At 40.7% G+C, this 57,469-nt stretch carries 56 protein-coding genes, 2 tRNA genes and 1 pseudogene (2 of these 59 only partly in view); 43 read left to right on the forward strand and 16 right to left on the reverse strand.

What is annotated here, in order from left to right; genetic code table 11:
* The 3 genes in view from ACT4_RS00285 to galE are tightly spaced (at most 2 nt apart) and all read left to right on the forward strand, a layout consistent with a single transcriptional unit that may run on beyond the window.
* Positions 1-1,082, forward strand: the 3' portion of a protein-coding gene (locus ACT4_RS00285) for a nucleotide sugar dehydrogenase (protein WP_007478231.1). It extends 178 nt beyond the left edge of the window; 1,082 of the gene's 1,260 nt are visible here — the last part of the coding sequence; its start codon lies off the left edge, out of view; the stop codon is at positions 1,080-1,082.
* Between the two features lie 2 nt (positions 1,083-1,084).
* Positions 1,085-2,758, forward strand: a complete 1,674-nt coding sequence (gene pgi, locus ACT4_RS00290) for a glucose-6-phosphate isomerase (protein WP_007478233.1) — start codon at positions 1,085-1,087, stop codon at positions 2,756-2,758.
* A complete protein-coding gene (gene galE / locus ACT4_RS00295; protein ID WP_007478235.1) occupies positions 2,751-3,767 on the forward strand; it encodes a UDP-glucose 4-epimerase GalE in 1,017 nt (338 codons plus the stop codon). Before pgi ends, galE begins: the two co-directional genes overlap by 8 nt.
* A 48-nt stretch (positions 3,768-3,815) precedes the next feature.
* Here the strand turns inward: galE and ACT4_RS00300 are convergent.
* A pseudogene (locus ACT4_RS00300) lies at positions 3,816-5,185 on the reverse strand (phosphomannomutase CpsG).
* A gap of 477 nt (positions 5,186-5,662) precedes the next feature.
* On the reverse strand, positions 5,663-6,868 hold the full coding sequence (locus ACT4_RS00305; RefSeq protein ID WP_007478241.1) for an amino acid aminotransferase: 1,206 nt from the start codon (positions 6,866-6,868) through the stop codon (positions 5,663-5,665).
* Positions 6,869-7,308: 440 nt separating this feature from the next.
* Between ACT4_RS00305 and ACT4_RS00310 the strand changes: the two genes are divergently transcribed.
* From ACT4_RS00310 to ACT4_RS16840, 6 genes are all read left to right on the forward strand, one after another.
* Positions 7,309-8,019, forward strand: a complete 711-nt coding sequence (locus tag ACT4_RS00310) for a GntR family transcriptional regulator (RefSeq protein ID WP_007478243.1) — start codon at positions 7,309-7,311, stop codon at positions 8,017-8,019.
* Positions 8,012-8,893 carry a methylisocitrate lyase gene (gene prpB, locus ACT4_RS00315; RefSeq protein ID WP_004882090.1) on the forward strand — a complete coding sequence of 294 codons (882 nt, stop codon included), beginning with the start codon at positions 8,012-8,014 and terminating at the stop codon, positions 8,891-8,893. Before ACT4_RS00310 ends, prpB begins: the two co-directional genes overlap by 8 nt.
* A 93-nt stretch (positions 8,894-8,986) precedes the next feature.
* Positions 8,987-10,144: a 2-methylcitrate synthase gene (prpC, locus tag ACT4_RS00320; protein WP_007478247.1), complete on the forward strand. Its 1,158-nt coding sequence runs from the start codon at positions 8,987-8,989 to the stop codon at positions 10,142-10,144.
* On the forward strand, positions 10,144-12,750 hold the full coding sequence (gene acnD / locus ACT4_RS00325) for a Fe/S-dependent 2-methylisocitrate dehydratase AcnD (protein ID WP_007478249.1): 2,607 nt from the start codon (positions 10,144-10,146) through the stop codon (positions 12,748-12,750). The genes prpC and acnD overlap by 1 nt, the downstream gene beginning before the upstream one ends.
* A gap of 153 nt (positions 12,751-12,903) precedes the next feature.
* On the forward strand, positions 12,904-13,557 hold the full coding sequence (locus ACT4_RS00330) for a hypothetical protein (RefSeq protein WP_007478251.1): 654 nt from the start codon (positions 12,904-12,906) through the stop codon (positions 13,555-13,557).
* A 571-nt stretch (positions 13,558-14,128) separates the two neighbouring features.
* Positions 14,129-14,272, forward strand: a complete 144-nt coding sequence (locus tag ACT4_RS16840; RefSeq protein WP_004637424.1) for a zinc ribbon-containing protein — start codon at positions 14,129-14,131, stop codon at positions 14,270-14,272.
* Positions 14,273-14,390: 118 nt separating this feature from the next.
* Here the strand turns inward: ACT4_RS16840 and ACT4_RS00335 are convergent, their stop codons facing one another.
* Entirely contained in the window at positions 14,391-14,867 is a 477-nt protein-coding gene (locus ACT4_RS00335) for a DUF4410 domain-containing protein (RefSeq protein ID WP_007478281.1), read from the reverse strand.
* 128 nt (positions 14,868-14,995) lie between these two features.
* On the opposite strand from ACT4_RS00335, the gene ACT4_RS00340 reads away from it, so the two are divergent.
* Positions 14,996-15,574, forward strand: a complete 579-nt coding sequence (locus ACT4_RS00340; RefSeq protein WP_007478283.1) for a DUF4126 domain-containing protein — start codon at positions 14,996-14,998, stop codon at positions 15,572-15,574.
* 65 nt (positions 15,575-15,639) lie between these two features.
* On the opposite strand, the gene ACT4_RS00345 is transcribed toward ACT4_RS00340, so the two are convergent.
* Positions 15,640-15,999 carry a DUF962 domain-containing protein gene (locus tag ACT4_RS00345; RefSeq protein WP_007478285.1) on the reverse strand — a complete coding sequence of 120 codons (360 nt, stop codon included), beginning with the start codon at positions 15,997-15,999 and terminating at the stop codon, positions 15,640-15,642.
* Between the two features lie 67 nt (positions 16,000-16,066).
* On the opposite strand from ACT4_RS00345, the gene ACT4_RS00350 reads away from it, so the two are divergent.
* The 6 genes from ACT4_RS00350 (at position 16,067) to ACT4_RS00375 (ending at position 20,872) form a co-directional block, all read left to right on the forward strand.
* Positions 16,067-16,882 carry an AraC family transcriptional regulator gene (locus tag ACT4_RS00350; protein WP_007478286.1) on the forward strand — a complete coding sequence of 272 codons (816 nt, stop codon included), beginning with the start codon at positions 16,067-16,069 and terminating at the stop codon, positions 16,880-16,882.
* A gap of 102 nt (positions 16,883-16,984) precedes the next feature.
* Positions 16,985-17,872 carry a DMT family transporter gene (locus ACT4_RS00355; RefSeq protein ID WP_007478288.1) on the forward strand — a complete coding sequence of 296 codons (888 nt, stop codon included), beginning with the start codon at positions 16,985-16,987 and terminating at the stop codon, positions 17,870-17,872.
* A 693-nt stretch (positions 17,873-18,565) separates the two neighbouring features.
* Positions 18,566-19,018 (forward strand): hypothetical protein, encoded by a 453-nt coding sequence (locus ACT4_RS00360; protein ID WP_007478289.1) that lies wholly within the window; start codon positions 18,566-18,568, stop codon positions 19,016-19,018.
* A gap of 186 nt (positions 19,019-19,204) precedes the next feature.
* Positions 19,205-19,870 carry a pseudouridine synthase gene (locus ACT4_RS00365; RefSeq protein ID WP_007478291.1) on the forward strand — a complete coding sequence of 222 codons (666 nt, stop codon included), beginning with the start codon at positions 19,205-19,207 and terminating at the stop codon, positions 19,868-19,870.
* Between the two features lie 24 nt (positions 19,871-19,894).
* Positions 19,895-20,377 (forward strand): N-acetyltransferase, encoded by a 483-nt coding sequence (locus ACT4_RS00370; protein ID WP_034604340.1) that lies wholly within the window; start codon positions 19,895-19,897, stop codon positions 20,375-20,377.
* A 126-nt stretch (positions 20,378-20,503) separates the two neighbouring features.
* Positions 20,504-20,872 carry a ribonuclease E inhibitor RraB gene (locus tag ACT4_RS00375; protein WP_007478295.1) on the forward strand — a complete coding sequence of 123 codons (369 nt, stop codon included), beginning with the start codon at positions 20,504-20,506 and terminating at the stop codon, positions 20,870-20,872.
* A gap of 125 nt (positions 20,873-20,997) precedes the next feature.
* Here the strand turns inward: ACT4_RS00375 and ACT4_RS00380 are convergent, their stop codons facing one another.
* Positions 20,998-21,465: an Lrp/AsnC ligand binding domain-containing protein gene (locus ACT4_RS00380; RefSeq protein WP_007478297.1), complete on the reverse strand. Its 468-nt coding sequence runs from the start codon at positions 21,463-21,465 to the stop codon at positions 20,998-21,000.
* A gap of 139 nt (positions 21,466-21,604) precedes the next feature.
* Between ACT4_RS00380 and ACT4_RS00385 the strand changes: the two genes are divergently transcribed.
* The 4 genes from ACT4_RS00385 to ACT4_RS00400 all read left to right on the forward strand — a co-directional run bounded on the left by ACT4_RS00385 (position 21,605) and on the right by ACT4_RS00400 (position 25,983).
* Positions 21,605-22,861: a D-amino acid dehydrogenase gene (locus ACT4_RS00385; protein WP_004882071.1), complete on the forward strand. Its 1,257-nt coding sequence runs from the start codon at positions 21,605-21,607 to the stop codon at positions 22,859-22,861.
* A 24-nt stretch (positions 22,862-22,885) separates the two neighbouring features.
* Positions 22,886-23,989 carry an alanine racemase gene (gene alr, locus ACT4_RS00390; protein WP_007478300.1) on the forward strand — a complete coding sequence of 368 codons (1,104 nt, stop codon included), beginning with the start codon at positions 22,886-22,888 and terminating at the stop codon, positions 23,987-23,989.
* Between the two features lie 10 nt (positions 23,990-23,999).
* Positions 24,000-24,359, forward strand: a complete 360-nt coding sequence (locus ACT4_RS00395) for a RidA family protein (protein WP_007478302.1) — start codon at positions 24,000-24,002, stop codon at positions 24,357-24,359.
* 190 nt (positions 24,360-24,549) lie between these two features.
* Positions 24,550-25,983, forward strand: a complete 1,434-nt coding sequence (locus ACT4_RS00400; protein ID WP_004882066.1) for an amino acid permease — start codon at positions 24,550-24,552, stop codon at positions 25,981-25,983.
* A 75-nt stretch (positions 25,984-26,058) separates the two neighbouring features.
* On the opposite strand, the gene ACT4_RS00405 is transcribed toward ACT4_RS00400, so the two are convergent.
* Entirely contained in the window at positions 26,059-26,940 is an 882-nt protein-coding gene (locus tag ACT4_RS00405) for a LysR family transcriptional regulator (RefSeq protein ID WP_004882065.1), read from the reverse strand.
* A 165-nt stretch (positions 26,941-27,105) separates the two neighbouring features.
* Between ACT4_RS00405 and ACT4_RS00410 the strand changes: the two genes are divergently transcribed.
* From ACT4_RS00410 to ACT4_RS00440, 7 genes are all read left to right on the forward strand, one after another.
* Entirely contained in the window at positions 27,106-28,623 is a 1,518-nt protein-coding gene (locus tag ACT4_RS00410) for a CoA-acylating methylmalonate-semialdehyde dehydrogenase (protein WP_007478306.1), read from the forward strand.
* A gap of 12 nt (positions 28,624-28,635) precedes the next feature.
* The gene (mmsB, locus tag ACT4_RS00415; protein WP_007478308.1) at positions 28,636-29,526 is read left to right on the forward strand and encodes a 3-hydroxyisobutyrate dehydrogenase; all 891 of its coding nucleotides are present in this window, start codon (positions 28,636-28,638) and stop codon (positions 29,524-29,526) included.
* 85 nt (positions 29,527-29,611) lie between these two features.
* Entirely contained in the window at positions 29,612-31,261 is a 1,650-nt protein-coding gene (locus ACT4_RS00420) for an AMP-binding protein (RefSeq protein ID WP_007478310.1), read from the forward strand.
* 11 nt (positions 31,262-31,272) lie between these two features.
* On the forward strand, positions 31,273-32,400 hold the full coding sequence (locus ACT4_RS00425) for an acyl-CoA dehydrogenase family protein (RefSeq protein WP_007478312.1): 1,128 nt from the start codon (positions 31,273-31,275) through the stop codon (positions 32,398-32,400).
* A 21-nt stretch (positions 32,401-32,421) separates the two neighbouring features.
* Positions 32,422-33,195 (forward strand): enoyl-CoA hydratase, encoded by a 774-nt coding sequence (locus ACT4_RS00430; protein WP_007478315.1) that lies wholly within the window; start codon positions 32,422-32,424, stop codon positions 33,193-33,195.
* 14 nt (positions 33,196-33,209) lie between these two features.
* A complete protein-coding gene (locus tag ACT4_RS00435; protein WP_007478317.1) occupies positions 33,210-34,232 on the forward strand; it encodes an enoyl-CoA hydratase/isomerase family protein in 1,023 nt (340 codons plus the stop codon).
* 118 nt (positions 34,233-34,350) lie between these two features.
* Positions 34,351-35,712 (forward strand): MFS transporter, encoded by a 1,362-nt coding sequence (locus ACT4_RS00440; protein WP_007478319.1) that lies wholly within the window; start codon positions 34,351-34,353, stop codon positions 35,710-35,712.
* 54 nt (positions 35,713-35,766) lie between these two features.
* On the opposite strand, the gene ACT4_RS00445 is transcribed toward ACT4_RS00440, so the two are convergent.
* Positions 35,767-35,842, reverse strand: a tRNA-Gly gene (locus ACT4_RS00445).
* A gap of 44 nt (positions 35,843-35,886) precedes the next feature.
* A tRNA-Gly gene (locus tag ACT4_RS00450) sits at positions 35,887-35,962 on the reverse strand.
* 241 nt (positions 35,963-36,203) lie between these two features.
* Here ACT4_RS00450 and ACT4_RS00455 point away from each other — a divergent pair.
* From ACT4_RS00455 to ACT4_RS00475, 5 genes are all read left to right on the forward strand, one after another.
* Positions 36,204-36,512: a BolA family transcriptional regulator gene (locus ACT4_RS00455; RefSeq protein ID WP_004882051.1), complete on the forward strand. Its 309-nt coding sequence runs from the start codon at positions 36,204-36,206 to the stop codon at positions 36,510-36,512.
* Positions 36,513-36,521: 9 nt separating this feature from the next.
* Positions 36,522-36,914 carry a SirB2 family protein gene (locus ACT4_RS00460; protein WP_004882049.1) on the forward strand — a complete coding sequence of 131 codons (393 nt, stop codon included), beginning with the start codon at positions 36,522-36,524 and terminating at the stop codon, positions 36,912-36,914.
* A gap of 82 nt (positions 36,915-36,996) precedes the next feature.
* Positions 36,997-37,839 (forward strand): ParA family protein, encoded by an 843-nt coding sequence (locus tag ACT4_RS00465; RefSeq protein WP_004882046.1) that lies wholly within the window; start codon positions 36,997-36,999, stop codon positions 37,837-37,839.
* Between the two features lie 9 nt (positions 37,840-37,848).
* Positions 37,849-38,241 carry a hypothetical protein gene (locus ACT4_RS00470; protein WP_007478322.1) on the forward strand — a complete coding sequence of 131 codons (393 nt, stop codon included), beginning with the start codon at positions 37,849-37,851 and terminating at the stop codon, positions 38,239-38,241.
* A 209-nt stretch (positions 38,242-38,450) separates the two neighbouring features.
* On the forward strand, positions 38,451-39,041 hold the full coding sequence (locus tag ACT4_RS00475; protein WP_007478323.1) for a LysE family translocator: 591 nt from the start codon (positions 38,451-38,453) through the stop codon (positions 39,039-39,041).
* Position 39,042: 1 nt separating this feature from the next.
* Here ACT4_RS00475 and ACT4_RS00480 read toward each other — a convergent pair whose 3' ends face one another.
* Complete coding sequence (locus ACT4_RS00480) at positions 39,043-39,687, reverse strand: DedA family protein (RefSeq protein ID WP_007478325.1); 645 nt, start codon at positions 39,685-39,687, stop codon at positions 39,043-39,045.
* Between the two features lie 237 nt (positions 39,688-39,924).
* On the opposite strand from ACT4_RS00480, the gene ACT4_RS00485 reads away from it, so the two are divergent.
* On the forward strand, positions 39,925-40,347 hold the full coding sequence (locus ACT4_RS00485; protein WP_007478327.1) for a DoxX family protein: 423 nt from the start codon (positions 39,925-39,927) through the stop codon (positions 40,345-40,347).
* A 144-nt stretch (positions 40,348-40,491) separates the two neighbouring features.
* Positions 40,492-40,860, forward strand: a complete 369-nt coding sequence (locus ACT4_RS00490; RefSeq protein ID WP_007478328.1) for a NirD/YgiW/YdeI family stress tolerance protein — start codon at positions 40,492-40,494, stop codon at positions 40,858-40,860.
* Positions 40,861-40,906: 46 nt separating this feature from the next.
* Here ACT4_RS00490 and ACT4_RS00495 read toward each other — a convergent pair whose 3' ends face one another.
* Positions 40,907-42,133: a DUF445 family protein gene (locus ACT4_RS00495; RefSeq protein WP_171054747.1), complete on the reverse strand. Its 1,227-nt coding sequence runs from the start codon at positions 42,131-42,133 to the stop codon at positions 40,907-40,909.
* Positions 42,134-42,568: 435 nt separating this feature from the next.
* Here ACT4_RS00495 and guaA point away from each other — a divergent pair, with 435 nt between their 5' ends.
* Positions 42,569-44,137, forward strand: a complete 1,569-nt coding sequence (guaA, locus tag ACT4_RS00505; protein WP_007478330.1) for a glutamine-hydrolyzing GMP synthase — start codon at positions 42,569-42,571, stop codon at positions 44,135-44,137.
* Positions 44,138-44,501: 364 nt separating this feature from the next.
* On the opposite strand, the gene ACT4_RS00510 is transcribed toward guaA, so the two are convergent.
* On the reverse strand, positions 44,502-45,776 hold the full coding sequence (locus ACT4_RS00510; protein ID WP_007478332.1) for a phospholipase D family protein: 1,275 nt from the start codon (positions 45,774-45,776) through the stop codon (positions 44,502-44,504).
* A 408-nt stretch (positions 45,777-46,184) separates the two neighbouring features.
* On the opposite strand from ACT4_RS00510, the gene ACT4_RS00515 reads away from it, so the two are divergent.
* The 6 genes from ACT4_RS00515 (at position 46,185) to ACT4_RS00540 (ending at position 49,567) form a co-directional block, all read left to right on the forward strand.
* Positions 46,185-46,715 (forward strand): PadR family transcriptional regulator, encoded by a 531-nt coding sequence (locus tag ACT4_RS00515; RefSeq protein ID WP_007478334.1) that lies wholly within the window; start codon positions 46,185-46,187, stop codon positions 46,713-46,715.
* A 33-nt stretch (positions 46,716-46,748) separates the two neighbouring features.
* Complete coding sequence (locus ACT4_RS00520; RefSeq protein WP_004882027.1) at positions 46,749-47,045, forward strand: DUF3861 domain-containing protein; 297 nt, start codon at positions 46,749-46,751, stop codon at positions 47,043-47,045.
* 11 nt (positions 47,046-47,056) lie between these two features.
* Complete coding sequence (locus tag ACT4_RS00525; protein WP_007478336.1) at positions 47,057-47,284, forward strand: DUF2798 domain-containing protein; 228 nt, start codon at positions 47,057-47,059, stop codon at positions 47,282-47,284.
* A gap of 186 nt (positions 47,285-47,470) precedes the next feature.
* Positions 47,471-48,418 (forward strand): pirin family protein, encoded by a 948-nt coding sequence (locus tag ACT4_RS00530; protein WP_007478338.1) that lies wholly within the window; start codon positions 47,471-47,473, stop codon positions 48,416-48,418.
* Positions 48,415-48,813 carry an OsmC family protein gene (locus tag ACT4_RS00535; protein WP_007478340.1) on the forward strand — a complete coding sequence of 133 codons (399 nt, stop codon included), beginning with the start codon at positions 48,415-48,417 and terminating at the stop codon, positions 48,811-48,813. The genes ACT4_RS00530 and ACT4_RS00535 overlap by 4 nt, the downstream gene beginning before the upstream one ends.
* A gap of 97 nt (positions 48,814-48,910) precedes the next feature.
* Positions 48,911-49,567 carry a glutathione S-transferase gene (locus ACT4_RS00540; RefSeq protein WP_007478341.1) on the forward strand — a complete coding sequence of 219 codons (657 nt, stop codon included), beginning with the start codon at positions 48,911-48,913 and terminating at the stop codon, positions 49,565-49,567.
* Positions 49,568-49,628: 61 nt separating this feature from the next.
* On the opposite strand, the gene ACT4_RS00545 is transcribed toward ACT4_RS00540, so the two are convergent.
* Positions 49,629-50,237, reverse strand: coding sequence for an SPOR domain-containing protein (locus ACT4_RS00545; protein WP_007478342.1), 609 nt, complete (start codon positions 50,235-50,237; stop codon positions 49,629-49,631).
* A gap of 327 nt (positions 50,238-50,564) precedes the next feature.
* The gene (gene argS, locus ACT4_RS00550; protein ID WP_007478343.1) at positions 50,565-52,364 is read right to left on the reverse strand and encodes an arginine--tRNA ligase; all 1,800 of its coding nucleotides are present in this window, start codon (positions 52,362-52,364) and stop codon (positions 50,565-50,567) included.
* A gap of 534 nt (positions 52,365-52,898) precedes the next feature.
* Here argS and ACT4_RS00555 point away from each other — a divergent pair.
* Positions 52,899-54,596, forward strand: coding sequence for an NAD-dependent malic enzyme (locus ACT4_RS00555; RefSeq protein WP_007478344.1), 1,698 nt, complete (start codon positions 52,899-52,901; stop codon positions 54,594-54,596).
* 33 nt (positions 54,597-54,629) lie between these two features.
* Here ACT4_RS00555 and ACT4_RS00560 read toward each other — a convergent pair whose 3' ends face one another.
* Entirely contained in the window at positions 54,630-55,550 is a 921-nt protein-coding gene (locus ACT4_RS00560) for a Dyp-type peroxidase (RefSeq protein ID WP_007478345.1), read from the reverse strand.
* Positions 55,551-55,709: 159 nt separating this feature from the next.
* On the opposite strand from ACT4_RS00560, the gene ACT4_RS00565 reads away from it, so the two are divergent.
* Positions 55,710-56,336 carry a LysE family transporter gene (locus ACT4_RS00565; protein WP_026094177.1) on the forward strand — a complete coding sequence of 209 codons (627 nt, stop codon included), beginning with the start codon at positions 55,710-55,712 and terminating at the stop codon, positions 56,334-56,336.
* Here ACT4_RS00565 and znuB read toward each other — a convergent pair.
* Positions 56,333-57,151 carry a zinc ABC transporter permease subunit ZnuB gene (gene znuB / locus ACT4_RS00570; protein WP_007478348.1) on the reverse strand — a complete coding sequence of 273 codons (819 nt, stop codon included), beginning with the start codon at positions 57,149-57,151 and terminating at the stop codon, positions 56,333-56,335. The two genes, ACT4_RS00565 and znuB, sit on opposite strands and share 4 nt — an antisense overlap.
* 3 nt (positions 57,152-57,154) lie before the next feature.
* Positions 57,155-57,469, reverse strand: partial view of a zinc ABC transporter ATP-binding protein ZnuC gene (gene znuC, locus ACT4_RS00575; RefSeq protein WP_007478351.1) — the final stretch only. Its footprint extends 474 nt past the window's final position; only the last 315 of its 789 coding nucleotides appear in the window; the start codon falls outside the window, past its right edge; its stop codon occupies positions 57,155-57,157.

Raw genomic sequence — 57,469 nt, forward strand, 5'->3', positions numbered from 1 at the left:
TTTTATATTATGCGAATTTCAAGTATATTCCACTTGATATTGATGTCTATTTATTCAGTTTTAATCAGACACAAGAGCAGCAAGTTTTAGCGTTATTAACTGAATTGCAGCAACGTCCGATTATTCATCCTAAGCTGATGGTGAATGCATCAACATTTGGTTTGCATAGTACAGAAAAATTTAAGCAAATTTTGCCTGAAGATGAATGGGTTTATCTGCCAGATATTATCCAAGAAGGAAATGCTTTACAGAGTTTCACTCAAGCAAAACAACTCATTGTTGGGTATACAGAGCTATCGGCACAGCAGAAAGTCAAAGAGTTGTTACGCCCATTTTTTCCTTTTGAGCAACAATTTTTATTTATGCCTGTATTAGATGCTGAGTTTACCAAGCTTAGTATTTCAGGCATGTTGGCGACACGCATTAGTTATATTAATGACTTGGCTGTAGTCGCTGAAAAGTTGGGTATTGATATTACTTCGGTTCGCCAAGGGATGGCAGCAGACAACCGTATTGGTACTGCATATCTATCACCTGGTGCGGGTTTTGGCGGAGAAAACTTTTCCCATGATGTATTGACGCTTGCGAATACCGTGGCCAATACAGGAGTAAAGAGCCAGTTGCTTGCTCAAGTTTGGGAAATCAATGAGCAACAAAAAGAAATTTTATTCCGCAAATTATGGAATTATTATCATGGCGACTTGCATGGTAAGACGATTGCAATTTGGGGTGCTTCGTTTAAGGAAAATACCTCAAGCATACAACATTCACCGATTCATTTGATGTTAAAAGCTTTATGGGCGCAGGGCGTTAAAGTGCAATTACATGATCCTCAAGCGCTAGAAGAGATTCAGATGATCTACGGGCAACGTGATGACTTGATACTTTGTCAGCAGCAGTATGAAGCGCTTGAAAATGCACATGGGTTGTGTGTGCTTACTGCATGGAAACAATATTGGAGTCCTGATTTTAAACAAATGATGCAACGTATGGCTCATCCTTTGGTTTTAGATGGCCGTAATATTTATGATCCCCAATATGTCAAAGCACAACAGTTTGCTTATATGGGGGTGGGGCGTTGATAATGAATTATAAGCAGCCTTTGATAGTTAAAAGCCAGCAACAAGCACTTTCAGCGTTGTGCAACCTTAAAATGCAAACCCAAGACACGCACTTGAATCAATTTTTCTCAGATGATTCAGGGCGCTTCGAGCGCTTTTCAGTCGAACAAGAGCAAATCGTCTTAGATTTCAGTAAGCATCGTATTGATCAAAATGTTTTAAATGGACTTGTTGATTTAGCCCATGCTCAAGACTTAACGCAATGGATCAAAAGATTATTTTCTCTTGAAGAGATTAACTATACTGAGCAACGTGCAGCAATGCATTGGGCTTTACGTGTGCCTGAGCAAAATCAGCAAGTACTTCCTGACGTTACGGCACAAGTTCATACTCAATTAGAGCGGATGTATAGCTTAGTTGAGAAAATTCATGCAGGCCAATATCGTGGTGCAACAGGTGAAGTAATTCAGGATGTGGTGAATATTGGGGTCGGTGGCTCTGATCTTGGTCCATTGATGGTCACACATGCGCTTTCGGATTTTAAAGTTGCAACTGCTAAGCCTTTAGATGTTCATTTTGTATCGACGATGGATGGTAGTCAGCTCTCTGACTTGCTGCATCAACTTCGACCAGAAACAACCTTATTTATTATTTCATCGAAGTCCTTTGGTACGATTGATACGCTGTCGAATGCACAAACTGTACGTCAATGGTTAGAAAAAGCTTTAGGTAAAAATAGTCATGTGCTGAAGCATCACTTTATTGGTGTATCAACCAAACCGGATAAGATGTCTGAGTGGGGTATTGCACCAGAAAATCAGTTATTACTTTGGGATTGGGTCGGCGGTCGATATTCACTTTGGTCATGCATTGGTTTACCGATCGCATTAACTGTGGGTATCGATGGTTTCAAACAATTGTTGTCAGGTGCATATGCCATTGATCAGCATTTTCAAACGGCACCGTTTGCTCAAAATATTCCTGTTTTAATTGGGTTGTTAGGTGTTTGGAATAATAATTTTCTAGATATTCAAACACATGCAGTACTCCCTTATGATGGGCGGCTCAAATATTTTGCTGCTTATTTGCAGCAGCTGGAAATGGAGTCGAATGGTAAGTCAACGCAAAGAAGTGGTGAAAAAGTTGATTCCGCGACTTGTCCAATTGTTTGGGGAGAGGTCGGGCCGAATGCACAACATGCTTTTTATCAGCTCCTTCATCAAGGCACTCATAAAGTCAGTTGTGATTTTATCGCACCAGTTAAACGATACAATGCAAATCAATTTACTTATGCTGAAAATGCAGAAGCTTTGATTGAGCAACATCATTTGGCATTATCAAACTGCTTAGCTCAGTCGCGTTTATTAGCGTTCGGTAATCAAGCATTAACAACTGATGCAATTGAAGGTTTACCTACTTACAAACAATATGAAGGCAATCAGCCAAGTTCAACGATTTTATTAAAAGAGCTCAATCCCTATAGTTTGGGAATGTTGATTGCGACTTACGAACATAAAGTTTTTGTACAGTCGGTGTTATGGAACATTAATCCTTTTGACCAATGGGGTGTTGAAAAGGGCAAAGAAATTGCCAATCAATTGCTACCTATTCTTAATTGTGAACAAGAAGATTTATCTACATTCGATGCATCAACTCAAGGCTTACTTAAAATCTTATTAGGGAAAACCAATGGCTAGGATTTTAGTTACTGGTGGTGCGGGTTATATCGGTTCGCATACTTGTATTGAGTTGTTGAATGCAGGACATGAGGTGATCGCATTTGATAACTTGTCGAATAGCTCTGAAGAGTCTTTGAGACGAGTACAAGTACTGACTAACGAGAGTTTGGTTTTTATTAAGGGCGATATTCGAAATCAGCATGAATTAGATCAGGTATTTCATGACTATCAAATTGATGCTGTGATTCATTTTGCTGGTTTAAAAGCGGTTGGAGAAAGCCAACTGATTCCATTGACTTATTTTGATCATAATATTATGGGTAGTATTCAGTTGATCAAAGCGATGGAGAAAGCTAGTGTATTTAGATTGATTTTTAGTTCATCCGCTACAGTTTATGATGAAATAAATATTTCACCGTTGACAGAGACGATGATGACAGGAATGCCTAGTAATAACTATGGCTATACTAAGTTAGTGATTGAACAGATGCTAGAGAAAGTAGCACAAGCGGATGTCAGATGGTCAATTGCCTTACTTCGTTATTTCAACCCTGTTGGTGCGCATAAAAGTGGGCAAATTGGTGAAGATCCTCAAGGTGTTCCTAATAATTTAATGCCGTATGTCACACAAGTTGCAGTGGGGCGTCTTGAAAAGCTCGCCATTTTTGGTAATGACTATCCGACTAAGGATGGAACTTGTGAAAGAGACTTCATCCATGTCGTTGATTTGGCGAAGGCACATGTATTTGCAGTCATCAATCGATTAAAGCAAACTGGCTGCCGAGCATGGAATATTGGTACAGGTGTGCCTATTTCTGTCTTGCAAATCAAAGAAACTTTTGAAAAGGTCAATGGCGTAGAAATCCCCACAGCATTTGTAGAACGTAGAGCGGGTGATTTAGCGGCTTTTTATGCAGATGCAACTCGTGCAGAGCAGGAACTAGGTTGGAAACCGCAATATTCTTTGGAAGATATGTTGGCTGACAGTTGGAATTGGCAAAAACAGAATCCAAATGGTTATAACTGAACCATTTAAAACAAAAAAGGAGCAAATTGCTCCTTTTTTATTCGGGCATTAACCTTGAATCAATCTCGTTAATTCATCGACATAATGTTGCATTGGTTTTGGATTTTTGTCTGCGCGACTTTCGATATTCAGTCGAAGCAATGGCTCAGTATTCGATGCACGTACGTTTAAACGCCATGCGCCAAAATCGAGACTGACACCATCTGTACGGTCTACTTGTGGATTTTGGTCGGCATAATGATCAAAAATCTTTTGTACTGTTGCTTGTGTGTCTGCAACTTTAAAGTTGATTTCACCGCTACATGGGAACTTCGCAATCATATTTTCAACTAATGACGAAAGCGATTGTCCTGTTTCTGAGAGAAGGGCAATGGCCAGTAACCAAGGAATCATGCCACTATCGCAATAAGCAAAATCACGGAAATAGTGATGTGCACTCATTTCACCGCCGTATACTGCATTGTGTTCGCGCATTACATCTTTAATAAAAGCATGTCCTGATTTGGATTGAACAGCGATACCTTGGTATTGTTCTACGATATCAAAGGTATTCCAAACTAGGCGTGGGTCATGCACAATTTTTTCGCCAGATTGTTTGATCAAGAATGCTTGTGCCAGTAAGCCAACAATGTAATAGCCTTCGATGAATTGACCTTTCTCATCAAATAAGAAGCAGCGATCAAAATCGCCATCCCATGCAATGCCCATATCTGCATTGTGCGCAAGCACAGCATCGCGGGTGCTATCTCGGTTTTCAATTAAAATTGGATTCGGAATTCCATTAGGGAAAGTTCCATCGGCTTCATGATGAATTTTGATAAACTCAACAGGAATATCGAGCTGTTGGAACTTTTGTTCAATCGCATCAATCACATGACCTGCCGCACCATTACCCGCATTCACCACAAGTTTGAGTGGTTTAATTTTTTGCGGATCAATATAAGTCAGTAAATGATCAACGAATTCAGGCAAGATATTATAGTTTTCAGTCGAACCTTTATGCTCAACGTCTGCAAAATTGCCTGATTCTGCAAGGGTTTGAATGTCTTTTAAACCAGTTTCTGCACTGATTGGGCGTGCATTTTCACGAACCAATTTCATGCCATTGTAGTCCATTGGATTATGGCTAGCCGTCACTTCAATGCCACCTTGTACATCAAGATGGAAAGCGCCGAAATAAACTTCTTCAGTGCCTGTCATACCTAAATCAAGGACATTCACACCCGCATCATTTAAACCGCGAATAGTTGCTTGTTTTAATCCTTCGCTGCTTAAACGAATGTCGCAGCCAATGACGATTTTTTAGGTTGGTAGATTTGCCCATAGGCACGACCAATGTTATAGGCGATTTCTTCGTTCAGTTCTGTACCTAATTTTCCGCGAATATCATACGCTTTGAAGCAAGTCAGTTGAGTCATTTTGAAAAGTGCTGTTGTGTGTGAATGCCTTGCAGTATACAAAGAGATGGGGGAGTTGAACACTCACATATATGCGTCTAATGAAGATCAAATTTGATAGATATGCTCATGTTTACTTGTTTAAGAATAAAAAGGAACAGCCTAATTGACTGTGAGTAGCAAATTATTTTTGTATAGGCATTGCCTGACTTTTAGGGAGGCAAAAGTAACAAAAAACCTTGCGCAGCTTTAGTCGCTGCTCATGGACTGACAGCACATCCTGAACAATTTCAAAGCACTGCTTTGAAAGTAGCGCAAGGCAGTCCAACCAGTCGGTATTCATACCGGACTACTACGGTAGCAAGCAAGGTCTGGATTTAAATTAAGGATAAGAGCTTGGGCTTAATAAGGCAGTGAAAACAAAAAAGGTTGTTTCACGTGAAACAACCTTTTTTGATCCATAAAGTCTCCCTTTTAAAAGGGAGATTTAGAGGGATTTTAAGCTGACTTTGCTAGAACTTCAGCCATTGCTTTGGCAACTTTATAAACATTGTTCATGTTTAAACCAGCCACACAAATACGACCACTACGAACTAAGTAGATCGCATATTCTTCACGTAATGTATCGACTTGTTCAGCCGTTAAACCTGTATAGCTAAACATCCCTTTTTGATTCACAAGATAGCTAAAGTCACGATCAGGTAAGGCTTTAGTCAACTCATCTTTTAAGATGCTACGCATTTTAATAATACGCTCACGCATCTCTTTGACTTCGCCCTGCCATTGTTGGTTGAGATCGGCGTCATTGAGTACTTGATCAACCAACCATGCACCTGTTGTTGGTGGGCTAGAGTAGATACGACGTACTGTTGCTTTTAACTGGCCGAATGTGCATTTTGCGGCTTCAGCATCATCACATACGAAGGTTAAACCACCAACGCGCTCACCATACAGTGAGAAAATTTTAGAGAACGAGTTGCTGACAATAAAGTTCAAGCCCGCTTGGTCTAAAGCACGGATTGCATAAGCATCTTGTTCCATACCATCGCCAAAGCCTTGATAAGCAATGTCGAGGAATGGAATCAGGTTACGCTCTTTTAATACTGCAATCACTTGATCCCATTGTGCTGGATTTAAATCCGCGCCTGTCGGGTTGTGGCAGCAAGGGTGTAATAACACGATGCTTTGCTCTGGCAAAGTTTTTAATGTTGACAACATACCGTCAAAATCAACACCACGTGTCTCGGCATCAAAATATGGATAGAAGTTGCTCTTGATGCCTGCACCGTTGAAGATCGCAACGTGATTATCCCACGTTGGTTGGCTCACCCAAACTTCTGAATTTGGGAAATAAGTTTTTAAGAAATCTGCACCGACTTTTAATGCACCTGAACCACCCAAAGTTTGAATGGTAGCAACACGACCTTGTTGAATTGCTGGGCTATTTGCACCAAACAATAATGCTTGAATCGCATCACGGTATGGTTTGAAGCCTTCCATTGGGAGATAAAGTTTGGTTTTATCATTTTTAGGCGCAATACGTTTTTGAGCTTCGATAATGGTATCAAGCTGAGGAACGATACTGTCTTCGTTATAGTACAAACCAATACTCAGGTTAACCTTTTCAGCGCGAGAATCAGCATTAAACTGTTCCATTAAAGAGAGGATTGGATCGCCTGCATAAGGTGGGATATGTTGAAACATTAACAATGTCCTTTTATTCAACAAGGTGCATGGATGTGTCTTGAGGAGCGTTGCTCCAGATGCCCAATAATGTACCAATAAAGCGATGATGAAGCACGCTGTTATTTACATCTAGTGCAGTATTTACTTACAAATTTCATGGTAAATGGATCAATTATAGAGATTGTCTACAATCAAGCTGTCATACCATGGTCTTAGGATAAAGCCTAGTCAGAGTCAAAAAACGGAATAACCTAAATCAAAGAATAAAAAATTCATGCTACTAACTCATTGTTATGTAATTAAATTATTTATTTTTTCTTTATTTGTCGGGTGTTGTAAACGTTGTATCTAGATTATAGGGTTGACTGAGGAAGTCTGTTTTATTGTCGACAATCCTATTGCATTATTTCTATTATCCCGTTATAAAATCATCAAAAACTGTAGAGATTGTCGACAATATGCAAGATACCCTTGTTCCTCAAGCCATCAGCACAAGTCAGGGAATGACCCTGACGGAACATGTATTTAAGCAAATTCAATCGGCGATAGTATTAGGACAAATTCCTGCGGGCAGTAAGATTTCTGAGCCTGAGTTAGCACGTATTTATGGCATTAGCCGTGGCCCGCTACGTGAGGCGATCCATCGTCTCGAAGGTCAAAAACTGGTTGAGCGTACCGCCCATGTCGGTGCACGTGTTGTTTCATTGTCACTACAACAATTTAAAGAACTGTACCAAGTGCGTGCATCCTTAGAAGGTCTAGCTTGTAAACTCGCTGCACAGCATATTGATAAAAAACAAATTCTAGCCTTACGTGATGTATTGCGTATGCATGCCGAAGATGAAAACTTTAAAGCAGGTAAGGGTTATTACTTGCAAGAAGGCCAAGACGATTTCCATTACTGCATTATCAAAAGCAGTGGCAATAAAACCTTAGAAAAAATGTTATGTGATGAGCTTTATCACCTCATCCGAATGTATCGAATTCAATTTTCAAATACCCCAGATCGACCAAGTAAAGCTTGGGACGAACATATCCGCATATTAGATGCGATCGCTGAGGGTGATGGTGAATTGGCTGAAATGCTGATGCACCGTCACATCAATGCATCCTACAAAATTGTTGAGCAAACATTGCTGCAAACTCAAGGAGAACATCAACATGGCTAAATCTGCTGGTCAGCTATTCCGCGACGCGGTCGCAAATGAAAAACCATTACAAGTGGTCGGTGCGATTAACGCCAATCATGCATTGTTAGCAAAACGTGCAGGCTATAAAGCAATTTATTTGTCTGGTGGTGGTGTGGCTGCTGGTTCGTTGGGCTTACCTGATTTGGGTATTAGCAACCTTGATGATGTATTGACGGATGTACGCCGTATTACCGATGTGTGTGACCTACCGTTATTGGTTGATGTGGATACTGGTTTTGGAGCTTCAGCATTTAATATCGCACGTACCACTAAATCAATGATTAAGTTCGGTGCAGCAGCAATGCACATCGAAGACCAAGTCGGTGCAAAACGTTGTGGTCATCGTCCAAATAAAGCAATCGTCACACAACAAGAAATGGTGGATCGTATCAAAGCGGCAGTGGATGCACGTACTGATGAAAATTTTGTGATCATGGCGCGTACCGATGCTTTAGCGGTAGAAGGTTTACAAGCTGCGATTGATCGTGCAGGGGCATATATTGAAGCAGGTGCGGATATGTTGTTCCCTGAAGCAATCACTGAATTAGCGATGTACAAGCAATTTGCTGATCTCACCAAAGTGCCAGTATTAGCGAATATCACAGAATTTGGTTCTACACCATTGTTTACGACTGAAGAATTGGCTTCTGCGGATGTGAGCATTGCGTTGTACCCACTCTCAGCATTCCGTGCGATGAACAAAGCAGCAGAAAATGTCTATGAGACGTTGCGTAAAGAAGGCACACAGAAGAACGTAGTCGACACTATGCAAACCCGTCAAGAATTGTATGAACGCATTAACTATCACGCGTTTGAACAGTATCTTGACGCATCATTTGAAAAAGCAAAATAAGAAATCCCCCTAAATCTCCCTTTGGAAAGGGAGGGCTAGGGAGGGATTTTAGAACTCATAATTCACATAGAAAGAACAGAAAAGGACAATCTTATGAGCAGTAATGAAACTCCAACAGGCTTCAAGCCAAAAAAATCAGTTGCATTAAGTGGTCAAGTTGCAGGTAATACGGCACTTTGTACCGTAGGTCGTAGTGGTAATGACTTGCACTACCGTGGTTACGATATTCTTGACCTTGCAGTGGGTAGTGAATTTGAAGAAGTTGCACATTTGCTTGTACATGGCAAACTGCCAAACAAAGCTGAGTTGAAAGCGTATAAAGCAAAACTTAAAGCACTTCGTGGCTTACCAGCAGCATTAAAAACTGCACTTGAGCAGTTACCTCCATCTGCACACCCAATGGACGTCATGCGTACAGGTGTATCAGTTCTCGGTTGTTTAACACCTGAACATGAAGACCACAATGAAGCAGGCGCAAAAGACATCGCTGACAAATTAATGGCAAGCTTGGGTTCAATGTTGTTGTATTGGTATCACTTCAGCAATAACGGTCGTCGTATCGAAGTGGAAACCAATGATGACTCAATCGCTGCGCATTTCCTCCATTTACTTCATGGCGAAGCGCCATCTGAAGAATGGATTCAAGCGATGCATACCTCTTTGATTCTGTATGCAGAGCATGAATTCAACGCTTCTACATTTACTTCACGTGTTGTTGCAGGTACAGGTTCAGACATGTACTCAGCAATTACAGGTGGTATTGGTGCGTTGCGTGGTCCAAAACATGGTGGTGCTAACGAAGTTGCATTCGTGATTCAACAACGTTATGACAACGCAGACGAAGCAGAAGCAGACATCCGTAGCCGTGTAGAGAAAAAAGAAGTTGTGATCGGTTTTGGTCATCCTGTCTATACCGTTTCTGATCCACGTAACGAAGTGATCAAGAAAGTGGCGCGTGAACTTGCTGAAGCACAAGAAAATACCAAGATGTATCTGATCGCTGAGCGTTTAGAAGCAGTGATGAAAGAAGTGAAGAACATGTTCCCGAACCTCGACTGGTTCAGTGCGGTGAGCTATCACTTAATGGGTGTTCCAACAGCTATGTTCACACCATTATTCGTGATTGCACGTACAGCAGGTTGGTCAGCGCACGTGATTGAACAACGTCAAGACGGCAAGATCATTCGTCCAAGCGCGAACTATACTGGCCCTGAAAACTTAGAATTCAAACCATTGGCGGAGCGTGGTTAATGTCAAATCAATACCGTAAACCGCTGGCAGGTACCCAGCTCGAATACTATGACGTGCGTCAAGCCGTTGAAGATATTCAGCCAGGCGCATACGAGACCTTGCCATACACCTCTAAAGTGTTGGCAGAGCAGCTTGTACGTAAAGCTGATGCAGAAAACTTAACTGATTATTTAAAGCAATTGATTGAACGTCGTCAGGATATGGATTTTCCTTGGTATCCTGCGCGTGTTGTGTGCCATGACATCTTAGGTCAAACAGCACTGGTTGACCTTGCAGGTCTGCGTGATGCGATTGCTGACAAAGGTGGTGATCCTTCCAAAGTGAACCCAGTAGTTCCGACACAGTTGATCGTCGATCACTCTTTGGCAGTGGAATACGGTGGTTTTGATCCTGATGCGTTTGAGAAAAACCGTGCAGTCGAAGATCGTCGCAATGAAGACCGTTTCCACTTTATTGAGTGGACTAAAACTGCATTTAAAAATGTCGATGTAATCCCTGCGGGTAACGGCATTATGCACCAAATCAACTTGGAGAAAATGTCTCCAGTGATTCAGGCGCGTGATGGTGTAGCTTACCCAGATACCTGTGTCGGTACAGATTCACATACCCCGCATACTGATGCCTTGGGCGTAATTTCTGTGGGCGTGGGTGGCTTAGAAGCTGAAAACGTGATGTTGGGTCGCGCATCTTGGATGCGTCTGCCAGACATTATTGGGGTTGAGTTTGTGGGTCAGCGTCAAGCGGGCATCACGGCAACCGATATCGTATTGGCACTCACGGAGTTCTTACGTAAAGAGCGTGTGGTGGGTGGCTATCTCGAGTTCTTCGGTGAAGGTGCTGACAGCATGTCTGTGGGCGACCGTGCCACGATTTCGAACATGACACCTGAATATGGCGCAACTGCGGCGATGTTCTACATCGATCAAAATACCATTGATTATTTACGCCTGACAGGTCGTGAAGATGCACAAGTGGCATTGGTTGAGCAATATGCGAAAGAAATCGGTCTTTGGTCATCGGATATGACCAAAGCGCAGTACCCACGCGTACTTCGTTTCGATCTTTCAACAGTGACGCGTAACATTGCAGGGCCATCAAACCCACATGCACGCGTATCGACGGCTGACTTGAAAGAGAAAGGTATTGCAGGTGTGGTTGAAAACCGTACGGATGGTTTAATGCCTGATGGCGCGATCATCATTGCAGCGATTACCTCTTGTACCAATACCTCAAACCCACGTAACACAGTGGCAGCGGGTCTATTGGCACGTAAAGCCAATGAACTTGGCTTAGTGCGTAAACCTTGGGTGAAATCATCATTTGCACCGGGTTCTAAAGCGGCTGCGTTGTATCTTGAAGAAGCTGGCGTACTGAAAGACCTAGAAAAACTTGGTTTTGGTATCGTGGCGTATGCATGTACTACGTGTAATGGTATGTCAGGTGCACTTGATCCAGTGATTCAACAAGAAATCATTGACCGTGACCTATATGCGACAGCGGTACTTTCGGGTAACCGTAACTTCGATGGTCGTATCCATCCTTATGCAAAACAAGCGTTCTTGGCATCGCCTCCACTTGTGGTAGCGTATGCGATTGCAGGGACAATTCGTTTTGACATCGAAAAAGATGCACTGGGTACAGACAAAGATGGTCATCCAATTTACCTGAAAGATATCTGGCCATCTGATGCTGAAATTGACGCATTGGTCAAAGAAGCGGTGAAGCCTGAACAATTCCGCAAAGTCTACATTCCAATGTTTGACCTTGGTGAATTTGAGCAAGCGGAAAGTCCGTTATACGACTGGCGTCCGCAAAGTACTTACATCCGCCGTCCGCCGTATTGGGAAGGGGCGTTGGCTGCACCACGTACTTTGACCAACATGCGTCCGCTTGCAATTTTGGGTGACAACATCACGACTGACCATTTATCGCCTTCAAATGCAATCTTGATGGATTCGGCGGCAGGTGAATACTTGCACAAAATGGGCGTACCTGAAGAAGACTTCAACTCATATGCGACGCATCGTGGTGACCATTTGACTGCACAACGTGCAACATTTGCCAACCCGAAATTGTTTAATGAAATGGTGGTTCGTTCAGACGGCACGATTAAGCAAGGTTCAAAAGCGCGTGTTGAGCCTGAAGGCGAAGTGATGCGTATGTGGGAAGCGATTGAAACTTACATGAACCGTAAGCAGCCGTTGATCATTGTTGCGGGTGCGGATTATGGTCAGGGTTCAAGTCGTGACTGGGCAGCGAAAGGTGTTCGTCTTGCAGGTGTTGAAGCGATTGTGGCTGAAGGTTTTGAGCGTATTCACCGTACTAACTTAGTGGGTATGGGTGTTTTACCGCTTGAGTTTAAAGCGGGTGTGAATCGTAAAACATTAGGTTTGGATGGTACTGAGCTGTATAGCGTAATTGGTAATATTGCACCGCGTTCGACGTTAACTTTAGTGATTGAGCGCGCCACAGCAGATGGTAAAGAAGAGATTGTTGAAGTGCCTGTAACTTGCCGTTTAGATACAGAAGAAGAAGTTTCTGTTTATGAAGCAGGTGGTGTATTACAGCGTTTTGCACAAGACTTTTTAGAAGGTCAAGTGGCTTAATACTTTAGCTAAAAGTAATTGATATTGTTTAAAAAAGACCCTATCTTGATGATGGGGTTTCTTTAATGTCTAGTTATTGTTTAGATAGTTAAAGTGTACTAATAATATATTTTAGGATGAGATTTTTTCTTATCCACAGTTTTGGTTAATTGTATGAACGATAAAAAAATATTCTATCCTAAATTGCGATTTTTAACTTGTACGATCCTTGCTAACTCTTTAGTGATAGCGGGATGTGCAACTACAAAAGTAAATGGTTACGCGCCATATTCAAAATTTCTAGCCGCACGAGATGTTGTCAGTCAAGACTGCCTTGATATAAATCCGTCGGACAAAGACTATATTAACTACAGGGTTGCAGCTTCAAAACTATTAACGGTTATGAATGTTGATTCAGAACTATATAATCAAACATATAAAACTCTCTATAAAAATACTCGAACAACTTCCAAAGAAGAAAAATCCAATTGGTGTGAAAAATTGCGTTATGACATTGTCAATGAAACAAAAAATTTAGAAGGTGACTATAATGTTGCCTTAGAATCTTTAGAAATAACTCGCAAAGAACGAGCAGAGAAATGGGCAAATGCCATAGAAGCGATAGCTGTTACTATGTTAGTAGTAGGAGTAGGCTATGCTATGAGTTCATCATATCAAACACAGCAATATCAATATATTCCTATGTCATTACCTAGTCCAAATATAAATGGAATACATCGACAACAAAATGTAAATAACTACTTAGTTAATACTCCATCGGGATTGAGACAATGTAGTATAGTTTCAAATTATGTTAGATGTTCTTGATAAGTTTTTGATATTTACAATATTTATTTAAAATTTTTACATTTTTTGTATAAAACCTCAGCTTTAGATTGAGGTTTTTATCGAGAAAAAATGTCTTTATTAAGATAAATACAATTAGGGCTGTATATTTAGAATTATAAATACCTAATTTCCTCATAAAATCTAAGATTTTGATTTGTCGATTAGAAAATAATCACCTTAAGACTTGGATTGACTCTGAACTTAATTGTTATGGCTCCGAAGACTTATTACTAGACTATATATGGGGTTTAAAGGACATTTGCAGGAAATTTTAGGAGCTTCGATAGGAAAAAATGAATATAAGACTCTTTATGAGGAGCTTATCGGTTTTGTTCTAAGTTATTTGACCACTTATAAGTTTACTTGACCATTTATTCTTATGCTATCAAGTTATTTTTCTTGAAATTAATTGAATATATGATGATTATTTAACCAAAGCTAGAATAATCTTCACCTTTCCGACATTATTATTTGTCAGAAAGGTCAATAAATAATCAAAACTATCACGCTATAGTATATGAACCATTTCTAAAATCTATGGAGAACAAAGATGGTAACTGCTGGCGAAAAACCTGGAACTGGCTTCTATTTTTGTGTTCAATGCGGACACCGCACCTATTTAGAAATTGGTACTGATCGTTTACCTCCGTGTACCAAATGCCTTGGCAATCAATTCAACAGCAAGAATGCCTAAGCCGCAAACACCAAACAGTTACCCACTGTTTTGATGAAAGCCCTGTCACTCGATAGGGCTTTTTAATGTTTATGTTTAAATAATATAAATTATTAATTTAAAAATACTAACTCTTATATTATTCAAAAATATTAGATTCAACAATTTTCTTAGTAATATCTACTGCTGCATTATCAAGAGTTGCTTTTGCATCTCCTCCAAAAACACCCATGGATAATCTTGCATCAGTTGTTAAAGAGGCAATTTCTTTTCCATCTGCTTTGTTAATTAAATGAGCTTTTACAATGGCTTGAGCTTTTCCAGCACCGAATCCAACAAAATAACGTAATGCTCGGTTGCCTTGGTCAAAATCTAATTCATAAGTAATAATCGTATCATTACTGGTTAAATCATTTTTAATCTTATTTTTTGCTAATTGTTTATTTAGCTGTTGAGTAAAGTATTGCTCAAACTCTTGTTGATTGTTTGGCGTTTCAATTCTATAACTTTGCTGTTTAGTTTCTTTAGCAAAATTATCATTTTTTTTAACTAAGCTATTTGTTGTGCTACATGCTGATAAAGCAAGAGCGATTAGTAATACAGATATTTTTTTCATTACATTCCCCTTATATTAAAATTTTAAAGCAGGGTATATTAATGAAAATATTATTACAAAACTAGAGTTTATTTATATTTAATAAATATTTATAGAGTATAAATAACCTTTAACAATACAGGTATATTATGGAAACAATATTAGGACTCTGTATCGGCGTAGGATTAAGTGCCGCCTGTGGTTTTCGTGTGTTTGTTCCATTATTGGCGATGAGCATTGCAACACTGATGGGATGGTACGAACCCGCACAAGGTTTTGAATGGTTAGCATTGCCTTCAGTCTGTATGGCTTTAGGTTTTGCGACGATCTGTGAAATTGCCGCTTACTATGTGCCGTGGGTGGATAATCTGTTAGATACCATTGCCACGCCTGCCGCAGTTGTCGCGGGAACATTGACCACAATGGCAGTGAGTAGTGGGGAAATGTCACAGTTTGCGACGTGGGCAGCCGCGCTGATCGTAGGTGGCGGAACGGCAGGTGTGGTGCAAATGAGTACGGTCGCTGCACGAGGTTTTTCAACGGCAACCACTGGTGGATTAGGCAATTTTGTGGTGGCAACAGGTGAGTTGATTGGTTCAATCCTATTGTCGATTTTGGCATTTGTGATGCCAGTCGTGATTACGGTTTTGGTGATTATTCTTGTGATTGTAATGGTACGTTGGGTACGTGCTAAAAAGCAGGAACAAATAGGTCATTCAACATCATAAAATTGAAAGACAAGTAGATTACGGAAACTTAAACTGTATTTTCGAGTGAAAGTTTCCACGGTTTATCACCACTTCACACGTTTTAATAAAATATCTTTATACATAATAAAATCGCAAGCAAGGCTAAAAAACGGCTGCTTAAAGGTCGCAGGTTTATTATGCTCATAAAAGAAATGACCGACCCACGCAAAGCCATATCCGACCACAGGTAAAGCCCAAAGTAATTTGGCATTTCCAGTCACAACAGATGCAGCAGCGATACCAATCACGCAGCTTGTCCCTACGAAGTGCAGACGACGACAAGTCGCATTTTCATGTTGCGAAAGATAAAAAGGATAAAATTCAGCTAGGGTTTTATAACGAACATCACTGGCTTCCATTTGCTCAGTATTGTTTTTCATGAGTTCTTGAGTATTGTGAGACATACGACTGCTCCATTCGTTTAAGTCGTATTTATTTTGAACACTCCACCCAAAATGGTCTTGAACGAATATGCTATCTCAACAAAAGGAATCTGATTCAGCGAAGCAGAGCAAAAATTTGGTCTATGCTTGGGATGGTGTGATTATTTATGTGACTCAAGAACATTTGAATAAAGCACACGCACATTTTCCAGCATTGCTACAAATTAGCTGTGGTACACCATTTGCGATCACAGTGGATGAGCAGCCCCGCAGTTATCATGAAGTTGTGGTGATGGCATCTAATCTGCCGCACAGTACCGATTCAGAAAATCAGCCTTATATTGCGATTTTGATTGATCCTGATCATGCACTGTATGCTTATCTACATCCATTATTGAATGGGAATGCATTTTGCTCCTTAGCAGCATCCGCGCTTGGGTTATTTCAACAACGCTTTCAGCAACTCATGCTAGGGCAGCTCAGCCTAGAGCAAGTAAAACAATTGGTCTTGGATATTTTAGTTGTTTTAAATCCCAAGCCTCTTGCTTGTTTACCGTGGGATCAACGCATCTTGCACGCTTGTGACTACATCAAGCAGTGTGTGCCGCAACATATCCCAACCATTGCAGAAGTTGCAGCGCAGGTCGGATTGTCTGAGTCACGATTGATGCATTTATTTAGTGAGCAATTGGGCTTGTCGATGCGGCAATATATTTTGTGGCTCCGCATACGCTATGCAATCAAGTTGTGGATGCAAGGTAAAAGTTTGATCGAAATTGCAATGGAGTCAGGCTTTTCGGATCAGGCGCATTTCACTCGAACTTTGCGCCGTATGGTTGATTTTGCACCGTCTATGCTGAAAGCCAATACCATTTTTATCAGCGATTTTTCTACTTCAAAATAAAGTTTAATAGCTTATAAATACGCGGGTTATTCCAACTAAGACTCGAAAAATAACGAGGAAACGAGTAAATTACATTCACATTTTGATCGTGCGTTAGCGTTTATGGCTTTTACTTGGATTCTATTCACTATCATGGCTGCATTTATGCAGGCTTGGCGTAACGCATTTCAAAAACAACTCAGCACTTCAGTGGATGCTTACGGCACAACACTGGCACGCTTTCTATTTTCACCGCTTTTTGCCTTTAGTTATCTAGCCTTTCTATATGTGCAAAAACCTGTCACGGCAGCGGTTCATTTCTCAGATAAGTTTTGGTTTTACATTGTCATTGCTGGTGTGAGTCAGATCTTTGCGACTGCTTTGATGGTGATGCTATTTCAACAAAAAAACTATGCCATCGGGGTTGGACTTGCCAAAAGTGAAGCAATTTTAGCGGCAATCGTCGGGGTAATCTTTTTACAGGAACATCTCACGACATGGGGCTGGGTGGGGGTTCTGATCGGTGCGGTTGCAGTCTTTCTATTAAGTAAAGGTCGTCAGCATACTGAACTTTCAATGAAAACCTTAATGATCGGTTTGGGTAGTGGTTTGTGTTTTGCGATCACTTCATTATTGGTTCGTGAAGCTAGCTTAGAACTGACTATGTTGCCATTTCTGCATCGTGCAGCGTGGGTATTATGCTGTTTGATCAGTTTTCAATGCATCATCATGTTGCTGTATTTGGGAATTTTCAGCCGTGAAACGCTTTATCTAATGTGGCAACGTCTCGGCTTGGTCTTTAAAGTCAGTGTGTGTAGCTTTCTCGCGTCGGTGGGTTGGTTTAGCGCGATGAGTATGCAGACAGTTGCGATTGTGAAAACGCTTGGTCAGGTCGAAATTTTATTTAGCCTATTAATTTCAGCCTTTTTCTTTAAAGAAAAATTGGCGAAAACAGATCATTTGGGTTTGTGGTTGGTGATTGTGGCTGCGATTATGGTGATTTGGGCATAGTCGAATGATGCGGAAACAAGAGTTGAAAATATTCATTGGGCAGGAAAGATTGCTTTGGCGTATTCAGGGCAATACGAATTTGAGCATGATTTTTCAGTTTATCTCGAAAATGTGGCTTTTCCTCAGCTGATTCATGATTAAAATTTCGATTAAATATGCTTTGATTAGAATTTTTATATGATTAATTTGTGAAGTATGGGAAAAAATTCGGATTATAAATATAGATATGCAAAATTATTTTATTATTGGCTAAAAATACCATTTTTTAGGAAAACAATCCCATCAGCTTCCCCCTAAACTATATCGCAAGGGTGTGAAAGGGATCGAAAAGAGTAGCATGCACCGACGCTTACAAAGCAAGTGTGTACTTACCCAAAAGGTCTCGATTCGGCTTAGGACGCTATAGATCAAAAGTTTATAGGCAAAGGTTATGGCTTACAAAGTCATAGGTGTTGAAGTAAACAACCTCTGTTTTCCCTTGATACCCTAAAAAATTTAATCTCAACAGAATATGACCAATCAGATATAAATAATAAAAACTAGATCAAGAAAACTAAAATCGAATGTGAAATAAATCGTTAAATCTTCTAATTTTGAATGTAATTCGCTGTTTTTATATTAAAAAACAAAATGATATAATTTGCCTAAAGTTAAAATCAAAAGATGATCATACTGGAATAGGTCAGAAAAATAATGAATGAATTCGATCTAAAAATACGTTATCCGCACCAAACAGGCCGCAATGATGCTGATCATTTGGGCGCATTTGATATTGAAACGATTTTGAAAAAATTTGATGAGGTTGCTTGGCGACAGCAGTTGGTACGTCAGTTGCAATTAGACGGGGCAAGTACCAGTTTTATCGTTACAGATGAACGTTCAGGGCACACGATTCGAATCATCTTGGACGCTTTTGCTAAAACGCAGCATTTAGAATTTAAACTGGAAAGTAATATTCCTGTTTTAATTGCAAAAAAGGATGTTTTTGGGCTGCTGACACGAAAAACAAAAGACAGTATTTCATTTAAACATTTAACGCAAAGTCGTGCCAAAGAATATCTACTTGCATTTATGAATGGTGAAATAGCGGAACTAGAAACGCTATATCGTGAAAATTTAAGCAAGCCAATGAAGTCAGCTTCTTAGTAGATCAATAACAAATCATGAAACCAGATGAATAAATGAGATCAAAGATTCTTTATTCATCACACCTGCTAAAAATAAAAAATCATTGTACCCGCATGGTTTGGTTGTTCTATCGAGCGCGATGGTTAAATTCTCTGGATAAGCCGCTATAATCATTTGGCTTTTTTGAATCTGTTTTTATGTCCCATGCCGTTAAATGACAATTTTATCTATATGCCACCGCAAGAACCTTTAGAGATCTTGTATGAAGATGATGATTTAGTGGTGGTTAATAAGCCTGCAGGTTTATTGTCGGTGATGGGCCGTTTGCCAGAGCATCAGGACAGTGCTTATTTACGCGTTTTGGAAAAATATCCAGCTGCCAAAGTGACGCACCGTTTAGATATGGCAACCTCTGGTTTGTTGATGTTCGCCAAGCATCGAGAAGCCGAAGTCGCGGTCAGTAAAATGTTCCAAGCGCGTACAGTCAAAAAATACTATGTTGCACTGGTTCAAGGACAAATTCAGGCAGAAGGGAGTGTAGAAGTCCCATTGATCACGGATTGGGAAAATCGTCCACGTCAGATGGTGCATTTTGAGTTAGGGAAATCTGCCAAAACCTTATTTCAGTTGATGGATTATGATGCTGCAAAGGATCAAAGTCGGGTGCGTTTAGAGCCTGTGACAGGTCGCTCGCATCAGCTCCGCGTGCATATGATGCATATTGGCCATTCGATTATGGGCGATAAACTTTATCATCCCGAACCTACCAAATTTCATTTAAAACGGATGGCATTACATGCGGCTTATCTCGCATTTCAACATCCCTTGAACATGCAGGCGATAGAAATCCGCTCTGATGTGCCATTTTAGTATTGAGAAGAAATGGAAAATACTATGCAGGCAATTCAGCAAACGCATTGGACAGATTTAACTGCTGAACAACAAGCGCAATTGAAAGCACTTTTATTAGAAGCTGATCCCAGTTGGGAGCACATCTCAACATATCTTTTTGATGCGAAGATTTTTGTCGTGTGTAATGCCGAAAATGAATGTATTGCGCAGCTATGTTTGCTCGAAAATCATGATCAAGCTGAGATTAAAAACTTAACAGTAGCGGATGCTTTTCAGGGACAAGGAATTGCTAAGGCTCTCATTCGACATGCGATTGCATATGCCAAGCAACGATCAACAGCATCTATTATCGTTAAAACAGGCAATTCTAGCTTAGATCAGTTGGCACTCTATCAAAAATGTGGTTTCCGAATGTCGCACATTGAGGTCGATGTTTTTAAAGATTACCCAGAGGCAATCTATGAACATGGTATTCGTTGTTTAGATCAAGTGGTACTGATGATCCAACTCAGTCAAGCTGAGTGATTCTATAAGGCAATTTTGATTATTTTTTAACTACAATAATGATATCGATAGGTCTAAAAACTGACATAAAAATAGGTTAATCTATAGCCAAACAATCAAATCCAAAACATAACAAAGGATACTCATATGACACGCGACTACGATCAATTCCCTGATAACGATAATGGCAATGTACTCTGGCAAATGGTTGAAGATGGCAATGACCTGAGCGAACCGCATGAAGTTGAGTTTTCGGTTGTCTTTGCAAAACAAGAACAAGTGGAAAAGTGTGCATTGCACTTATTACACCAAGAGCAAAAAATTTCCTTGTATCAAGAGGAGCTTCATTCAGATGGTTCTGATTTATGGGTGCTGAATATCCATGTCAACATGATCCTAGAATATGAAGATATTGAAGATCTAGAAGAATGGATGACCCGTATCGCTCAAGAGTTTGGCGGTGAATACGATGGCTGGGGTTGTATGAGCTATATCTATGATGAAGAAGATGAATAGCAGCAGCCTGAATGATTAAAAATATCAGTTCGCTCGTCATCATTTGGAGATTCTTAATTTAAGAATCTCCTCTAAGCTTTTATTTAAAAAAACAAGACCATTCACCCTCAAGCGCTTTAAATCATTTATACACCCATATCGAGATATAAGCTTTCTTTCACCTCTTCCATCACCACATAACTATGTGATGAAGCCGAAGCGGGTAGTTTTTTTAATAAATCACCTAACAATCGGCGATAGGCGCTCATTTCTTTGAGTCTTGCTTTAACAAGATAGTCAAATTCACCCGAAATCAAATGGCATTCCAATACTTCTGGAATATCGACCAAATCTCGAGCCACTTGGTCAAATACATCACCAGATTTTGCGGAAAGTTTGATCTCAAGAAACACTAGTAGATTACGATCGACCAGTTCTGGGTTCAGACGAGCGTAATAGCCCATGATGATCCCTTCTCGTTCTAAGCGTTTAACACGTTCTGAACAAGGTGTGGTCGATAAGTTGACACGAGAAGCCAGTTCACTAATCGCGATCCGTCCTTCGCGTTGCAGAATATCTAAAATCAGGCGATCAATACGGTCTAATTTACGCATAGATTATTCCCTTTTATTTTAATTTTTGCATGACAAAAAATATGAATTACCTAGATTATAAGCATAAAAACAGTCAAATAAACTATTGATCCAAAAATATACTAGTTAAATAAACTAGTGTGTGCGTGAGGGATCTGTTATGCGCGTAATCGTTTTAGGAAGTGGTGTCATTGGTGTAGCAAGTGCTTACTACCTAGCGCAACAAGGTGCTCAAGTGACTGTACTTGACCGTCAATCTGGTCCTGCCAAAGAAACTAGCTTTGGTAATGCAGGACAAATCTCCCCAGGATATTCAACGCCGTGGGCTGCTCCCGGCATTCCATTTAAAGCTGTTAAATGGATGTTCCAACATCACGCACCGTTGGCAATTAATATTGATGGCAGTATGTGGCAGCTTCAGTGGATGGCACAGATGCTGAAAAACTGTAACCCACAAAGTTATGCGGTGAATAAAGAGCGCATGATGCGTGTGGCGGAATACAGTCGTGATTGTTTACGTGATTTAAGAGAACAAACAGGTATTAACTACGAAAATCGTGCTAAAGGAACGCTACAGATTTTCCGTAATGAAGCCCAACTTGAAGCTGTACAGCGCGACATTCAAGTACTCAAAGAGTGTGGCGTTGATTTTGATTTATTAAATGCACAACAACTTGGGTCAGTCGAGCCTGCATTGGCACATAACGATCATTTGGTGGGTGGCTTACACTTACCTAATGACGAAACAGGCGACTGCTTTCTGTTTACCAATGCGTTGGCAAAACTAGCGCAAGACCTAGGTGTTGAGTTCAAGTTTGATCAAAACGTTGAAAAACTGATCGTTGAAGGTGATGAGATCAAAGGCGTTATGGTCGATGGAGCCGTTTTAACCGCTGATCGTTTTGTTTTGGCATTTGGTAGTTACTCGCGTGATTTCTTAAAACCGTTAGAGTTAAATCTACCAGTTTATCCAGTGAAAGGTTATTCACTCACGATTCCAATTGTTGAGCCGAAATTTGCACCACAATCTACGGTACTCGATGAAACTTATAAGGTTGCGATTACTCGTTTTGATCAGCGGATTCGTGTGGGTGGTATGGCTGAATTAAGTGGTTTTAATTTAGGTCTCAATCAAGATCGCCGTGCAACATTGGAAATGGTGACGCAAGATTTATTCCCAGGCGGTGACTTGAAACAAGCATCTTTCTGGACAGGTCTTCGTCCAATGACCCCTGACAGCACACCAATCATCGGAGCAACACAGTATAAGAATCTATTCCTCAACACAGGACATGGAACTTTGGGTTGGACGATGGCATGCGGATCTGGAAAACTGATCAGTGACCTTGTGTTAAATCATCGTACCGACATCAGTACAGATGGTTTATCGATTCAGCGTTATTCACACGCGGCATAGTAACGAATTACAAGGAAGTTCATTATGCCTCGTCCAATTACCGCAGTTATTCATCAGCAAGCGTTAACTCAGAATCTAGCTGTTGTTCGGCAGTCCGTGCCGAACAGCAAGGTTTTTGCTGTGGTCAAAGCCAATGCCTATGGGCATGGAATTGAGCGTGTCTATTCATCATTTAAAAGTGCCGATGGTTTTGCCTTACTCGATATTGAAGAAGGCAAACGCTTACGTGCTTTAGGATGGACAGGCCCAATTTTGCTGCTTGAGGGTATTTTTTCTCCTCAAGACTTGTTTGATTGTGCTCAATATCAGCTTAGTTTTACCATTCACAATGAGCAACAAATCGAATGGTTGCAGCAGCACATTTATCCTGCCCAGTTTGATATTTTTCTCAAAATGAACAGTGGAATGAACCGTTTAGGCTTTAAACCACAGCAATATCGTAAAGTTTGGCAACACCTAAATAGCCTCCCAAATGTGGGAAAAATCACCCATATGATGCATTTCTCTGATGCAGATGGTGAGCGGTTTGGGCATGTCGGCATTAATTATCAAATCAAAGAATTTGAAGCTGCAATTCAATATCTTCCGGGTGAAAGATCCGTCAGTAATAGTGCTGCGATCCTACGATACCAAGATCAACTTCAGTCCGATTATGTACGTGCAGGCATCATGCTGTACGGCAGCTCTCCTGACTTTCCCAAACATAGCATTCAAGATTGGGGGCTTGCGCCGACCATGAGCTTACGCAGTGAGTTAATTGCGGTGCAGCATCTCAATCCGAAAGAAAGTGTGGGTTATGGCTCAAGCTTCGTCGCTGAACGAGCAATGAAGATTGGCATTGTGGCATGTGGTTATGCCGATGGTTATCAGCGTATTTCACCGACTGGAACACCTATATTGGTCAATGGGATTCGGACGCGAACCATTGGTCGTGTCAGCATGGATATGTTGGCAGTCGATTTGACGCCAGTTGAGGATGCTGAAGTCGGCAGTGAAGTGGTGCTTTGGGGTAAATCCCACACAGGAACAATTTTATCCATTGATGATGTAGCTGCGGCTTCGGGCACAGTTGGTTATGAACTGATGTGTGGAGTCACTGCGCGTGTTTCATTTATAAATCAGCAATAAGGAAAGAACAGTGTCTCATTCAGATATCCAAAAGATAAATACCAATGAAGTGATGAGTGCCGTAACGGTATTTAACAAGGTGGTGTATTTATCTGGGCAAGTACCCAAAAATGCAGATCTTGATATCGAAGGTCAAACGCGCGAAGTGCTTGCGACCATTGATACGTTATTGGCATCGGCAAATACAGATAAATCTCGTTTATTGTCAGCACAACTCTTTATCAAAGATTTATCGGATTTCCAAACGGTGAATACGATATGGGTTGATTGGTTAAAAGGTTGTGTCGCTCCCTCGCGCGCGACCATTCAAGCGGATTTAGTCAATCCGAAATGGTTAATCGAAATTGCAGTTGTTGCAGCACAAAAATAAGGCAATCAGCCTTATTTTTGCTTAAAGAATATTAAAAAAGAAGAAAAGTAACGTATTTGCTATAGCTAAAACTAAGTCAGATACGTATTTTCTTGCAAACAGAATGGATTGGTTATTTTAAAAGACAGCTGGGAATAGCGCATAAATAAGCAGCCAATCCATTTAGGAAGTAGTAAAAGGAACTTTTGTTATGACGGTTATTCATAATCAGTCAGAAGGTGAACAAGCACCTCAAGACTTACAACGGAAATTATCCAATCGCCATTTGCAATTGATTGCGATCGGCGGCGCGATTGGTACAGGTCTCTTTATGGGATCTGGCAAAACCATCTCCCTCGCAGGGCCATCCATCTTGTTTATTTACATGATTATTGGCGGCATGTTTTTCTTTTTAATGCGTGCTCTCGGTGAATTGTTACTGGCAAATTTACAGTACAAATCTTTCGTAGATATGGCGCATGATTTAATCGGGCCTTGGGCTGGCTATTATTTAGGTTGGACGTATTGGCTCGGTTGGGTGCTGGTTGGTATTGCTGACTTGGCCGCAGTGATTAACTATCTTGGTTTTTGGTTACCTGACGGCACAACCTTTACCCCGATAGGGCAGGCGGCGATTAGCGCGGGCTGCGTATTGTTTGTATTGGCCCTCAATTTACTTACAGTCAAATTGTTTGGTGAAGTCGAATTTTGGTTTGCACTGATTAAAATCCTCGCGATTATTGGTTTGATTGCGATTGGTGGTTACATGATTTTCAGTCACTTTACCGCACCTCATGGCACAGTGGCATCACTCAGCAATATTTGGTCGCATGGCGGGATGTTCCCGAAAGGTGCTGAAGGCTTCTTGGCAGGTTTTCAGATCGCCGTATTTGCCTTTGTCGGGGTCGAGTTAATTGGAACAACAGCGGCGGAAACCAAAGACCCGCACAAGAACCTTCCAAAAGCGATCAATGCTATTCCGATTCGTATCATTTTATTCTATGTGCTGGCATTGCTTGTGGTGATGGCGGTTACACCGTGGAATAGTATTAGCCCAGATAAAAGCCCATTTGTAGAGTTGTTCATGAATGCAGGTATTGTGACATCAGCAATCATCATGAACTTGGTGGTGCTTTCATCAGTAATGTCATCGATGAACAGTGGTGTATTCTCTACCAGTCGTATGTTATTTGGTTTATCTAAAGATGGTCAGGCGCCGAATGCGTTTGGTCGTTTGTCCAAAAGTGCAGTCCCTGCCAATGGTTTGATTTTCTCGTGTGTATTCATCATGGGTGGCGCAGTACTTCAGTACTTTGTCCCAAATACGATGGAAGCATTTACCTTAGCTAGTTCTTTATGCGTGATTCTATTTATCAGTGTGTGGAGTCTAATTATGGTCTGCTATATCCGCTATCGTAAGTTACGCCCAGAATTACATGCACAATCAAATTTCAAGATGCCGGGCGGCGTGTTCATGTCTTATGTGGTGATTGCATTCTTGCTATTTGCTTTAGTGATTTTGGCACTTGAGCCTGACACCTTAAAAGCATTGTATGTCAGCCCATTGTGGGTGGTCATTTTAGCGGTGACCTATCAATTGTTATATAAGCCACGTATGCGCAAACTTCGTGGTGAACTAGCTTAACTAGCTATTGCATATCTCCCATCAAAAGAGCTGATCATGAAAGGTCAGCTCTTTTTCTATTTGCCATTTAGTATCTTAATCGACTAGTAAATGTTGATATTTATCAGCTTGTTTACGTAAGTAATCCCAAACCAGTTTGATCCGTGGCTCATGCTGTAAATCCACAAAAGTTAGCATCCAAAAGGTATGATTAAAACGGACTTGTTCAGCGAGTACATCATTTAGTTCGGTTTTATCGTGCGCTAAAAACTTGGGCAAAATTGCCAATCCAGCACCTGCGCTGACCGCAATTTGTTGAGCCAAAATACTGCTGCTTCGGAAATTTGCTGTCAGTTTGAGAGGAAGGCGCTCTAAGCAATACAGTTCAGGACTATAGACCAGATCATCAATATAGTTGACGAAGCGATGTTGAGTTAAATCTTCTAAACGTCGAATCGGTGGATTTTGTGCTAAATAATTTTTACTGCCATATATCTTTAGAGAATAGTCTGACAACCGCGTAATGATATATGGCCCAGATGTAGGACGGTCAATTGACACTACAATATCGGCTTCACGATGCGACAGCTTAATCATCTTGGGTACAGGGATAAGATCGATAGTGAGCAAAGGATAATGAATCGAAAACTCGGCAAGTAGACGTGCAAGAAATGCCGTACCAAAACCTTCAGGTGTGCCAATTCGCACACGGCCTTGCAAAGGTTGATGTGGTTTTTCGATTTGTAGAAAGGCCTGTTCCATCTGCTCAACTCGTGGAACAAGGGCTAATCCTTCCATCGTTAGTTCATAGCCAGAAGCTTCTCGCTTAAACAACGTCGTGCCTAAAGTCAGCTCCAAAGCCTGAATCCGTCGCGCTACAGTGCTGTGTTCAACACCGATTACCCGTGCTGCATTGGTCAAAGTCTTGGTTCTCGCCAAGACCAAAAAAAATTGTAGATGATCCCAATCCACTTTCATTTTTATTGTATTCCCTGTGCATATTTGCACATCAATCGTGCATGAATTTGCGTTGGTGGTCAAAGCATTCTTTGCTAGTCTCGAACAAACGTTAAAAAAAGAAAATACGACGAATCGCTATTTTCGAAAATGTGAACACAATAAAAATAGGCCTATGGAGAGGTTATGAATACAATCCAGAAAATCGAGCTGGAAACAGCAAAGCTACTCATTAATGGACAATTTATCGAGTCTGAAACACAGGAATGGCAAGATATTGTCAATCCTGCAACTCAAGAAGTGATTGGTCGTGTGCCATTTGCGACTGTTCAGGAAGTTGATGCTGCCATTCAAGCTGCACAAGATGCATTTGCGTCTTGGCGTCAAACGCCGATTCAGGCACGTATGCGTATCATGTTGAAGTTACAAGACTTGATCCGCACCAACATGAAAGAAATTGCACGCGTGCTGACCGCTGAACAAGGTAAAACGTTGGCGGATGCAGAAGGCGATATTCAACGTGGCTTAGAAGTGGTTGAGCATGCTTGCTCAGTCGGTACATTACAAATGGGCGAATATACCGAAGGTGTTGCTCGTGGTGTCGATACTTATACCTTGCAGCAACCTTTGGGTGTTTGTGCTGGGATTACCCCATTTAATTTTCCTGCCATGATTCCATTGTGGATGTTCCCAATGGCAATCGTTTGTGGCAATACCTTTGTCCTCAAACCTTCTGAGCAAGATCCACTTTCGACCATGATGTTGGTTGAACTGGCGATTCAAGCAGGCGTTCCAGCAGGTGTACTCAATGTAGTACATGGTGGTAAGGAGGTCGTAGATCGCTTATGTACCAATCCGCTGATTAAAGCGATTTCTTTTGTTGGTTCAACCGCAGTTGGAACCCATGTGTATAACCTCGCAGGGCAGCATGGCAAACGCGTGCAGTCGATGATGGGTGCAAAAAATCATGTGGTAGTCATGCCTGATGCCAACAAAGAACAAACGCTAAATGCCTTAGTCGGTGCTGCATTTGGTGCAGCAGGGCAACGTTGTATGGCGCTTTCAGTTGCCGTCATGGTGGGCGAAAGTCAGCAATGGGTACAAGAGTTGGTTGAAAAGGCCAAAACCTTAAAAGTAAATGCAGGGCATGAGCCAAATACAGATATTGGCCCTGTGATTTCTAAACGTGCCAAAGCCCGTGTAATGGATCTGATCAACAGTGGCGTTGAGCAAGGTGCTGAACTTCTGTTAGATGGTCGTGATGTTCAAGTGCTTGGTTATGAGTCGGGTAATTTTGTTGGCGCAACAATTTTTAATGGCGTGACAACTGACATGCGCATTTATAAAGAAGAAATCTTTGGGCCTGTGCTAGCGATTATTTCGGTCGATAGTTTGGACGAGGCGATTGCTTTGATCAATGCCAACCCATTTGGTAATGGTGTGGGTTTATTTACCCAAAGTGGCGCGACGGCACGTACTTTCCAAAACTTAATTGATATTGGTCAAGTGGGCATCAATATTCCAATTCCTGTGCCTGTTCCATTCTTTAGTTTTACAGGTTCGAGAGGCTCAAAACTGGGTGATTTAGGTCCGTATGGCAAGCAAGCGGTACAGTTCTATACGCAAACCAAAACCATTACCAGTCGTTGGTTTGAAGACAGTAATGATGTCGGCGGCGTAAATACCACCATTAGTTTACGTTAAGGGGAATCAGGGATGAATATCGCCTTTATCGGTTTAGGAAATATGGGCGGCAGAATGGCCCACAACCTGCTCAAAGCAGGGCTTACAGTTTATGGTTATGACCTGAGTGAAGTAGCCAATCAGCACTTTGCCGAAGCAGGTGGTGTGGTGTGCGACAGTCCACAAGCAGCTGCCAAACAAGCGGATGTAGTGATTACCATGTTACCTGCTGCAAAGCATGTCAAAGAGGTTTATCTCGGAGAACATGGTGTGCTGGAAGCATTGAAAGCAGGTGCTTTATGTATTGACAGCAGCACGATCGACCCTAAAACCATTCAAGATATTGCTGAGATTGCACACAGTAAAAATATCAACATTTGCGATGCTCCTGTTTCTGGCGGAACCATTGGTGCTCAGGCAGGTACGTTAACGTTCATGGTAGGTGCTGATGAGTCCACCTATCAGGCGGCTAAAGCAGTGCTTGGTCATATGGGTAAAAATGTCATCCACTGTGGCGATGTTGGCGCAGGGCAAATTGCCAAAATCTGCAATAACCTCATTCTCGGTATTTCCATGACTGCTGTGGCTGAGGGCATGGCACTCGGTGTGAAACTTGGCATTGATCCAAAAGCATTGGCTGGTGTAATCAATACATCAAGTGGGCGCTGTTGGAGTTCAGATGTGTGTAATCCGTGGCCGCATATTAGCGAAAATGCTCCAGCTTCTCGTGGCTATCAAGACGGTTTCGCGACACAACTGATGTTGAAAGATTTAGGTCTTGCTGTTGAAGCCGCAGGTCAGGTCAAACAGCCTATTCTATTAGGCGGTATGGTGCAGCAGCTCTATCAACAAATGTGTATGCGTGGAAATGCACATTTAGATTTTTCGAGCATTATTCACCAATATTTGCCTGAAGAAGCTTAAATAACACAAAGCCATAGGATGGCTTTTCAATCAATAAATGAAACTCTGTCGTAAATAACAACAAATCCAGACTGAGGGAATAGAGATGCTCAATTATAAAGATGTGGCACAAACTTTTGATTTTGAAAGTACGGCTCAAAAAATGTTGTCAGGTTCGTTAGATGCACTCAATGCGTGTTTTGAGTGTTGCGACCGACATGTAAATGGTGAAAAAGTGGCGTTGTATTGGCAAGGCAAAGATGGGCGTAAGGCGCAGTTTACCTTTCGCCAATTGCAACAATGGTCGAGCCAATTTGCTAACTTTTTAAAATCTCAAGGCGTGCAGGCAGGCGATCGCATTTCGGGATTATTGCCAAGAACCCCTGAATTATTGGTCACGATCTTTGCTGCGTGGCGAATTGGTGCCGTATATCAACCGCTATTTACGGCATTTGGCCCGAAAGCGATCGAACATCGTATTCAGCTTGCGCAAAGTAAGTTGGTGGTGACGGATGTGGTCAATCGCAGCAAGCTTGATGAGGTTGAACATTGCCCAGCAATTGTGACGGTTGCTGATGCTGAAGGTGCAGCACTTAATCCAAGTGATTTTAACTTTTGGCATGTATTAAATCAGCAGTCTAATCAATGTGAATTGGTCATGCGTAATATTCAAGATCCCTTTTTATTGATGTTTACCTCTGGAACAACAGGGCCAGCCAAACCACTTGAAGTACCTTTGAAAGCCTTACTTGCCTTTGGTCGATATATGCAAGATGCGATTGGCTTAACTGAAGATGATGCGTTTTGGAATATTGCTGATCCGGGTTGGGCTTATGGTCTGTATTACGCAATTACTGGGCCGTTATTCTTAGGGCATGCAACTTTGTTCTACGAAGGTGGCTTTAGCACCGATAGTCTGTGTCAAATCGTCAAGGATTATCAAATCACCAACTTGGCAGGAGCACCAACGGCTTACCGTATGATGATGGCTGCCGATCCCGCACAAATGGCAGCATTAAAAGGACAATTTCGTGTCGTCAGTAGTGCAGGAGAACCGCTCAACCCTGAAGTGATCCGTTGGTTTAGACAGGTACTTGATGCACCGATTTATGACCATTACGGACAAACTGAGGTGGGCATGGTGGTGTGTAACCATCATGGTTTACACCATGAAATCCGTGAGGGTGCGGCAGGATTCCCTAGTCCGGGCTATCGAATTGCAGTTGTCAATGAACAGGGTGAGGAACTCCCGCCTGATACTGCTGGGATTTTAGCAGTGGATATCAGCCAATCGCCGATGATGTGGTTTGGTGGCTATAAAGAAAGTCGCAAATCACCTTTTGTTGGTCATTATTACTTAACAGGTGATACCGCTGAACTACACAGTGATGGCAGCATGAGTTTCGTTGGGCGTAGTGATGATGTGATTACTACATCAGGTTATCGAATTGGCCCATTCGATGTTGAGAGTGCGTTGTTGGAACATGATGCTGTTATCGAAGCTGCTGTAATCGGCGTGCCTGATCCAGATCGTACCGAGTTGGTGAAAGCCTTTGTGATTTTGGCTACAGGGGTGCAGTCTACCGCTACACTTGCTGAGGAACTCAGTCAGTTTGTGAAAAAACGTCTCTCTGCGCATGCATATCCGCGTCTGGTTGAGTTCGTAACGGAATTACCCAAAACACCAAGTGGCAAGATTCAACGTTTTTTATTGCGGAATCAGGAAATTGCTAAGCAACAAGCAAAAGCAGGATAAAGGAAGTAACGATGCAATTTACTGAAGAACAATTGTTAATTCGTGATATGGCGAAAAGCTTCGCTCAAGAACAAATTAAACCGAATGCCAGCGATTGGGATCGTGATGGCACTTTTCCCAAAGCAGCACTAGCGCAAATGGGGCAGCTTGGTTTTATGGGCATGCTTGTTCCAGAGCAATGGGGTGGGTCAGACACAGGCAATTTGGCCTATGTGTTGGCACTGGAAGAAGTTGCTGCGGCTGATGGTGCGACCTCGACTATTATGAGCGTGCATAACTCGGTGGGCTGTGTGCCGATTTTAAAATTTGGTAGCGATGAGCAAAAACAACGCTTTTTAAAACCCCTAGCTCAAGGTGAAATGATCGGCGCATTTGCTTTAACCGAACCACACACAGGTTCGGATGCTGCAGCCATCAAAACTCGCGCAGTTAAAGATGGTGAGGATTATATTCTGAATGGTGCAAAGCAGTTTATTACTTCTGGTCATAATGCAGGGGTGATTATCGTCTTTGCCGTGACTGATCCGAGCGCAGGTAAAAAGGGTATTAGTGCCTTTCTCGTGCCACGTGATACACCCGGGTATGAGGTCATTCGTGTCGAAGAGAAATTAGGTTTACATGCTTCGGATACCTGTCAGATTGCTTTGACCGATGTACGTGTGCATAAAAGTTTGATGTTGGGTAAAGACGGCGAGGGGCTGAAAATTGCACTCGCCAATTTGGAAGGTGGTCGTATTGGGATTGCAGCACAAGCAGTGGGTTTGGCGCGTGCAGCTTTAGAAGAAGCAACACACTATGCCAAAGAACGTCTGACATTTGGTAAACCAATTTTCGAGCATCAAGCGATTGCCTTCCGTCTTGCCAGTATGGCAACAGAGATCGAAGCTGCACGACAACTGGTTCATTATGCTGCACGTCTCAAAGAAGCAGGTCAGGCTTGTTTGAATGAAGCATCAATGGCCAAATTATTTGCTTCAGAAATGTCAGAACGTGTTTGTTCGAGTGCCTTACAGGTTTTTGGCGGTTATGGCTATCTGAAAGATTTTCCAATCGAGCGAATTTATCGTGATGCACGAATTTGTCAGATTTATGAAGGTACTAGCGATATTCAACGTTTAGTGATCGCACGTAGTCTATAAAACTCAAACAAGGATTGAATGATGCAGTGGCAAACTATTTTATTGGAAAAGCGTAATGGTGTTGGGTTAATTACCCTCAATCGTCCTAAAGCCTTAAATGCGCTAAACAGTGAATTGATCAGTGAAGTGAATCAAGCCCTCGACCAACTGGAAAAGGATCGTGAGATTGGTTGTATGGTGTTGGCTGGTTCTGAAAAAGCATTCGCAGCGGGGGCGGATATTAAGGAAATGGCACAGCTGAATTTTCCTGATATTTATTTTGATGATTTTTTTCATCTTGCAGATCGAATTGCTCAACGCCGTAAACCGCTGATTGCTGCAGTAAGTGGTTATGCTTTGGGCGGTGGCTGTGAATTGGCATTGATGTGTGACTTTATCTATTGTGCTGAGAATGCCAAATTTGGATTGCCTGAAGTCACCTTGGGCGTGATTCCTGGGATCGGTGGTACGCAACGTTTAACTCATGCGATTGGTAAAGCCAAAGCCATGGAAATGTGTTTGACTGCACGTCAAATGGGTGCTGTGGAAGCAGAGTTAAGTGGTCTGGTTGCGCGTGTATTCAATAAAGAAGATTTACTCGAACAAACGCTACAAGCTGCTGAAAAAATTGCGACACGCTCACTCACTGCCAACATGATGTTGAAAGAAACCATTAATCGTGCATTTGAAGTCAATCTGACTGAGGGCTTACGCTTTGAACGACGTATGTTCCATTCGATTTTTGCGACTGCGGATCAGAAAGAAGGTATGCAAGCGTTTGTTGAAAAGCGACAGGCAAACTTTAAAAATCAATAAAGAGAAAGATAAAAATGAATACAGAACATCTCATCATTGAGCAGCAAGGTGCTCTTGGCATCATCAGCTTAGATCGGGTAACACATTTGAATGCGTTATCTTTAGAAATGATCGAAGGGATTCGTACACAACTCGAACTTTGGCGAAATGATGCAGCTATTCAAGCTGTTTTGATCAAGTCGAATAGTCCAAAAGCTTTCTGTGCAGGTGGAGATATTCGTTATCTCTATGATAGCTATCAAAAAGGCACGGCAGATCACCAAGCTTATTTTAGTGCCGAATATCAAATGCTGACCACAATCCGCGAATATGAAAAGCCAGTGGTGGTTTTGCTGGATGGTTATGTCTTGGGTGGTGGTTTTGGCTTGGCACAAGCCTGCCACATTATTGTGAGTAGCGAAAAGTCCCGTTTTGCGATGCCTGAAACAGCAATTGGTTTTTTCCCCGATGTGGGAGCGACCCATTTTCTATCTCGATTAGATGATATTGGCGTTTACATGGCGATCACGGGCGAGCAAATCAGTAGTAGCGATGCGCTCTATTTAGACCTGATCGACTACCATGTACCAAGTGAAAAACTTCAAACCTTACAAGATGCACTGATCGCTGAAGAAAATCTCAATCAACAAAATATCGAACACATTGTCAGCTGCTTTATTACGCGCCCTGCTGAGAGTGAGCTAAAACAGTTGTCGGATGCCATTCATCAACATTTTGGTTTCCAGCATTTGGATGAAATTGAGCAAAGTCTGGCGAATGAACAAGATGAGAAATTGCAGCTGTGGGCAAGCAAAATGCTTAATCTCCTACAACAACGCTCATTTGTCGCTAAACAGACCAGTTTAAAGCTACAACATCTCGGACGCGGATTGTCATTGCAGCAATGCATGCAACTTGAACGTGATTTGCAGGATATTTGGTTCGAACATGGCGATTTCATTGAGGGTGTACGTGCGTTGATTGTGGATAAGGACAAACAGCCACAATGGAAAAAACAGAACCTTGAACTTGAACAAATTTTAGAAAAATTGAGCTAATCACTCACCCATTGAATTGATCTTAAAGGAGAGGTAAAGACATGCAATTCGCTTATGGTTTAGTTGAATCATAAGGATAAAAATTCAGAATAAAAATTTCCAAGAAAGGAAAATGAAGATGCAAACATTACATGGAAACGGTTCAAATTCTAAAAAGTCATCCCATCGATTGGCGGGTATCTCCAGTATGGTGGGTACGACGATTGAGTGGTATGACTTTTTTATCTATGGTGCGGCAGCAGCGCTGATTTTTAATAAATTATTCTTCCCAAATCTTGATCCGCTGACAGGCGTTCTTGCCGCATTTGGCACCTATGCTGTGGGTTTTATTGGACGGCCTCTCGGTGGTTTGGTATTTGGTCATTTTGGTGACAAAATCGGTCGTAAATCCATGTTGCTATTAACATTAATGTTGATGGGGATTCCGACGGTACTGATTGGACTGTTACCAACTTATGAGTCTATTGGATATTGGGCTGCAATTTGCTTAGTCGTCTTACGATTTATTCAAGGTATGGCGATGGGTGGTGAATGGGGCGGTGCAGTACTCATGGCCGTTGAACATGCACCTGAAGGTGGTAAAGGTTTCTGGGGCAGTTTACCTCAAGCCAGTACAGGTGGTGGCTTATTACTCGCATCAGTTGCACTTGGATTAGTCTCATTATTACCCGAACAAGCATTGTTCAGTTGGGGTTGGCGTATTCCTTTCCTTGCAAGTATTGTCTTGCTGGCAGTGGGTTGGTATATCCGTGTCAAAGTGCCAGAGTCACCTGATTTTGAGAAAGTAAAACAGCAGGCGGAAGAGGTTAAAATTCCTGCTTTACAAGTATTTAAACAACATCCGAAGCAATTGATCTCTATCATTTTGGCGCGTGCTGCTGAAAATGCTTGGTTTTATCTTGCTTCAACCTTTACCTTGGCGTACACCACGACTCAGCTTGGTGTTCCACGACAAGACATTTTATTCGCAACGATGTGCGGTGCTGTGGTGATTTTATTTATGACGCCGTTATGCGGACATTTGTCAGATAAAGTCGGTCAACGCAATATGTTCATGTTTGGGCTGTGTGTGTTGGCACTCTATAGCTATCCATTCTTTAGTATGCTCAATACCAAAGACCCTGTCTTGGTTTGGACGGCAATTGTCTTGGCAATCGGTGTGGTTTTTCCGATTATGTATGCACCCCAAGCACAGTTATTCGCACGTCAGTTCCCTGCGGAAATCCGCTATAGCGGAATCTCGATTTCGGTACAGTTGGCGGGAGTTCTTGGCGGTGGGATTGCACCATTGATTGCTACAAAATTATTGAGCATAGGTGGAGGAAATCCTTATCTCATTATGCTGTATATCGGATCAATGGCTATTGTTGCGATCATTGCGACGAGTTTTATGCCGAGGGATAGGTATTATTCTAGCCAACATGTTCATTCGGTAGAAAAAAGATTGGATATGGATGCAAAGATGACTGAACATTCCTAAGTGAATGTATCATATAGAAAAAGGCCCTAATCTTTCAATTAGGGCCTTTGAATTTGGAGCGGGAAACGAGACTCGAACTCGCGACCCCAACCTTGGCAAGGTTATGCTCTACCAACTGAGCTATTCCCGCATATTGAGCAGTTTTTACTAAAACTTACACTTAAAAAACCAATCTGGAGCGGGAAACGAGACTCGAACTCGCGACCCCAACCTTGGCAAGGTTATGCTCTACCAACTGAGCTATTCCCGCGTGCCAGCTATAATACATTAAGCAAAACAAGGGTCAACAACTTTATGCAAAGAAAATGTTTAATTGCATAAAATAAAAGCACTTCTTCATAATAATGTTGAAAAAGTCGATAATTTTCCGAAAAAATCGAGTACTCATGGTCATTTAGCCACTGCTGAAGCCATGTGAAATGCCAACAGACCGAGCTATTTCTGTCATGTATAATGATCGCCTATCTCAATCTGACCTTACAGAGTGACTGATGAACTTAGAACAACAGTTAATTGAACGCTTACAAACATTAGCACCTAGCCATCTTGAAGTAATCAATGAGTCTGCTGGGCATGGTGGATATTTCCCAGGGAAAGAATCACATTTTAAAGTGATTGTAGTAAGTGAAGAGTTTCAAGGTCTGCGCTTAGTACAACGTCATCAAAAAATTTATGCGGTTGCTGCCGAACTCATGAGTCCAGGTCGTATCCATGCATTAGCGATTCACGCTTATGTTCCAAGCGAGTGGCAAGGTCAAGCACCTGCGAGTCCTGAATGCGCACACGCACCCAAGGCATAAGGATTGATTATGGATGCTCATTTAATTACCAAGATTGTGCATATGTCTGCGGTGAGTTTATTGATTCTTGTGTTTGTTGCTCGAGCAGCGACGCTGTTTATTGGCGTACAGGGTCAACAACCCAATATTAATTCGCGTAAAAGCTTAGTCGGTTTACAACATTTGTCTCTGACTCTGATTATTGTTACGGGTGCGGTTTTACTGTTTATGAAGAACTTTGTAGTTGAACCATGGTTCTACGCCAAAGTCATTTTATTCTTTGTCCTATGGTCATCTATGAGCAAAACTTACAAGCAAGATAGCAATGTTTTGTTGGTACAACGCCGTGCTGGATTATTGATCAGCACTGTGGCTTTGATTGGTATCCTTGGCTTAGTAATGATTAAACCTGTTTTTGCGTAATTGTTTGACATTGTTTTAGTAATTGTTTTGGCACTAGGTTAAACTGCGTGCAGTTTACAAAAAAATCTTGTAGAGGGAAGTCATGTTAACGCGTGTGGTATTTAACCAAAAAGGTGGTGTAGGGAAATCAAGTATTACGATTAATTTAGCAGCTATTAGTGCTAAACAAGGTTTTAGAACCTTAGTGATCGATCTTGATCCACAAGCAAACTCTAGCCAATACCTTTTGGGTGAAGATGCGACATACTCTGCGGATAAAGCGGCACTAGAGCCAAATATTGAAAATTTCTTTGAAGATGTGCTTGGTGCAACGCAACAAAAGGGCTTGATTGGCAATGCGATTGGCTCGATTCTCAAAGCACCGCGCGGTAAAGGCTTAGATAGCTATGTGCACCGCACCTCTTTTGAAAACTTGGATGTGATTCCAGCAAGCCCAAGCTTAGGCGCGCTTGAGCACGCTTTAGAAAGTAAGCATAAGATTTATAAATTACGTGATTCGATTCAATCGCTCAGTGCTCGCTATGATCGTATCTATATCGATACACCGCCAGCCTTTAATTTCTTCACTTTATCGGCCTTGATTGCGGCTGACCGTGTCTTGATTCCATTTGATTGTGACGTGTTCTCGAAACGTGCGTTACAAACTTTGATTGAAAATGTTATCGAAACCCAAGATGATCATAACGATCGCTTGGAGATTGAGGGTATTGTCGTTAATCAGTACCAGTCTCAAGCAAAATTACCTCGTGAAGTGGTTCAACAGTTGAAAGATGATGGCTTACCTGTATTAGAGGGAATGTTACCGCCGTCTGTGTTAATGAAAGAATCACATCAAAAGAATTTACCCTTGATTCACTTAGCATCTGAACATAAGTTGACCCTTGCTTATGTCACTTTGTTCAATGAGATTGAATCAAAGAAATAAGAGAATCTTATGAAACGCTTATATTGGATGCCTGTGTTGGCAGCTACGATGTTATTAGGTGCATGTGCATCAACGGTTAAACCGACTTATGTTTCTCCAACACAGTATCAAGCGCTGAATTGCCAACAGCTACAAGCTGAGTACAACCGTATTCAGCTTTACATCGACAATGGTGTACAAGCCCCAAAACGCACAGGTGTCGGTGTGGGAGTCGGACTGGGCGGTGGCTGGGGCAGTCGTAGTGGTTGGGGCTTTGGGCCATCTATTTCAGTGAATATGGGTCAATCAATGAATACCAAAAACACTGAACTCTCGAAAGTTTTAGGTCAACAAGATGCCATTGTGCAGGCTGCACAGTTCAAAGGTTGTCCAATTATCGTTAAACCACGTCCAAAATCATAACAAAAACAGGTTTATCACTCGTGATCTTACGAGTGATAAATAACAAAATTTTAGCAAAATGTTTCAAGTTAAATATAATAATAACAATGATTTATTAATTTTTGACCTCTAATTTTTCTGCTTTTTATCGTTCATTTTTCCGCTAAAACTTGTTTGTTTGAACCAAATTCGTATAAGGTTGCGACCATGTGTGGTCATTTGGTATCTGTATGATTGAGAGTTGGTTTTTTGTTTTGGCGATGATAGCTGTATTACTCATTCCCGGACCTACGAATGCGTTATTGGCCAGTTCAACACATCAACAAGGCTTTGTTAAAACCATGTCTTTCATTCCTGTGGAGTGGCTAGGTTATACCTATGGTATTGGTTTATGGGCACTCTTCATCCATTTATTTGATCCGATTTGGCCTGCTTTACATCTCATTTTACATGTATGTAGTGTGATCTATGTATTGTGGCTCGCTTTTCATTTATGGAAAAGTTCACATCTACAGAAGCATTATCAAAATCATCAGCAAATCAAAACTTATCAATTATTCTTATCGACCCTCAAGAACCCAAAGACACTGTTATTGGCAGCAGGGATATTTCCCGATGAAACATGGAACTCTGTTGAAAATACAGCATGGGTACTAGGTGTCTTTACCCTTGTATTAATTCCAGTTTCCTTATTTTGGATGATGTTCGGACGGGCATTATTGACAGGAAGTTTGATTGGAATCAAAGCCGACCACTTATATAAAGGATCGGCAATGTTATTAATCGTTTGTATGTTACCAATGGTGTTCCGTTTTTTCTAAATTAAGCTTTGTGGCTTTTACGGCTATTGAGTTTTTGACGGATAAAACCAATCACACCCGGTAATACGCTGATAATGATGATACCGAAAATTAAATGAGTGAAATTATCTTTCACGATTGGCATATTACCGAATAAATAACCAAGCGTAATAAAAGAAGCAATCCAGCAGAATGCACCAATCACGTTATAAGTCAGGAAAAACTTATAATTCATGCTGCCTGCGCCTGCAACAAATGGCGCAAAGGTTCGTGCAAACGGCACAAAACGAGCAAAAATAATAGTTTTACCGCCATGACGTTGAAAGAATTCTTGTGTTTTTAACAAATGTTGCTTATTGATTAAGCGAGAGTTCGTTTCAAACACGCGCGGGCCAACATATTTACCGATATGGTAGTTGAGTGTGTCGCCCAATACCGCAGCGATAAATAATAAAACACCAAGTAACCATGGGTCCATTGCACCCGTAGAGGCAGCAAGCGCACCAGCGGCAAACAGTAAGCTGTCACCCGGTAAGAATGGCATAACCACTAAACCAGTTTCGACAAAGATAATTAAAAATAGAATGGCATAAATCCAAACGCCATAATTGGTAATAAATTCTAAAAGATGTTCGTCAACGTGCAGAATAAAATCAATGAGTTCCATGAAGGTGTGAGCAGTATAAATTTGAACTAAATCCTAGCAGTGCATCTATAGAATGTCAGTATAAAAAGCAAATTAATTGGTAACTTTAGTTGATACTCCAAATAAAGAATTTTGCTGATAAATTGAGCTATATTGTTCTAAATATAGAATGATGCATTAACAAATATGGTGTTTATTGCAAATTATAAGATACATAAACTGTTCTCATGTTAAAAAACAAACAGTGTGGAATTTATTATGTTTAATCCGAATGTGGTTGTAAAAAATATCGTTACTCAATCAGGCGTAGATAATGTGGTTACACTGGTTGCCCGTATTCTTATGGCTTATATCTTTATTATCGCTGGCTGGGGCAAATTAACGGCTTATGGCGCTACTGCGGGTTATATGGAATCAATGGGGGTGCCGGGAGCACTTTTGCCTTTAACGATTCTCGTTGAGTTTGGTGGTGGCCTTGCGTTACTTTTTGGTTTCCAAGCGCGTTTGGCAGCATTTGGCTTAGCCGTGTTTAGTATTATTACTGCCTTCATTTTCCATAGTGCAGATGATCAAATGCAACAAATCAACTTCATGAAAAACTTAGCAATGTCAGGTGGTTTATTCTATTTGATGCTACATGGAGCAGGTCGTTTGAGCCTTGATCATGCAATTGAAAAATAACAGATTAACTTGATTTTTGTATGAGACCCCACTCCATCAGTGGGGTTTAATCGTATCTATACATTACGGTTGATTACAAACCGAAGCCGACATTCGAGTATAAATCTGTTTAGATAATAGTGTGTTAAAAGAATAGAGCGTGTTATGAATAGAAGTTTGCTAGGATTAGGTTTTGTCGTTTTATTTGGTTTTTCTGCGCCATCATGGGCAGGTAAAGATGATCATGTTATTTTAAAAGAAGCTTTAAATAATGTTGTGACCGTGAGTCAAATTGCTAAATTAGCTGATGAAACAGGTGTGACGCTGATAGGGCAAATCACCAAGCATGTGAAGAGTGATCATTACGAATTAAAAGATAAAAGTGGCACGATTGGTGTCGAAATTGATGATGATATTTGGCAGCGTGCTGGCTTAAAAGTTGGAGACCATGTCCGTGTGGTTGGCGAAGTGGATACACACCGCTATAAACCGACAGATGTTGAAGTGATCACTGTTGAAAAGCTTGCACATTAAGCAAGAAAAAAGGAAGCAGCAGCTTCCTTTTTTATGATCTCAATTTTTATAGCATGAAGTGAATTTGCATTTCCCCAACAAGGAAACCCAACACAGCACCCACAATAATCAAAGACCATTCATCTTCTTTAAATGCAGGGCGGAGCATACCTTCAAACTCTTCAGGACTAAGTTTCTGCATCCGTTCCACCAGTGTATTACGAACATTCATTGCATCTTCAGCATAAGATTCAACATAGCGCATGGTATCTGGAAGCTGTTTTAAAATACGCTCAGCAACTTCTGATTTAAGGTTTTGGTATTTTTCACCACCAATCGCATAAACCACCAATGGACGTACAATACCTGCTTGTAAATCAATTTCTTGTTTGACGTGACGGCTGACTAATTCAATCACTTTATCTGAGTGCGTCCCAGAGAAAAGTTCTTCCATCATGTTGCGTGATGTTAGTAATTGTTTTGAGATCAAAGCAGCATAATCTGCGGCAACCTCGTTTTGACGTTTAATGAATAAACCTTGCCATGTATAGCCCAGCACCTTCTTTGGATATAACGGGCGGAACATCATTTGTAGCGCCATCCAGTCACTGAAGAAACCGACAAAGCCACCAAACATCGGCAACATCCATGGGTATTTACCTTGCGTCACGATCCAGCACAGCATTTGCACAACACCAATCGCGAAACCAAAAACAAAGCCGACATTACTAAAAAATTTGAATTCTTGTTTGCCGACTTTTTTAAAGATTTCGTTGAGGAGGCGTTTATCTTTGAGCAGGTTATTGACGACCATGTGTTTGATATCGAAGTACTTAGCAACATCTTTTTGTACTTCACCCATGATATGTTCAACGATTTCAGGCGCTTTAGCTTGCACACGTTTGATGAGTTTTTGACGTGCAAACTCTGGCATGCCTTCCCATAAACCGGGTTGATATTGTTGCGCAACTTCACGGGTAATATCTTCGGCAGCTGCCATGAGAGGTTTTTCGATTTCTTGTGCGATACGCTTTGGATCTAATCGTGCAAAAATTTCTTCAGGTTTGATGAGTTTGGAGGTCATCAGTTCAACCGCAGTGGTTGCCATTTTTTCTGCTTTACGAGGAACGATTCCCTGCCATCCAATTGGAAGACCAAATAATCTAAACCCTTTAAATTCAAGTGGTGCGAACATCATTTGGATCGCAATCACTTTGGTTATATAACCAATAAAGCCACTAATAAATGGGATCGAAATATATAACCAGAAATTCTGATGAAAATCCGCAATCATTTCTTGAAACATTATTGTATTGGTCCTTCAAGTCCTAATTGTTGCTCGTGGTCGGGCAAGCGATAGAGGATAGTGAAATATTTTAGGACATTGGTCAGTTCACCAATATCTTTAGAATTTTTAGTTTTCCTTGTATCAAGGACATCGCAATCACATGAAAGGAAACGATGAGGTCGATTGAATACCTTTCCATGGTAATGCATATTTTTCGATTCATCATCTTAGCACCAATTTTTGTTTTGTGTTGAGCATAATTGACAAGAAATGTTGATTTAACTCGCTTAAATAGACTCTTTACTGTGGAATTTTAGTTTAAATATCAGTGCTAATTGACAACAAAATCTAAAAAGTAAGATAGATGATGAATTGCGGTGCGCCAATGCATGAAAAATGTTAGAATATGGCGCTTAATTCATTTGTCTTTTATGATTCGCCATGACGACCAATACTCAAATTACTGAAGATCGTATCCTTATTTTGGATTTCGGCTCTCAATATAGCCAGCTCATTGCACGTCGTGTACGTGAAGCAGGTGTCTACTCTGAAATGTTTGCATTTGATATGTCTGAAGAAGACATTCGTGCATTTAATCCGAACGGGATTATTTTGTCAGGTGGCCCTGAGAGTGTACATGAAGAGGGTAGCCCACGCGCACCTCAAGTTGTATTTGAACTTGGTGTACCAGTTTTGGGTATTTGCTATGGTTTACAAACCATGTCTGAACAGCTTGGCGGTAAAGTAGAGCCGGGTACAGTACATGAGTTTGGTTATGCAGAAGTTGACATCGTTGTTCGTGATCAATTGATTGGTAACTTACAAGATCGTGAAAACCAATTGCATGTTTGGATGAGCCATGGCGACAAAGTCAGCGCGATTCCTGAAGGTTTCCAAGTTACTGCAAGTACACCAAGCTGCCCATTTGCTGCGGTAAGCGATGAAACTCGTCGTTTCTATGGTGTGCAATTCCACCCTGAAGTAACCCACACAGCTAAAGGTGCTGAATTACTTTCTAACTTTGTGCATAAGATTTGTGGTTGTCGCGGTCTTTGGACACCTGAACACATTATCGACCTTCGTGTAGAACAATTACGTGCACAAATCGGTGATGAAAAAGTTCTTCTAGGTTTGTCTGGTGGTGTAGATTCATCTGTTGTTGCTGCGTTGTTGCATAAGGCAATTGGCGATCAGCTTACATGTGTATTTGTAGACAATGGATTACTTCGTTTAAACGAAGGTGATCAAGTGATGCAAATGTTTGCAGATAACATGGGTATCCGTGTGATCCGTGCCGATGCCGAAGAGCGTTTCTTAACTGCGTTGGCAGGTGAAGTTGATCCTGAGAAAAAACGTAAGATCATTGGTCGTGAATTCATCGAAGTATTTGCTGAAGAAGCACGTAAACTTGATGGTGTGAAATTCTTGGCGCAAGGTACGATTTACCCTGACGTGATCGAATCTGCTGCAAGCAAACAAGGTAAAGCACACGTGATTAAATCACACCACAACGTGGGTGGTTTACCAGAAGATCTAGCATTTGATCTTGTTGAGCCATTACGTGACTTATTCAAAGATGAAGTTCGTAAATTAGGTACAACTTTAGGTTTACCACATAGCATGATTTATCGTCATCCATTCCCAGGTCCAGGTTTGGGCGTGCGTATCTTGGGTGAAGTGAAAAAAGAATATGCAGATATTCTGCGTCTTGCTGACGATATCTTTATGCAAGAGCTTCGTGCAAATGGTTGGTATGACAAAACTGCTCAAGCGTTTGCAGTATTCCAACCTGTGAAATCTGTGGGTGTAGTTGGTGATGGTCGTCGTTATGCATGGGTGATTGCACTTCGTGCGGTTGAGACTGTTGACTTTATGACAGCGCGTTTTGCTCACTTGCCATACGAGTTGGTTGATAAAATCTCTACGCGTATCATGAATGAAATCAAAGATGTTTCACGTGTTGTATATGACGTGTCATCTAAGCCACCAGCTACGATTGAATGGGAGTAAATTTGGGCTTTCTAAAAGCAATAGCTTTTAGCCAAATTTACGCCAAGGGCTGTGCCCACGGCAGTGAGCTTTCAAGAAGCGAAGCTTCTTGCCTGAATTATGCTTAGAGCTATGTACGCGGCATTGGGCTTTCTAAATGCAACGCATTTTGCTGATTTTACGCCATGCATGAGTTTTAAAGTGAAACTTTAAAACGAAGTGCAAGATGCTCGCGGTAGTGAGCATTCTAAAATAGATCAAGAAAAGCCGACTTGGAAAAGTCGGCTTTTTTTAACAATAATCTTGTTTTTAAATTGTTGATTTTATTTTAATAATTTAAATAACTTTGAACGAAATGTACTAAGTTAATTTTAGAAAGATTAAATTAATTAACTTGTCTGACATCAAAGCCAAAATAGCGTAATACTTTTGTAGTACGACCATTTATAACAGGCATATTTTCATTATTTATCCATCCAATCAATTCTTGCACATTTGATTGACCAAATTCATTTAATTTATAATTAGGATCATAAATACAGTTTGCTATTCGTTTTCCTATAGAGCTTTTTTTATCATGTAATAAGTAAATTAGAGTATTTTTTACTTTATTCAACTCATTCTCATTAAGAAATACTTCTTTCAATGTGCTTAAACCACCCTTGAAAAATCGTAGTCGATCATGAAAAGAATGTGCTACACAAAGAGCATCAACAATTTCTTCAGCCGTAGCATTATTAATAGTATTAACACTTCCAAGAATTCTATTTATAAGAGGATAGTTTTTTTTAACGATGGTCTGTTCAAAATGAATCCAATCAGTATTCATCCATTCATCAATTAAGTTATTTAACATCATCCTCTTATTATCATTCCAACCTAGATCTTGATCTTTCCATGTTTCATGAACAGCATGACAATCTCGAACAAAGCTGAAAAATGAGTCAATTTCTAAGCGTAATGGAATAAGTTCGTCATTAATTTTTCGACCTTTCTTTCTATATTCTTCCTCAATAAACTTATAGGCATGAACTGATTCTTGATAAGTTTTCAAGAAACTATCAAAAAACAACTCCGAGTGATTTTGCTTTTCTTCATACCTTTCAATATTAGGAAAATTATAATTACCTAAAGTTTTTTGAACATCATCATCAAAATCATTTACGGAACCCAGTTGGTCTTTATATTTTTTATAAATTTTTTCATACTTTTCTACATCTTCTAATGTCAATACTTTTGCTTCTCGCCAATAATCCAAGAACAAGTAGGTCAATTCCTCAAATCTCAAATCTTCAGGTAACAGACCAATCATTATTTCTTGATTTTTAACTAATGCTGCCGTTGTTAAGTTGGCAGATCCTACGAAAATTTTCTTATCTCCTAATATATATAATTTTGGATGAAACTCATGACTTGTATAAAACCGAGCTTCAATACTTTTTTGTCTTAAAAGATATCGTAATGCTGAGGGAGAAGTTGGAAAGCCTAGTCTGACAATAATTCGGATACGACAGCTTTTTTTAACTAACTCATCAATTACCTCTATTTCTGTAAAAAAAGCAGAAGCAATATAAATATCCATATCTTTTTGAATTTCTTGAATTAATCCATTTGAAAAGAAATCTTTCTTTGAATTAGTATTAGTAAATAAATCTAGCATTTCTGTATCTTTGTCTTCTGAAAGTTATATTTTAGTAGCAATCATATTCAAAACATCTTATAAAATCTCCCACTTGTTGAAAAATAATAAGTATTGTTTGGAATTAATTTAAAAAGTTGATATTTTTCAAATTGTTAAGAATTTTATCGGTATTTTATAAAAGAAAAGATGGAACGATTGTATTTGAAAAAAATTATTTACTTTACAAACATATTTGATACCTATTGCCAGTAAAAAGAGCGCCTAGTCGCTCTTTTTATTACTTAATTCTTTTAAATCTCTTACTTAAAAATAAATAACTCATTTAATATCAAAATCTTAAAATTTAAAGATATATCTTTGTTTGCTATAAGATTATTTAAGATATATCTTAATATGCGTAAATTGTGCAATATGAGAAAAATAAAGATGAGACATCAATCAGATCATCATCATGAAGGCGAACATGATTCATATCATCGAGAGCATCAACGAACAGGTCGCCGTGGTCGCTTGTTTGAATCAGGTCGCATGAAACTGTTAGTGCTGCATCTCATTCAACAAAGCCCGAAACATGGCTATGAAATTATTAAAGAAATTAGTGATCTAGTGGGGGATGGATATACGCCCAGTGCGGGAACGATTTATCCAACATTAACCAATTTGGAAGAAATGAATTTTATTTCATTGCTAGATGCAGAGCGTAAGCAATACCAAGTCACTCAGCTTGGTGAGGCTTACTTGCAAGAGCAACAAGATAAGCTTCTAGCGTTGCTAGAAAAACTAAGACTTAGACGTGAAATTCATAATAACGATCAGCTCATTGAGATTCATCGGGCAATGGAAAACCTTAAAACAGCATTGCGTCTAAAACTCAATATTGCTGATTTACAGCAAGAACAGATTTACCAAATTGCTGAGAAGATTGACCAAGCAGCAATAGCAATTGGCCGTTTATAAATACCTTATCTAATATCAATTTAGAGAAAACTTATGAAACAACATCAATACCATGTCACCGTGCAACATTTAAAAGATGCCAAAGGGCAGGCTTCAACGTACACCGAGCGCTTAGAGTTTTACACAGGCAATCATGATGATATTTTCCAAATTGTTGAACGCTTAAAAAGTGCTAAATTTTTTGATGATCAAACCACTAAATCTTTTGCTGTGGGCTTAAAGCTTTTTAGTGAAGTCATGTTGGAACATAAAGATCATCCATTATTCGAGGAGTTCTTACCGCAGTTTGGTCAATTCATGAAAAATCTAAAACAACATGTAAAGAAATAGGCTTAATCAATATGGATGCAAATAGCGTGCAACAAACAAAGAAGCCATTGTTTTCTAAATTACCTGCAAAATACGCCGCTTGGATTATTCCATTGATATTGTCAGGGCTGATGAGTGCAACATTATCATTCATTAACTTATTGATGAATATCGGGTTGATTGCTTATCCCGTGGTCTTGATTTTCTTGCCATTGGTAAGACGTTTAACCAGCCTAATTGTAGATATGACACCACAATAAACTAGTGCCATATAAATCAATGTATTTAAGTTTAAATGTATTAGGAATGAAATGAATTAGTGAAATTTGGATTGTCTCATGGATGGCACTCAGCGTATTACCAAAAGACTATATAGAAGCTAGATTGTGTTGTTAAGATCAATAAAACAACTCATTGCAATAGCATAGGTAAAAGAGAGCGAGATCATGAGCAATAATAATGATTACGATATTTCAGATTCAAAAGACTGCGAAACCTACATCAATCAATTTATTCAAGACTTTAAAATTCGTTCCGCAGAAATTGGCAAGGGGACAGTGATTAAGCGGGCTTTACCTAGCCGCAATAAGCGTTTAGTTGGCGCATGGTGTTTCCTTGATCATGCTGGGCCTGTGAGTTTCCCTGCAGGAGATGGTTTGGATGTCGGGCCACACCCCCATATTGGTTTGCAAACATTTACATGGATGATTGAAGGCACCATGATGCATACCGATAGCCTTGGTTCTAAACAACTGATTCGTCCCAAACAGGTCAATCTCATGACCGCGGGGCATGGTATTTCACATACTGAAGTTGCACCAGATACAGAAACCAAGATGCATGCAGCACAGCTTTGGATTGCTTTGCCTGATGATAAACGCAATATGGATCCGAAGTTTGAACACTATCCAGAATTGCCTGTGGTAAGTAAAGATCAAGTTGAATTTACTGTTTTGGTTGGTGATTTCTTAGAGACAGTTTCACCAGTGCAAGTTCATACCCCATTGGTTGGTGTGGATCTCACGGCACAAGCTAACACCAAAACTCGTATTCCACTCAATCCAAAATTTGAATATGCCTTCATGGCATTAGAGGGGACAGCACGCGTAAATGGGCATGAATTGGATGCCGATAACATGGTGGTGTTGGAAACAGGTTTAACGGAAATAGAAGTTGAACTGACGCAAGGACATCGTGTGCTATTGATTGGTGGCGAGCCATTTGAATCACCGATCTTACTGTGGTGGAACTTCGTTGGACGCACCATGGAGGATTTGCAACAAGCTCGTGAAGATTGGATTAATCATGATGCACGTTTTGGCGAGATTCCTGATTATCAAGGTAAGCGATTGGAAGCACCTGTATTGCCTGAGCAAATGAGGGCTTCAAAATGAGTATTATCGCAAGTTCAAAAGTTCAAACATTTGCTGAACCTTGGAAAGGTGAAGTCACAAGTGGCAAACATCATTATTTGACAGATAAACCTGAATCTTTTGGTGGCCATGATACTGGGCCAGCACCTTATGATTTTCTAACAGCAAGTTTAGCATCATGTACCATGATCACCTTGCGGATGTACGCACAACATAAGGAAATCGAGTTGGGGGAGTTTGCAGTGGAGGTCGATTTCTATACCAATCGTGAACAGCAAGAACATATTGAGCGTCGAGTAATATTCGAACAACCTATTTCACAAGACTTAAAAGAAAAACTTCTCAATATCTGTAGCAAAACCCCTGTTACTAAAACTTTGTTACGTAGTTTAGACATTCAGACCATGATTCTTTAAGTTGATAGTGCTATTGTGCTTTGGCAAAACATAATTCTAAACGCAACTGTTAGAGGGACTAAAAACGGCAGTTGCGTAGCACAAAGCAGGCACAAAAATGATTACCTTACATTATCTACAATGTTCTCGTTCATTCCGAATATTGTGGGCGTTAGAGGAACTTGGTATCGATGATTATCAAGTTGAGCTTTATCAAAGGACCTCAAGTTACGCAGCTCCAGAAGATCTCAAGCAAATTCATCCGCTTGGGAAAGCGCCAATTTTAGTTGATGATGGTGATGTGATTGTTGAATCTGCTATGATCTTGGATTATTTGCAGCAACGCTATGATCAGCAACAACAATTTAGACCGCAAGATGTGAAAGATCAGCGCCAATATTATTATTGGATGCATTATGCAGAAGGCTCTCTCATGCCTTTATTGGTCATGACCTTGGTGATGAATAACGTCAGCAAGCATGTGCCTTGGATAGTTCGACCAGTTGCAGAAAAGATTACCGATGGGGTAAAAGCTGGATTTGTCCGTCCTCGTGTTAAAGAACATATTTTGTATCTTGAGCAATATTTATCAAAGCATGATTACTTTGCAGGTGAATTTTCATTTGCCGATATTCAGATGGCATTTCCTTTGATTGCATTGCAAAAGCGTTTACATGGAAAATATCCAAATATTCAAGCCTTTGTACAGCGTATTCAACAGCGTTCAGCCTTTCAAAAAGCTGAACAAAAAAGCCTTGATTCTGAATGTTCATAATGTGCTGATCAAAACAAAAAAGGAACGATTTATCGTTCCTTTTTTATGTTCTATCTTTTGATTAACGCTTAATCACGATTGAATCAATTCCGCTATGTTGTAGTGTTTGTTGTGCGGCTAAAGCAGCATCTTGGCTATCATAAGGCCCTGAAAAAACACGATACCATGTTTGACCATTTTCGACAGTTTTTACCACATCAGCAGACAAGCCATTCAAAATAATCTCGGCACGTCGAGCATCAGCACTGTCAGGATCTGGATAGCTACGAACTTGTAAAATATAAGTCGCTGCGACGGGGGCGGTAGGCTCAGTTGGTGTTAGTGTTGCTGAATCTTCGGTTGTCGTAGTTTCAGGCTTAGGTGATTCAATAATGACCACGTTGCCTTCTTGCTTGGTTTCAGGAACAGCTTGTTCAGGAATAGGTGTAACTTGTTGCTGTGGAAGCAAATCATAGAAGCGATAATCCTTGTTAGTATCTTCTTCTTGATAATGTTCAGAGGTCACTTGTGTTTTTGTCGGGACGGGTTGCCAAGGTTGCCAAAGCATTAGCATCACGGCAACACATAGGATCGCTAGAATTGCCACAAGCATTCCTAGCCACTTGGGAATAAGTGGTTTCTTGGGCTTATTTGGTCGTTCAGATACACCACGTTGCGTTTTTCCAAACACCTGAAATTCCTCTTGATCCTATTATGTTATTTGTAACTTGAATCTTCTGAGAAACAAAGCACTATCTGTAAAAAATAATGCTTTGTTTGTCGTATTTTTATCTATATATCGTCTAGTGAAGCGGTTGAGAAATCAACAGCAAACGAATGACGATATCAAAATGCTGGCGAGCAACATTGTTTTGAGCATAGCATTGCTAATTACATCGCTACGCGGGCAACAGCCCTTGTCTTGCGACAATGTACAAAGCATTACTTTGCTGATTACATCACTACGCGAGCATAGCTCTTGTCTTGCAGCCATGTGTGAAGCTCTCGCTTCACTTTATTACATGGCTTCAGGTGCAGACACGCCTAAAAGCTCTAAACCGTTGCGTAATACTTGCTGCACGTTAACTGAAAGTAGTAAACGTGCTTGAGACAACGGAATATTTGTTTCATCAACAAACTTTACGCCATCTTGAGCATACCAGCCATGAAATAGCGCCGCTAAATCTTTCAAATAATTGCCGATTTGGTGCGGTTCACAAACGTTTGCTGCACGAATAACAATCTCAGGATAAGCTGCTAATTTCGCTAAAATTTCTGTTTCTGTATCTAAAGTTAAAAGATCAGCAACTTGGCGTGCAGTTGCGACATCAAATGCAATTTCTTTTTCTTTAGCACGGTTAAGAATGCTGTTGACACGCGCATGTGCATATTGGATGTAATACACTGCATTGTCTTTACTTTGTGAAACAGCAAGGTCTAAATCAAAGTCGATATGTTGTTCAGATTTGCGCATCACATAGTAGAAACGCGCGGCATCATTGCCAACTTCTTTACGCAAATCACGTAAAGTCACGAACTGACCTGAACGAGATGACATTTGTACCATCTCACCGCCACGCCATAAACTGACGAATTGAACTAAAAGTACAGTCAGTTTCTTTGAGTCATAACCCATTGCGTCGATTGCAGCTTTCACACGTGAAATATAACCGTGGTGGTCAGAACCCCAAATATCAATGAGGTCTGTATAACCACGTTGCAGTTTATTCAGGTGGTAAGCAATATCAGATGCGAAATAAGTGGTTTGACCATTACGACGTTTAACAACACGGTCTTTCTCATCGCCAAATTCAGTCGATTTGAACCAGATGTTGCCATCTTTTTCGTAGAGGAAACCACGCTGATCAAGTGTTGCTAATGCTTCATCAATCTTTTCTGTCAATGACGCTTCGCTAAACCATTTATCAAAGGTCACACCAAAGTCAGCAAGGTCATCTTTGATGTCATCTAAGATCGCGTGTAATGCTGCTTGATGGAAAACACGATAGCCTACGCCTAACTGCTGTTGCGAGTTTGCGATTAAACCATCGATATGTTTCTCTTTGTCGCCTGAAAGGACAACTTTATTGCCTTCCGCATCAAGTTCTTCGGCGTATTGAACATCTTCAGGAACATCTTTATAGATATCGGCAACAGGGCGTACATGCGCATCGCCATCTTTGTCAATAATGCTTTGAGCGATCTCTTTTACATAGTCGCCTTGATATGCATTTTTAGGGAAGACCAGTGTTTGACCTGTAAGCTCTAAATAACGTAAATAGGTTGATGTTGCCAAAATATCCATTTGACGACCAGCGTCATTGACATAGTATTCGCGATCAACTTTAGCGCCAGTTGCCTCTAATAAGTTTGCAACGGTCATACCGTATGCCGCACCACGACCATGTCCCACATGTAGGCTAGAGGTCGGATTTGCAGAGACAAATTCAACTTGGATTTTTTTGGCTGCATTGGCTTGGCTGCGACCGTATTGATCTTTTTGTGCTTGAATTTGATCAAGTACAGCAAAACGTTGGTCTGCATTTAAAAAGAAGTTGATAAAACCAGGACCTGCAATTTCAGCCTTAGTGATATCAGCAACTTCTGGCAGTGCTGCTAAGATTTTTTCAGCAAGATCGCGAGGTTTCATACCTGCTGCTTTTGAGCCGATCATGGCAATATTTGAAGCAAAGTCACCGTGACTTCGGTCTTTAGTACGGGTTAAATGGCTCGTGTTTGTCCAATCTGAAGGAAGTACCCCTTGTTGTTGAAGGGATTGCACCGCATGATCAAGAGCTGCTTGTATTGCCGTATTCATAGTTACCGAAATAAATGTCGCGGAAAAACGCTAAATATAGCAAATTTCGCCTCATTTAGGGGAGACATTTCCGCTGTAAATGCATAAATTTGGTAATTGATTACCCTTTAGAGTGGAGCGTGCTTTGAAAGCTTTTGTATGGTGATAATCGAAGATTTGATGATTAGATTCTGCTCATTCTCAATTGATAAATGATGAGGAAAGGAAAGAATTGGAAATACGTGAAATATAAAATGAATATTTCGAAAATGGATTTTGGTATTTTTAAATAAAATGATTTAAATACAAATTAAAGATTAAACAAAAATGATGGAAGGATAAGGTGTTTATATCGTATTTCTGTAAATGTTTGAAATAAAAGTATTTGCTTGAATTATTTTTATAGTATGTTTTTATTGAATACTCAGCAAAATGAGTATCACTTTTTAAAATACCATTTTTATGAGAAATGGCCTTAAGCTTATAGGTACAAAGCATTTTGCAAAGTATGAAAGACATACTTTTCAGATGCTAAGCAGGCAAATGAGATAGGCAATGACATCAGGAAACCCAAATAAACACTCTCTTTACATCCCTTATGCAGGTTATACACTTTTAGAGTTACCACTACTCAACAAAGGTTCTGCTTTTACCCAAGAAGAACGTAGCAATTTTAATTTACACGGTTTACTGCCTCATATTATTGAGACCATAGAAGAACAAAGCCAGCGCTCGTATCAACAGTTCTGTGCATTTAATGACGATATAAATAAACACATCTATTTGCGCAATATTCAAGATACTAACGAAACGTTGTTCTATCATCTGATCGAAAATCATTTAGAAGAAATGATGCCAGTGATTTATACGCCGACGGTGGGTGAAGCATGTCAGCGTTTCTCGGATATCTATCGCCGTCATCGTGGTATTTTCATTTCATATCCAGATCGCGATTTTATCGAAGATATTTTGCAAAATGTGAATAAAAACAATGTAAAAGTCATTGTGATTACGGATGGTGAGCGGATCTTAGGTTTGGGTGACCAAGGGATTGGTGGTATGGGTATCCCAATCGGCAAGTTGTCACTTTATACCGCTTGTGGTGGGATTAGCCCAGCTTATACGCTACCGATCACCATTGATGTTGGAACCAATAATCAACAATTGTTAAATGACCCGATTTATATGGGATGGCGTCAGCCACGTATTAGTGGTGATGAATATTATGACTTTGTCGATGATGTTATTACTGCAATTAAGCGTCGTTGGCCTAAAGCGTTAATCCAGTTTGAAGATTTTGCGCAAAAAAATGCGATGCCGCTTTTAGAAAAGTATCGTGACAAAATCTGCTGCTTTAATGATGATATTCAAGGCACGGCTGCGGTTTCAGTCGGTAGTTTATTGGCGGCAAGTAAAGCTGCTGGCAAACAGTTAAAAGATCAAGTTGTAACATTCTTAGGCGCTGGTTCAGCTGGGTGTGGTATCGCAGAGCAAATCATCCTGCAAATGGTTGCAGAAGGTTTGACTGATGCTGAAGCGCGTGCACGCGTATTCATGGTAGATCGCTTTGGATTGATTACTGAAAATCAGCCAAATTTACTCGATTTCCAGCGTAAGTTGGCGCAAAAGGGTGAGGTCGTAGAGCAATGGGCAAATATCGATGAAGTGATTTCATTGCTGGATGTTGTACAGAATGCCAAGCCGACGGTATTAATTGGTGTTTCTGGACAACCAGGACTCTTTACTGAAGAAATTATTAAGACAATGGCACAGCATTGTGAACGTCCTATCGTGATGCCTTTGTCTAACCCAACTTCTCGTGTTGAAGCTGTTCCAGCAGATATCGTGCAATGGACGGAAGGGCGAGCCTTAATTGCAACAGGTAGTCCATTTGCTCCAGTGAACTATCACGGTCAGTTGTATCACATTGCACAATGCAATAACTCTTATATTTTCCCAGGTATCGGTTTGGGTGTTGTAGCGAGTGGGGCGACTCGAATCACTGAGAATATGTTGATGGCATCGAGTCGTGCATTGGCAGATTGCTCGCCATTGCTTCAAGATCCGCAGGCTGATTTATTACCGTCATTAGGTGAGATTCAAAGTGTTTCAAAAGTGATTGCGTTTGATGTTGCAAAAGCTGCGATTCAGGATGGCGTTGCTGTGATGATCAATGATGAGTTGCTGAAGCAAAAAATCGAAGAGTCTTTTTGGCATCCAGAATATCGTCGTTATAAGCGAATTCCATTTTAATAGAACGAAAAAAGGAGCTTAATGCTCCTTTTTTTACGCCTCTAAAAGTTCTTCGAGTAACTCATCACTTGGCGCAAAGTAATACGCACCATCAATTGCTGTAGTGAAATGCAATAGGCGATCATGGATGCCGTCACCTGATGTGCCAAACATGCGTTGTAGCATGGCATCGATAATGGTTAAGTCATTGGTATAAGCCACGAAAAATAAACCTTGCTCACCATTACCATCACCATAAGGCAAGCTGTGGCGTAAGATTTCCATTTCTTCACCTTGTTCATCTTCAACCACAGTTCGCGCAACATGTGCGTTCTCAGGTTTTACGTCATCATCTAACTCGATTGATTCAAGTTTGGTGCGACCAAAAACATGTTCTTGTGCATCGACTTTGAGTTTTTGCCATTTCGCTAAATCATGAATATAGCGTTGTGCAAAGATAAAGCTGCCATCTGCAAAAGTATTGGCTTGTTCAGGAAGCAGTGCTGTTTCAGCACGATCATCTGGGAACTGAGGGTTTTCAGTACCATCAATAAAGCCTGTCATATCACGACCATCAAAGAATCGGAAGCAGGCACGCTCATCTAGAACTTCAACTTTATCCTGAATGTCGTGAAAGAAAGCTTGGCTAATTGCAAAACAAATATCTGCTCTTGCGCTGGCAATATGAATAAACACATCCGCAGGAACGACAGGCATATTAAAAGCACCTTGCTGAGGATCAAGTTGCTTAAAACCTTGAGGCGTTTCTGAATAAAGTTTTGCCCAAAGCTCAGGACCAAAAGCGATGGCTGTTTTGATCTGATCATTTGGATGCTGGGTAATTAAACGGTCACGAGTCGATAGTAATGCTTCAATTTGTTGTTTTAATTCAGAAACGGTTAAATTTTTTAAACGTAAAACAATAAAACGTGCATGATCAGAAGGTAATGGAAGAATGACAGATTGCGCAGTCATTAATATCTCCTCAGTTATTTTTAGAAAGACGACAAAAAGAAATATTGTGCCTGATGTTGTTGCTGCTTAATAGTTTATTTATTCTTTTTTACTGTATGAAATAGCAGCAAATTGCGGCAATAAAACGGTATAATTCCACTTTTATTTGTCTGTTTAATTATGGCCTTTCAAGTGTGGTTTGCCTTCATGTTGGCGTGTTGGGTGATTAGTCTCTCTCCGGGAGCAGGTGCTATCGCATCGATGTCGAGTGGCTTGAACTATGGCTTTAGACATGGTTATTGGAATGCGATTGGTCTTCAACTGGCTTTAATCATTCAAATTTTGATTGTCGCAGCAGGGGTGGGGGTACTTTTTGCCACAACGCCTTGGGCATTCCAAGTCGTGAAATGGTTTGGTGTGATTTATTTGTTGTATTTGGCTTATGCGCAGTGGACTGCACCTGTTCAAACGATTGATATACAAACTGAACAGAAAAATACATCAGCTTCGGTATTGGTCTTCAAAGGCTTTATCGTCAATATGAGTAATCCCAAAGCGATCGTCTTTTTATTGGCTGTACTGCCGCAGTTTTTAGATTTAAGTCGACCACAATGGCTGCAATATCTGATCATGGCAATCACGATGGTGATGATTGATTTGATCGTGATGGCAGCTTATACAGGACTTGCATCGAAAATATTGAGGTTGCTTCGCTCACCGAAACAACAAAAATATTTAAATCGTAGTTTTGCTGTGATGTTTAGCTGTGCGGCAGCATTGCTGAGTGCCATTCAGCAAGCGAGTTAATCACTTACTGACGAAGGTGCGATTGATTTAAATTTTTGCGCTGCAAAAATTGCTGCGAAAGTAAGTGCCATACATAACACAATGCTTAAACCTGTTGCGATATTTAAGGCAGCACTCGACCATAAACCGACAGTTACGCCAAATTGTGCCAAAACAAAAGCCCAAATCACCATTTGTTTGGGTGAGTGCGCGAGTAAACGGGCACTTAGTGCAGGAATAACCAGTAGTGCGCCCATAAGCAATGAGCCAACGGCACGTAAAGCGAGGACGGTAAATAATGCGAGTAGCAACATAAAGATCAGGCGTTGCCAGTTCGCATTGACCCCTTCACTCATGGCAATATCTGGATCAATCGCAATTTGAATTTGTGCAGACCAAGCGCGATAGAGTACGACAAGTGCAGCACTAATCACGATTGCAAATATGGGTAAATCAGCCCATTCGATACTTAATAGATCACCAAATAAATAGCTGAGCAATTCAGGACGTAAGCTCGGCACTTGCTGAATCAGTAGTAAACCTGAGCACAGAAGTGTGGCTGAACAGAGTGCAAGCAGCGCATCATTGGGTAAGCGTGAATCATGCAAAATCCATAAAATTGCCACTAACAGCGCGGCTAAACAGCCAACCCCCAGCCAAAAGGGTAAATGTAGAATTCCTGCGATTGCCACACCGAGCAAAGTACCGTGTGCCATCGTGTCGGCAAAGAAAGACATTCTTCGCCATAGCATCAGACAGCCGAGAGGGGCGGTGAGAAAAACTAACAGACTCCCCATGATCCAAGCAGGTAAGAGCAGTTGTAACCATTCCATCATGGCTTAGACCTTTGGTTCGGGATGAATATGTGGGCGAGGGTCATGTGAACAGGGTTCAGCATGGTCGCTATGTCCACAATGATTATGGTGATGCTGATAGAACATTCGTTGCGTACCGAAAATCGCTTGATACTCTGGATGCTGCTGGATGCTCTCAGGTAGACCGCTACAACAAATATGTTTGTTTAGACATACAACACGATGAGTACCTTGCATGACCCATTGCAGATCATGAGAAACCATCAGTACTGCACAACCATAACGTTCAGGTAAGCTACGAACATACTCATAAAGTTCTGCTTCGGACTGAATATCTAA

Origin of the sequence: Acinetobacter sp. NBRC 100985 (assembly GCF_000241225.1) — a bacterium.
GTDB lineage: Bacteria > Pseudomonadota > Gammaproteobacteria > Pseudomonadales > Moraxellaceae > Acinetobacter > Acinetobacter venetianus.

What these genes read in the sequence shown, in the direction of transcription:
- ACT4_RS00480 (WP_007478325.1), bottom strand. Translation starts at nt 39,687, where the DNA reads ATGGAACTCATTGATTTTATTCTGCACGTTGACGAACATCTTTTAGAA.
- ACT4_RS00350 (WP_007478286.1), top strand. Translation starts at nt 16,067, where the DNA reads ATGCTATCTCAACAAAAGGAATCTGATTCAGCGAAGCAGAGCAAAAAT.
- ACT4_RS00510 (WP_007478332.1), bottom strand. Translation starts at nt 45,776, where the DNA reads ATGCTAGATTTATTTACTAATACTAATTCAAAGAAAGATTTCTTTTCA.
- ACT4_RS00465 (WP_004882046.1), top strand. Translation starts at nt 36,997, where the DNA reads ATGTTAACGCGTGTGGTATTTAACCAAAAAGGTGGTGTAGGGAAATCA.
- ACT4_RS00405 (WP_004882065.1), bottom strand. Translation starts at nt 26,940, where the DNA reads ATGAAAGTGGATTGGGATCATCTACAATTTTTTTTGGTCTTGGCGAGA.
- ACT4_RS00365 (WP_007478291.1), top strand. Translation starts at nt 19,205, where the DNA reads ATGCCGTTAAATGACAATTTTATCTATATGCCACCGCAAGAACCTTTA.
- ACT4_RS00380 (WP_007478297.1), bottom strand. Translation starts at nt 21,465, where the DNA reads ATGCGTAAATTAGACCGTATTGATCGCCTGATTTTAGATATTCTGCAA.
- ACT4_RS00490 (WP_007478328.1), top strand. Translation starts at nt 40,492, where the DNA reads ATGAATAGAAGTTTGCTAGGATTAGGTTTTGTCGTTTTATTTGGTTTT.
- ACT4_RS00385 (WP_004882071.1), top strand. Translation starts at nt 21,605, where the DNA reads ATGCGCGTAATCGTTTTAGGAAGTGGTGTCATTGGTGTAGCAAGTGCT.
- ACT4_RS00310 (WP_007478243.1), top strand. Translation starts at nt 7,309, where the DNA reads ATGCAAGATACCCTTGTTCCTCAAGCCATCAGCACAAGTCAGGGAATG.
- acnD (WP_007478249.1), top strand. Translation starts at nt 10,144, where the DNA reads ATGTCAAATCAATACCGTAAACCGCTGGCAGGTACCCAGCTCGAATAC.
- ACT4_RS16840 (WP_004637424.1), top strand. Translation starts at nt 14,129, where the DNA reads ATGGTAACTGCTGGCGAAAAACCTGGAACTGGCTTCTATTTTTGTGTT.
- ACT4_RS00435 (WP_007478317.1), top strand. Translation starts at nt 33,210, where the DNA reads ATGAATACAGAACATCTCATCATTGAGCAGCAAGGTGCTCTTGGCATC.
- ACT4_RS00540 (WP_007478341.1), top strand. Translation starts at nt 48,911, where the DNA reads ATGATTACCTTACATTATCTACAATGTTCTCGTTCATTCCGAATATTG.
- ACT4_RS00525 (WP_007478336.1), top strand. Translation starts at nt 47,057, where the DNA reads ATGGATGCAAATAGCGTGCAACAAACAAAGAAGCCATTGTTTTCTAAA.
- ACT4_RS00530 (WP_007478338.1), top strand. Translation starts at nt 47,471, where the DNA reads ATGAGCAATAATAATGATTACGATATTTCAGATTCAAAAGACTGCGAA.
- ACT4_RS00555 (WP_007478344.1), top strand. Translation starts at nt 52,899, where the DNA reads ATGACATCAGGAAACCCAAATAAACACTCTCTTTACATCCCTTATGCA.
- ACT4_RS00535 (WP_007478340.1), top strand. Translation starts at nt 48,415, where the DNA reads ATGAGTATTATCGCAAGTTCAAAAGTTCAAACATTTGCTGAACCTTGG.
- ACT4_RS00410 (WP_007478306.1), top strand. Translation starts at nt 27,106, where the DNA reads ATGAATACAATCCAGAAAATCGAGCTGGAAACAGCAAAGCTACTCATT.
- ACT4_RS00420 (WP_007478310.1), top strand. Translation starts at nt 29,612, where the DNA reads ATGCTCAATTATAAAGATGTGGCACAAACTTTTGATTTTGAAAGTACG.
- ACT4_RS00430 (WP_007478315.1), top strand. Translation starts at nt 32,422, where the DNA reads ATGCAGTGGCAAACTATTTTATTGGAAAAGCGTAATGGTGTTGGGTTA.
- ACT4_RS00370 (WP_034604340.1), top strand. Translation starts at nt 19,895, where the DNA reads ATGCAGGCAATTCAGCAAACGCATTGGACAGATTTAACTGCTGAACAA.
- guaA (WP_007478330.1), top strand. Translation starts at nt 42,569, where the DNA reads ATGACGACCAATACTCAAATTACTGAAGATCGTATCCTTATTTTGGAT.
- argS (WP_007478343.1), bottom strand. Translation starts at nt 52,364, where the DNA reads ATGAATACGGCAATACAAGCAGCTCTTGATCATGCGGTGCAATCCCTT.
- ACT4_RS00495 (WP_171054747.1), bottom strand. Translation starts at nt 42,133, where the DNA reads ATGATTGCGGATTTTCATCAGAATTTCTGGTTATATATTTCGATCCCA.
- galE (WP_007478235.1), top strand. Translation starts at nt 2,751, where the DNA reads ATGGCTAGGATTTTAGTTACTGGTGGTGCGGGTTATATCGGTTCGCAT.
- prpC (WP_007478247.1), top strand. Translation starts at nt 8,987, where the DNA reads ATGAGCAGTAATGAAACTCCAACAGGCTTCAAGCCAAAAAAATCAGTT.
- ACT4_RS00360 (WP_007478289.1), top strand. Translation starts at nt 18,566, where the DNA reads ATGAATGAATTCGATCTAAAAATACGTTATCCGCACCAAACAGGCCGC.
- ACT4_RS00305 (WP_007478241.1), bottom strand. Translation starts at nt 6,868, where the DNA reads ATGTTTCAACATATCCCACCTTATGCAGGCGATCCAATCCTCTCTTTA.
- ACT4_RS00470 (WP_007478322.1), top strand. Translation starts at nt 37,849, where the DNA reads ATGAAACGCTTATATTGGATGCCTGTGTTGGCAGCTACGATGTTATTA.
- ACT4_RS00345 (WP_007478285.1), bottom strand. Translation starts at nt 15,999, where the DNA reads ATGTCTCACAATACTCAAGAACTCATGAAAAACAATACTGAGCAAATG.
- ACT4_RS00425 (WP_007478312.1), top strand. Translation starts at nt 31,273, where the DNA reads ATGCAATTTACTGAAGAACAATTGTTAATTCGTGATATGGCGAAAAGC.
- ACT4_RS00400 (WP_004882066.1), top strand. Translation starts at nt 24,550, where the DNA reads ATGACGGTTATTCATAATCAGTCAGAAGGTGAACAAGCACCTCAAGAC.
- ACT4_RS00335 (WP_007478281.1), bottom strand. Translation starts at nt 14,867, where the DNA reads ATGAAAAAAATATCTGTATTACTAATCGCTCTTGCTTTATCAGCATGT.
- ACT4_RS00520 (WP_004882027.1), top strand. Translation starts at nt 46,749, where the DNA reads ATGAAACAACATCAATACCATGTCACCGTGCAACATTTAAAAGATGCC.
- ACT4_RS00460 (WP_004882049.1), top strand. Translation starts at nt 36,522, where the DNA reads ATGGATGCTCATTTAATTACCAAGATTGTGCATATGTCTGCGGTGAGT.
- ACT4_RS00560 (WP_007478345.1), bottom strand. Translation starts at nt 55,550, where the DNA reads ATGACTGCGCAATCTGTCATTCTTCCATTACCTTCTGATCATGCACGT.
- ACT4_RS00375 (WP_007478295.1), top strand. Translation starts at nt 20,504, where the DNA reads ATGACACGCGACTACGATCAATTCCCTGATAACGATAATGGCAATGTA.
- pgi (WP_007478233.1), top strand. Translation starts at nt 1,085, where the DNA reads ATGAATTATAAGCAGCCTTTGATAGTTAAAAGCCAGCAACAAGCACTT.
- prpB (WP_004882090.1), top strand. Translation starts at nt 8,012, where the DNA reads ATGGCTAAATCTGCTGGTCAGCTATTCCGCGACGCGGTCGCAAATGAA.
- ACT4_RS00565 (WP_026094177.1), top strand. Translation starts at nt 55,710, where the DNA reads ATGGCCTTTCAAGTGTGGTTTGCCTTCATGTTGGCGTGTTGGGTGATT.
- mmsB (WP_007478308.1), top strand. Translation starts at nt 28,636, where the DNA reads ATGAATATCGCCTTTATCGGTTTAGGAAATATGGGCGGCAGAATGGCC.
- ACT4_RS00440 (WP_007478319.1), top strand. Translation starts at nt 34,351, where the DNA reads ATGCAAACATTACATGGAAACGGTTCAAATTCTAAAAAGTCATCCCAT.
- ACT4_RS00485 (WP_007478327.1), top strand. Translation starts at nt 39,925, where the DNA reads ATGTTTAATCCGAATGTGGTTGTAAAAAATATCGTTACTCAATCAGGC.
- ACT4_RS00455 (WP_004882051.1), top strand. Translation starts at nt 36,204, where the DNA reads ATGAACTTAGAACAACAGTTAATTGAACGCTTACAAACATTAGCACCT.
- ACT4_RS00475 (WP_007478323.1), top strand. Translation starts at nt 38,451, where the DNA reads ATGATTGAGAGTTGGTTTTTTGTTTTGGCGATGATAGCTGTATTACTC.
- alr (WP_007478300.1), top strand. Translation starts at nt 22,886, where the DNA reads ATGCCTCGTCCAATTACCGCAGTTATTCATCAGCAAGCGTTAACTCAG.
- ACT4_RS00515 (WP_007478334.1), top strand. Translation starts at nt 46,185, where the DNA reads ATGAGACATCAATCAGATCATCATCATGAAGGCGAACATGATTCATAT.
- ACT4_RS00355 (WP_007478288.1), top strand. Translation starts at nt 16,985, where the DNA reads ATGGCTTTTACTTGGATTCTATTCACTATCATGGCTGCATTTATGCAG.
- znuB (WP_007478348.1), bottom strand. Translation starts at nt 57,151, where the DNA reads ATGATGGAATGGTTACAACTGCTCTTACCTGCTTGGATCATGGGGAGT.
- ACT4_RS00330 (WP_007478251.1), top strand. Translation starts at nt 12,904, where the DNA reads ATGAACGATAAAAAAATATTCTATCCTAAATTGCGATTTTTAACTTGT.
- ACT4_RS00340 (WP_007478283.1), top strand. Translation starts at nt 14,996, where the DNA reads ATGGAAACAATATTAGGACTCTGTATCGGCGTAGGATTAAGTGCCGCC.